This window comes from Desulfosporosinus sp. FKB (assembly GCF_002196705.1).
In the GTDB taxonomy this organism is placed as follows: Bacteria; Bacillota; Desulfitobacteriia; order Desulfitobacteriales; family Desulfitobacteriaceae; genus Desulfosporosinus.
The window spans coordinates 1-57,671 of the sequence record NZ_NADJ01000027.1; the positions used below are offsets into that span (position 1 = coordinate 1).

The 57,671-nt window shown below is 41.3% G+C and carries 49 protein-coding genes and 2 pseudogenes (1 of these 51 running past the window's edge); 12 read left to right on the top strand and 39 right to left on the bottom strand.

Annotated features, from left to right (window positions below):
* Positions 1-658 precede the first annotated feature (658 nt).
* The 6 genes from B5Y67_RS08265 to B5Y67_RS08290 form a co-directional block, all read right to left on the bottom strand.
* On the bottom strand, positions 659-907 hold the full coding sequence (locus tag B5Y67_RS08265) for a hypothetical protein (RefSeq protein WP_088225985.1): 249 nt from the start codon (positions 905-907) through the stop codon (positions 659-661).
* Positions 908-964: 57 nt separating this feature from the next.
* Positions 965-1,603 carry an NYN domain-containing protein gene (locus B5Y67_RS08270; RefSeq protein WP_088225986.1) on the bottom strand — a complete coding sequence of 213 codons (639 nt, stop codon included), beginning with the start codon at positions 1,601-1,603 and terminating at the stop codon, positions 965-967.
* 205 nt (positions 1,604-1,808) lie between these two features.
* Positions 1,809-2,999, bottom strand: a complete 1,191-nt coding sequence (locus B5Y67_RS08275; RefSeq protein ID WP_088225987.1) for a DUF3322 domain-containing protein — start codon at positions 2,997-2,999, stop codon at positions 1,809-1,811.
* On the bottom strand, positions 2,980-6,381 hold the full coding sequence (locus tag B5Y67_RS08280) for an ATP-binding protein (RefSeq protein WP_088225988.1): 3,402 nt from the start codon (positions 6,379-6,381) through the stop codon (positions 2,980-2,982). Before B5Y67_RS08280 ends, B5Y67_RS08275 begins: the two co-directional genes overlap by 20 nt.
* A complete protein-coding gene (locus tag B5Y67_RS08285; RefSeq protein ID WP_088225989.1) occupies positions 6,378-6,986 on the bottom strand; it encodes a DUF4194 domain-containing protein in 609 nt (202 codons plus the stop codon). The genes B5Y67_RS08280 and B5Y67_RS08285 overlap by 4 nt, the downstream gene beginning before the upstream one ends.
* A 53-nt stretch (positions 6,987-7,039) precedes the next feature.
* Positions 7,040-8,512, bottom strand: a complete 1,473-nt coding sequence (locus B5Y67_RS08290) for a DUF3375 domain-containing protein (protein WP_088226038.1) — start codon at positions 8,510-8,512, stop codon at positions 7,040-7,042.
* Positions 8,513-8,879: 367 nt separating this feature from the next.
* On the opposite strand from B5Y67_RS08290, the gene B5Y67_RS08295 reads away from it, so the two are divergent.
* A complete protein-coding gene (locus tag B5Y67_RS08295; RefSeq protein WP_088225990.1) occupies positions 8,880-9,221 on the top strand; it encodes a nucleotidyltransferase domain-containing protein in 342 nt (113 codons plus the stop codon).
* Positions 9,209-9,619 (top strand): HEPN domain-containing protein, encoded by a 411-nt coding sequence (locus tag B5Y67_RS08300; protein WP_170932634.1) that lies wholly within the window; start codon positions 9,209-9,211, stop codon positions 9,617-9,619. The genes B5Y67_RS08295 and B5Y67_RS08300 overlap by 13 nt, the downstream gene beginning before the upstream one ends.
* Before the next feature lie 361 nt (positions 9,620-9,980).
* On the opposite strand, the pseudogene B5Y67_RS08305 reads toward B5Y67_RS08300, so the two are convergent.
* From B5Y67_RS08305 to B5Y67_RS08340, 8 genes and pseudogenes are all read right to left on the bottom strand, one after another.
* A pseudogene (locus B5Y67_RS08305) lies at positions 9,981-10,304 on the bottom strand (DUF6179 domain-containing protein); the annotation flags it as partial.
* A gap of 90 nt (positions 10,305-10,394) precedes the next feature.
* A complete protein-coding gene (locus B5Y67_RS08310) occupies positions 10,395-10,802 on the bottom strand; it encodes an OsmC family protein (RefSeq protein ID WP_088225991.1) in 408 nt (135 codons plus the stop codon).
* Positions 10,803-11,063: 261 nt separating this feature from the next.
* Positions 11,064-12,479: a PLP-dependent aminotransferase family protein gene (locus tag B5Y67_RS08315; RefSeq protein WP_088225992.1), complete on the bottom strand. Its 1,416-nt coding sequence runs from the start codon at positions 12,477-12,479 to the stop codon at positions 11,064-11,066.
* Positions 12,480-13,165: 686 nt separating this feature from the next.
* Entirely contained in the window at positions 13,166-14,440 is a 1,275-nt protein-coding gene (locus B5Y67_RS08320; protein ID WP_088225993.1) for a dicarboxylate/amino acid:cation symporter, read from the bottom strand.
* A gap of 208 nt (positions 14,441-14,648) precedes the next feature.
* Positions 14,649-15,206, bottom strand: a complete 558-nt coding sequence (locus tag B5Y67_RS08325; RefSeq protein ID WP_088189260.1) for a Fe-S-containing hydro-lyase — start codon at positions 15,204-15,206, stop codon at positions 14,649-14,651.
* Positions 15,206-16,063 (bottom strand): fumarate hydratase, encoded by an 858-nt coding sequence (locus B5Y67_RS08330; protein ID WP_088225994.1) that lies wholly within the window; start codon positions 16,061-16,063, stop codon positions 15,206-15,208. Before B5Y67_RS08330 ends, B5Y67_RS08325 begins: the two co-directional genes overlap by 1 nt.
* 70 nt (positions 16,064-16,133) lie before the next feature.
* A complete protein-coding gene (aspA, locus tag B5Y67_RS08335) occupies positions 16,134-17,573 on the bottom strand; it encodes an aspartate ammonia-lyase (RefSeq protein WP_088225995.1) in 1,440 nt (479 codons plus the stop codon).
* Positions 17,574-17,594: 21 nt separating this feature from the next.
* Positions 17,595-18,278: an amino acid racemase gene (locus B5Y67_RS08340; RefSeq protein WP_088225996.1), complete on the bottom strand. Its 684-nt coding sequence runs from the start codon at positions 18,276-18,278 to the stop codon at positions 17,595-17,597.
* 384 nt (positions 18,279-18,662) lie between these two features.
* On the opposite strand from B5Y67_RS08340, the gene B5Y67_RS08345 reads away from it, so the two are divergent.
* Positions 18,663-19,955, top strand: a complete 1,293-nt coding sequence (locus B5Y67_RS08345) for a sensor histidine kinase (protein WP_088225997.1) — start codon at positions 18,663-18,665, stop codon at positions 19,953-19,955.
* Positions 19,956-19,960: 5 nt separating this feature from the next.
* Positions 19,961-20,881, top strand: a complete 921-nt coding sequence (locus B5Y67_RS08350) for a response regulator (protein ID WP_088225998.1) — start codon at positions 19,961-19,963, stop codon at positions 20,879-20,881.
* Positions 20,882-21,120: 239 nt separating this feature from the next.
* On the opposite strand, the gene B5Y67_RS08355 is transcribed toward B5Y67_RS08350, so the two are convergent.
* From B5Y67_RS08355 to B5Y67_RS08365, 3 genes are all read right to left on the bottom strand, one after another.
* Complete coding sequence (locus B5Y67_RS08355; RefSeq protein ID WP_088226040.1) at positions 21,121-21,543, bottom strand: lamin tail domain-containing protein; 423 nt, start codon at positions 21,541-21,543, stop codon at positions 21,121-21,123.
* A 74-nt stretch (positions 21,544-21,617) separates the two neighbouring features.
* Positions 21,618-22,616: an SDR family NAD(P)-dependent oxidoreductase gene (locus B5Y67_RS08360; protein ID WP_088225999.1), complete on the bottom strand. Its 999-nt coding sequence runs from the start codon at positions 22,614-22,616 to the stop codon at positions 21,618-21,620.
* An 80-nt stretch (positions 22,617-22,696) separates the two neighbouring features.
* Positions 22,697-23,656: an SDR family NAD(P)-dependent oxidoreductase gene (locus B5Y67_RS08365; RefSeq protein ID WP_088226000.1), complete on the bottom strand. Its 960-nt coding sequence runs from the start codon at positions 23,654-23,656 to the stop codon at positions 22,697-22,699.
* A 444-nt stretch (positions 23,657-24,100) separates the two neighbouring features.
* Between B5Y67_RS08365 and B5Y67_RS08370 the strand changes: the two genes are divergently transcribed.
* Both B5Y67_RS08370 and B5Y67_RS08375 read left to right on the top strand, forming a co-directional pair.
* Positions 24,101-25,099: an AraC family transcriptional regulator gene (locus B5Y67_RS08370; protein ID WP_088226001.1), complete on the top strand. Its 999-nt coding sequence runs from the start codon at positions 24,101-24,103 to the stop codon at positions 25,097-25,099.
* 344 nt (positions 25,100-25,443) lie between these two features.
* Complete coding sequence (locus B5Y67_RS08375) at positions 25,444-26,436, top strand: linear amide C-N hydrolase (protein WP_088226002.1); 993 nt, start codon at positions 25,444-25,446, stop codon at positions 26,434-26,436.
* Between the two features lie 357 nt (positions 26,437-26,793).
* Here B5Y67_RS08375 and B5Y67_RS25280 read toward each other — a convergent pair whose 3' ends face one another.
* From B5Y67_RS25280 to B5Y67_RS08405, 7 genes and pseudogenes are all read right to left on the bottom strand, one after another.
* Positions 26,794-26,931, bottom strand: coding sequence for a hypothetical protein (locus tag B5Y67_RS25280; protein ID WP_170932635.1), 138 nt, complete (start codon positions 26,929-26,931; stop codon positions 26,794-26,796).
* A gap of 18 nt (positions 26,932-26,949) precedes the next feature.
* Positions 26,950-27,216 (bottom strand): TfoX/Sxy family protein, encoded by a 267-nt coding sequence (locus B5Y67_RS08380; RefSeq protein WP_242975908.1) that lies wholly within the window; start codon positions 27,214-27,216, stop codon positions 26,950-26,952.
* Between the two features lie 157 nt (positions 27,217-27,373).
* Positions 27,374-27,757 (bottom strand): annotated as a pseudogene (locus B5Y67_RS08385) (secondary thiamine-phosphate synthase enzyme YjbQ); the annotation flags it as partial.
* 77 nt (positions 27,758-27,834) lie between these two features.
* On the bottom strand, positions 27,835-28,137 hold the full coding sequence (locus B5Y67_RS08390; protein ID WP_140419075.1) for a hypothetical protein: 303 nt from the start codon (positions 28,135-28,137) through the stop codon (positions 27,835-27,837).
* A gap of 226 nt (positions 28,138-28,363) precedes the next feature.
* Complete coding sequence (locus B5Y67_RS08395) at positions 28,364-28,867, bottom strand: DinB family protein (protein ID WP_088226005.1); 504 nt, start codon at positions 28,865-28,867, stop codon at positions 28,364-28,366.
* A gap of 134 nt (positions 28,868-29,001) precedes the next feature.
* On the bottom strand, positions 29,002-29,493 hold the full coding sequence (locus B5Y67_RS08400; RefSeq protein ID WP_088226006.1) for a hypothetical protein: 492 nt from the start codon (positions 29,491-29,493) through the stop codon (positions 29,002-29,004).
* A 198-nt stretch (positions 29,494-29,691) separates the two neighbouring features.
* Positions 29,692-30,237, bottom strand: a complete 546-nt coding sequence (locus tag B5Y67_RS08405) for an AAA family ATPase (RefSeq protein ID WP_088226007.1) — start codon at positions 30,235-30,237, stop codon at positions 29,692-29,694.
* Between the two features lie 578 nt (positions 30,238-30,815).
* On the opposite strand from B5Y67_RS08405, the gene B5Y67_RS08410 reads away from it, so the two are divergent.
* Positions 30,816-31,667, top strand: coding sequence for an AraC family transcriptional regulator (locus B5Y67_RS08410; protein ID WP_088226008.1), 852 nt, complete (start codon positions 30,816-30,818; stop codon positions 31,665-31,667).
* Position 31,668: 1 nt separating this feature from the next.
* Positions 31,669-32,580, top strand: coding sequence for a DMT family transporter (locus B5Y67_RS08415; protein WP_088226009.1), 912 nt, complete (start codon positions 31,669-31,671; stop codon positions 32,578-32,580).
* Positions 32,581-32,797: 217 nt separating this feature from the next.
* Here B5Y67_RS08415 and yaaA read toward each other — a convergent pair whose 3' ends face one another.
* The 7 genes from yaaA to B5Y67_RS08450 form a co-directional block, all read right to left on the bottom strand.
* Positions 32,798-33,580 (bottom strand): peroxide stress protein YaaA, encoded by a 783-nt coding sequence (yaaA, locus tag B5Y67_RS08420; RefSeq protein ID WP_088226010.1) that lies wholly within the window; start codon positions 33,578-33,580, stop codon positions 32,798-32,800.
* 327 nt (positions 33,581-33,907) lie between these two features.
* Complete coding sequence (locus B5Y67_RS08425; RefSeq protein WP_088226011.1) at positions 33,908-34,615, bottom strand: sulfite exporter TauE/SafE family protein; 708 nt, start codon at positions 34,613-34,615, stop codon at positions 33,908-33,910.
* A gap of 94 nt (positions 34,616-34,709) precedes the next feature.
* Entirely contained in the window at positions 34,710-36,926 is a 2,217-nt protein-coding gene (locus B5Y67_RS08430) for an MASE3 domain-containing protein (protein WP_088226012.1), read from the bottom strand.
* A gap of 382 nt (positions 36,927-37,308) precedes the next feature.
* A complete protein-coding gene (locus B5Y67_RS08435) occupies positions 37,309-38,361 on the bottom strand; it encodes a metallophosphoesterase (protein ID WP_170932636.1) in 1,053 nt (350 codons plus the stop codon).
* 128 nt (positions 38,362-38,489) lie between these two features.
* Positions 38,490-40,265, bottom strand: coding sequence for a G1 family glutamic endopeptidase (locus B5Y67_RS08440; protein WP_088226014.1), 1,776 nt, complete (start codon positions 40,263-40,265; stop codon positions 38,490-38,492).
* Between the two features lie 516 nt (positions 40,266-40,781).
* Positions 40,782-41,909, bottom strand: coding sequence for an ATP-binding protein (locus B5Y67_RS08445; protein ID WP_088226041.1), 1,128 nt, complete (start codon positions 41,907-41,909; stop codon positions 40,782-40,784).
* Between the two features lie 30 nt (positions 41,910-41,939).
* The gene (locus B5Y67_RS08450) at positions 41,940-43,289 is read right to left on the bottom strand and encodes a sigma-54 dependent transcriptional regulator (protein WP_088226015.1); all 1,350 of its coding nucleotides are present in this window, start codon (positions 43,287-43,289) and stop codon (positions 41,940-41,942) included.
* Between the two features lie 275 nt (positions 43,290-43,564).
* Here B5Y67_RS08450 and B5Y67_RS08455 point away from each other — a divergent pair, with 275 nt between their 5' ends.
* The 3 genes from B5Y67_RS08455 to B5Y67_RS08470 all read left to right on the top strand — a co-directional run bounded on the left by B5Y67_RS08455 (position 43,565) and on the right by B5Y67_RS08470 (position 48,665).
* Entirely contained in the window at positions 43,565-44,152 is a 588-nt protein-coding gene (locus B5Y67_RS08455) for a hypothetical protein (RefSeq protein WP_088226016.1), read from the top strand.
* A gap of 18 nt (positions 44,153-44,170) precedes the next feature.
* Positions 44,171-45,547 (top strand): 4Fe-4S binding protein, encoded by a 1,377-nt coding sequence (locus tag B5Y67_RS08460; RefSeq protein WP_088226017.1) that lies wholly within the window; start codon positions 44,171-44,173, stop codon positions 45,545-45,547.
* 826 nt (positions 45,548-46,373) lie between these two features.
* Positions 46,374-48,665: a hydratase gene (locus B5Y67_RS08470; RefSeq protein WP_088226018.1), complete on the top strand. Its 2,292-nt coding sequence runs from the start codon at positions 46,374-46,376 to the stop codon at positions 48,663-48,665.
* A 324-nt stretch (positions 48,666-48,989) separates the two neighbouring features.
* Here the strand turns inward: B5Y67_RS08470 and B5Y67_RS08475 are convergent, their stop codons facing one another.
* From B5Y67_RS08475 to B5Y67_RS08485, 3 genes are all read right to left on the bottom strand, one after another.
* Positions 48,990-49,775: a DUF169 domain-containing protein gene (locus B5Y67_RS08475; protein ID WP_242975909.1), complete on the bottom strand. Its 786-nt coding sequence runs from the start codon at positions 49,773-49,775 to the stop codon at positions 48,990-48,992.
* A 94-nt stretch (positions 49,776-49,869) separates the two neighbouring features.
* Positions 49,870-50,826 (bottom strand): sulfite exporter TauE/SafE family protein, encoded by a 957-nt coding sequence (locus B5Y67_RS08480; RefSeq protein WP_088226019.1) that lies wholly within the window; start codon positions 50,824-50,826, stop codon positions 49,870-49,872.
* Between the two features lie 30 nt (positions 50,827-50,856).
* Positions 50,857-51,264: a hypothetical protein gene (locus tag B5Y67_RS08485; protein ID WP_088226020.1), complete on the bottom strand. Its 408-nt coding sequence runs from the start codon at positions 51,262-51,264 to the stop codon at positions 50,857-50,859.
* A 477-nt stretch (positions 51,265-51,741) separates the two neighbouring features.
* On the opposite strand from B5Y67_RS08485, the gene B5Y67_RS25285 reads away from it, so the two are divergent.
* Positions 51,742-51,885: a hypothetical protein gene (locus B5Y67_RS25285; protein ID WP_170932637.1), complete on the top strand. Its 144-nt coding sequence runs from the start codon at positions 51,742-51,744 to the stop codon at positions 51,883-51,885.
* A gap of 90 nt (positions 51,886-51,975) precedes the next feature.
* Here the strand turns inward: B5Y67_RS25285 and B5Y67_RS08490 are convergent, their stop codons facing one another.
* The 5 genes from B5Y67_RS08490 to B5Y67_RS08510 all read right to left on the bottom strand — a co-directional run.
* Positions 51,976-53,328 (bottom strand): APC family permease, encoded by a 1,353-nt coding sequence (locus B5Y67_RS08490; RefSeq protein ID WP_088226021.1) that lies wholly within the window; start codon positions 53,326-53,328, stop codon positions 51,976-51,978.
* 165 nt (positions 53,329-53,493) lie between these two features.
* On the bottom strand, positions 53,494-54,483 hold the full coding sequence (locus B5Y67_RS08495; RefSeq protein ID WP_088226022.1) for a 4Fe-4S dicluster domain-containing protein: 990 nt from the start codon (positions 54,481-54,483) through the stop codon (positions 53,494-53,496).
* 134 nt (positions 54,484-54,617) lie between these two features.
* On the bottom strand, positions 54,618-55,841 hold the full coding sequence (gene nrfD, locus B5Y67_RS08500) for an NrfD/PsrC family molybdoenzyme membrane anchor subunit (protein WP_088226023.1): 1,224 nt from the start codon (positions 55,839-55,841) through the stop codon (positions 54,618-54,620).
* A gap of 33 nt (positions 55,842-55,874) precedes the next feature.
* Positions 55,875-56,651 (bottom strand): 4Fe-4S dicluster domain-containing protein, encoded by a 777-nt coding sequence (locus B5Y67_RS08505; RefSeq protein WP_088226024.1) that lies wholly within the window; start codon positions 56,649-56,651, stop codon positions 55,875-55,877.
* Positions 56,652-56,664: 13 nt separating this feature from the next.
* A protein-coding gene (locus B5Y67_RS08510; protein WP_088226025.1) for a [FeFe] hydrogenase, group A crosses the window boundary here: on the bottom strand, positions 56,665-57,671 show its 3' portion. It continues 565 nt past the right edge of the window; 1,007 of the gene's 1,572 nt are visible here — the last part of the coding sequence; its start codon lies off the right edge, out of view; its stop codon occupies positions 56,665-56,667.

A 57,671-nucleotide genomic window follows, 5' to 3' on the forward strand; every position in this document is an offset into this window, starting at 1 on the left:
AAATTCACCTGGGTGACCTCCGTTATTTTTTGATTGGATTCTGTTGGCCAACAGTGCATCCTCTCAAAGCTTAACGTGAGGTCGTCTTTTTTTCAAAGCTCATTTTTTGTTACTCACAGGAATGCTCTTCTCCTCTAAATTCCTTTTTATCGGCGTGTTATATAAATAATAAAAACTTCTTTTTGGCTCGCATTATTAGCCCTATCAAAAGTTTAATAAACCATCGAAGTTCCATATTCCTACCAACTGTATCCTCTATTTTTCTTAATCAGAAAAATGTACTTAGCGATCTTGATTTATTTCAAACCTCGAATTACATTTTAAGCAGTCATATGTATGAGTATGCTCCGAAACTGTCCCATCCTTTCTTACGTAGCCTTTTGATTTCATTTTGTCTCTTGGAATATTTAGAAGGTCACCCTTGCATATCGGACAATATTTTATATCGGGTTGAGGCCCTGTCTTGTTTGCCATTAGATTTCCCCTCTTCAATATATAAGTTTTTAAATATGAGTGAGTTTGGATAAGCAAATATACAGTTCGTAGTGAAAAGTTCGGATTTGAAAACATACTAAACTATATGACAACGACAAATGGCACCCGGATTGCTTTGCTCGAATAATTCGCTACTCATAATGAGAACTTGAATAAATTACGATTATGTCTCACTATATTTAGCTAATGCTTCTCTAATTCTTTTTTTGTCTCCTTCCTCGCCATTTTGAATCTTTACCAGCAAATGGGTGATCTCTTTTCTCAGTTTCTGTATATTAGTTGCTAAATAACCATCTTGAGTCCACCCTGTTTTTTCATAAATCCTTCCATCTTCCAAATTATTTAAAATATAACGAATTTCATTTAATTCTCTACTATACTCGCTTACAATATCAATCGTTTTGTTTTCCATCTAAATCCCTTCCCTATGTTAATAATAATCGCAAGCCAACAATGATTTATTAATACTTTATAGCGGCTTAACAATCCTATTGTCCACATGAAAGTAACTCTTTTGGCCTTGCTCATCCATATCATAATAGTTACCACCTGCAACAAAAGTTAATTGATAATAATAGGGATCGAGATGGATAATACTTAAGTTGCTTGGGTAATTAGCTTGTATTTGTGTATAGATTTTGCTATTAAATCCATGTTCCCATGCATAAATTTCAACATTCCATCCACGCTTTAGAGCTCTTTCTACCTGCTTTGCGAAGCTTGTACCGTAATCTGATACTTTTCCGTCGCCAGTAAGAATTATTAATGTCTGGGGTGCTTCAAAATCTAGTAATGCATCTGATATTTTTAAGTGCAAAAGTTCATCAACTGCTTGTTCTTTTTGAACTCCATCCCCAGTATCAACCCGATATAGCAAATCCGTATTGTAGCCCATTTGTCTAGCATAATCCCATAGTTGTCGGCATTCCGGCGGTACCGAACCTGCCATACATTTACTGGCTGCGTTTCTGCCTTTCATAATTAAGTCGTTTAGATTTCTAAAATAAATCCTTAGAGCTAAATCTGGTACTTTAGGCTCCAAAGTTTGTTTCGTTCCCATGGCATTGCCCCAGATATTAGAGTTATCCCAAAAGATATGTATATCCATTTTCGACTCTCCTTTAAAAGCCATTTTTAATATTATATACCGATGGTTCAGCCTACTTTTCATCCTCGATAAACGCTTCATTTTCTTGATTATATACACATACAAAATCGTAGAACCTAAGTTCCTTGTATTTTGCTACCTTCCAGACTTCCTCCTGTTTTCAGAATAATAACTCACAAAACTTTGTTTAGCCCCATTAGGCGTATTAACCATTATACTCCAAACGCTCAACCGCCCCTTTCACATCCTGAAAAGAAACCCTCTCCTGTTCCAAACGAACTCCCTGGCCCCAAGTATTGTTTTGCAGGGAAGACAACAGCTGGTTTTCATCTGCCGTCAACCGATTCAACTGTGTGAAGGAAGGCTTCTCCTCTATGACCCATAGATGCTGATGGCTCATCAATATCCTTTCATTCATAAGCAGCGACTGGGCTTGAGGCAAAAAGCTGCGGACTTGGTCCAAAATGGCAAAGCCGTGGGTATCGATATCTCCCCAATAGTAAATTTCTTTCTCTTTCAACCAAAGCACGGACTTCAACACCTCAACACCGTATCCCAGCCCGAAGATCACCAACGCTTCTTTGATATCTGGAAAGCATAAGCCATTGATTTCATTCTCGGTTATAAAAACCTTGGAAGCTGGAGACTTGAATTCCGCCAGCTGTTCCACCGGAATCGTCAGATCGGAAATCCCCTTAAGATACTGCTGCCGGTCAAGGAAGCGCAGCCTGACTTGCACCGGCTTAGCCTGCAATCCATAACGCAGCTCAAATGAAGGAGCGCTGTGATCAATCGCTTCATCAGGCAAAATAATATTCAATAATTCCGTCAGAAGCCCTTTTCTTTGCTCAACAAACTTGGTGTCAATCCCGGGAATATCCAGTTGCCGCAGATATAAACCGCAGCGCGGGTGACTGAAAAACCAGCTCAGCACGGCCAGGATACCGCTCCAGTCAGCTCCGGCTGCCAGTACTTTGTGAGGATGTTTAAGAATCCATTCTTGCAAAACGGGCCATTCCTCCTGAATCAGCCGGGCAAGTTCCAGAAATTTGTCACCTTCCCGCTCTTTCCTTAACAAGCGCAGGGCATCCTTCATGGTGGGAATAAGGGCATGAGTTGGCAGGAGATTACGGCCCGATTGCCTGTGAACTATTTCCTTTTCCACCAGTTCATAGCCAAAGCCGGTCTCCTGCTTGCTCTGCTTCTTAAGCGATTGGATCCAGCGGGAGATTTCAGCAAAATTTTCATTCACCTCACTTCTTTGCGGCCTTTTCAGGAGAATGCGCAAGGGAAATAGATCATCAGGCATCAGCAGCGATCGCAAAATCTGGCCCGAATCCCACTTCCGCCGTAACTGTTCTCGGATCCATAATGAATCAGACCACTTGATGGACATATTGGGCCACCTCCCTGGCCTTCCGCTCTTGCTCATACTCCTGGATAGAAATGTCCCTCAGCATAGATTGATGTTTTACATCATCATGATGGACAAAGCCCACATGAGCAATAAATTTGGCGATAGTGGGGATTTTGAGCAAGGGAGTGACAATCAGCAGCTGCAACTCCAACTTTTTAAAAAGTTCCAAGCCAAAGCGGGCGGATTCATCCGAGCTTTTCAGAAACGCTTCATCAATGACTACGAAACGGAAAGACTGGGGCCGGGATTCCTGCCCTTCCAAACCAAAATGATAGACCAGGCTGGCCGCCAGAATGGTATAGGCCAGCTTTTCCTTTTGCCCTCCGGATTTTCCGCCGGAATCGGTATAATGCTCATATTCTTCATCGCTCTCCCGCCATCTTTCCGAAGCGGCAAATAAAAACCAGTTGCGGACATCAATGACTTTTTTGGTCCAGCGCTCATCCCTTTCGGTCTCCCCAGGCCGGCCTCGGAAGCGCTCAATGATAGCTTTCACCTGCAAGAACTTTGTTTCAGCATATTGTTCATCCTCAGAACCGCTCAGAGCCCCTTCAGTACAGGCTTTCAACTGAACTCGGAATTCTTTAATATCCGTATCATAGGTTTCAGCATACTCCAGACGGATATACCTTCCTTCGTTATAGTCGATGGCGTTCAGGGAACCGTTAATTTGTTCAATCCGGGTCTGGATGGTATCCTGTGCCTGTTTTAATTTGGCCTGGAATAAAGCGATTTGATTAATAGCATTTTCATGCAGCAATTGCTTAAAACGCTGTTCAAATGCCGGCAATCCGTCGCTTTGCAGCTGCTCCAGCATCCGGGCATATTCGGGCAAGCTCTCCAGATCGGAATCAATCTCTCTTGTTTCTTCAGTATATCTATTATTATAAGCCTGCATCGCCTTAACGAGTCTATTTTTGAGCCGTCCCATCTCGTCGATCAGTGTATTGCGTTCCCTTTCGATCCAATCCAGATAATCCCGTTCCAGTGTTTTCCCATTGTCCAAGGTCAAACCGATATTCCCCAATGCCTCCGACTCATGCTGCTCCAGGAAAGGGTAAGCCTCTTCCTGCATTACCAGTGTAGCTTCAGCCGCAGTATTTGCAGTGCTCACTTTATCCTTCAGCAGAGCGTCCCGGTTATTTTCCATTGTTGTCTCATCTTTGCGGGCTTTCTCCACAACTTTTTCATGGGTATCCTGCTTCTGCATCAATTCAGTCAACTGATTCTGGAGCCCTTGCAGGATATCGTTTTCCTGCTCCAGTTTCCTTTTCAATTTTTCTTTTTCTTTAATATCCTTTTCTGCTGTATTAGTGTCAATGTCGGCAAAATCATCAATACTAGCCATGCCGGCAACTGCCTGAACGCGCTCCTGACTCTCCCGCTGCTTCCGATAGATATCATCCAGTTCCGTATGATAAAATTGTGCCTCATTCCTTAAGTCCCGTTCGCTTTCCTCCAGAGCAGCAATTTTTTTCTGATTGGAAAAACCCAGCACATAGCGGCGGCGGTCATTGAGCCCATGCCGATCATCTTTTTCATGACGTTTACCCCCGGTTTTCATCTGCCCGGATTGGGTGATGGCCTGGGTTTCCCGGCGAAATTGCTCCATCGTCTCGCAGCAAACATGAGTAAAGCGCTGGCGCAGCTCCTTGCTGAGCCAGACACCGAAGGGCGTGCCGGGCTTGATGTTTAGCTTTTCGGCTGCGGAGAAAGGATTCAGCCGCCCGGAAGCAGACGTCTGTCCTTCATCCTGAACCCGGTAATAGACCAGCCGCATCCCCAGATGGGTCCGATCTACCCACTGCATGACGGCCTGATAATGACGCTCCGGCACCAGCAGCGACAGACTGAAGCTATGCAGCAGCCTCTCAATAGCTCCTTCCCAACTCTCTTCCCCCGCTCTGACTTCCAGCAGTTCACCGACAAAAGGCAATTCGTCTTCCCCGATCTGCAGAACCTGACAGAGTTGTTGGCGTTTCTCAACGAATTCCCGGGGAATACTGGAAGTGCGGGAACGGAGAGATGCCAATTCTTGGGCCACTTGATCGGCCGCCTTATTTGCCTTGTCCTCCTCCGTAACGGCAGTCTTAAGATCCTCCCGCAAACCTCTCTGCGCTTCTTCCTCATTCCGTTTAAATTCCGCTAATTTTCTTTGGTTAGCCAGGAAAACAGCTAACGAATCCGGCACAGGCAGCTTAAGGATTTGGGCATGACAGGTATAGGCCTCCAGATTCTTCTTGAGGCGCTTAAGAGTTTGCCTGGCGGTCTCAATATCCCGGGTTAATCTTTCCAGAGCATCTCCGCCATTAGCAAAAATAGCTCTTTCAATTTCTTTGATATTTTCAGCCAAGTCACGTTGGATTGCTTCTGCCTGTTCCCGTGCTGCAGCAGCCAAAATCAGTTTCTGCTCCTGTTTGGCTATTTCAGCACTCAGTAAAGCCAGCCTCCGCTCGGCGAACCAGGGAGCTAAAGCCTGGCGTGCTTGATTCAGCAGCCTTTGTTTGTCTTCAAGCCGGAGGCAGTGATTTCCCTGATCAACAAGGGGAGCCAGCAACTGAATCTGCAGCTTGGCTTTAAGGACAGCTTCATGTGCCCCATTCAGATCCTGAAAATGTTTGATCAGGTCATCCACGTTTTTAGCCGTATTAGGAACTTCCAACATATTGGTTCTGACAAAATCCGTTAAAGCCTCAACCTTTTTCATAGAGATGGTCTGCTGAAACAAATCCAGAGCCTGCTCCTGAGCAATACCAAACTTACGGCGAAAGACCTCGGCATAGCGGCCATAGTCTTCAAAGACCTGAACCCTGCTGCCGGCTTTTAAGCGTTTTTTCAGAACCCTGACCTCATTGTTAAATCTGGCAAAGTCCTGGGTGATCCACATCTCTTTATCAGCTACAACATAAAAACGGACCGGAGACTTCTGGGGATCCGGGAACCAGAAAAATTGAGCCAGGGTAACATGCTGAGACAAACCCTGATCCAAAAATGTTGCCAGGATAACGGAATAGTGATTGGGGTCCCGTAAGGAATCAGGCTGACCATTTCCTTCACTGCTCCGTTTCTGACCAAAATAACCCCGTACATAAGAGGTGACTGAACGCTCCTTGGCACTAGAATCAGCCGCTTTGTTATAAGCTACCTTCCGCGGATGAACCAAAAGGGTCGTTAATGCATCAACCAAGGTGGATTTCCCCGACCCCACATCTCCGGTTAAGAGGCTGGTTTCTCCTTTGGGAGAAAAGGTCCAGACTTTGCCATCGAAAGTACCCCAATTATAGACTTCAAGCTTATGTAAGCGAAATCCCGGTGTAGGGCCAAAAAGTCTGCCGGGTTCTTCCAAGTTAAACGAACTCATGCCTTCACCTCCCCGTCCTTTGGTTCACCGGCATTGGCGTAACGCCGGTATTCTTCAAGCCTCTCGTTGAAATGGCTGAGCCACTCCCCGGTGACAAAATTGCGGAGAATACGCTGAACCTCAAAACGTTCTTCATTGCCTCGTAAACGATGCAAAAAGCCCATTTTTTCCACTCGGTCGATATGCTTATCGATGTCAGCCATTAATTTTGCCTCATTGGTGGTGTCCTTCAAAAACAAGCTCAGGCGCTCGGCTATCTGCTGCCTGGTGATAATAAGCCGCTGATCCCCGGTGGTCGAATCAAACTCCACCAATTGTTTTCGCAGAAGCACAAGCAAAAGACTAACCGGATAGCTTAGTCCATGGCGAGGTACCAAACGGGGAATGGCCTCTTCGCCTTCTCCGTAAGAACGCTGCTTCAAATATCCATAACCGTCCAGTTCATCTACGATCAGGGTAAGGCCAATCTTACCCACATAATCTTCAATTTTGTTTTTCTGGGCCTGGATGACTTCCCAATACTCCTGATCCGTTTCTTTAAATACCACATTTTTAAAAAGTGCGACGACAGTTCGTGACAATGCCAAATCATCCATTGCATTCATGACTTAGTCCCCCCTACGGTCCATAGTCTCCTGAATTCCAAGCCGGCAAATTCTTAAACCCGCTGAAATATTACTTTAGCCAGCTTGGCTACTCGTCTGGTTCCTGTTTCATCCTGCCAGAATACTTCCTCCAATTCGTCGGGATGAAAGGCCGCTTGCGAGCTTTCGCTGGCAATGACCAGATAGGTAATAAGTTCGCTCAAGCCCAGCTCCAGAGGAAAATGCTCAATAATTTGCGAGAGAGAGATTCTTTCCTGAGATTGCAGCAGATAGCCAATTCTGTCTTTAAGTTTTTCCTTATCCACATAAACCTGGGAGAACAGCGCTTCCGCCGGAACATCGTCGCTTCCCGCGTCCATGATGTCGTCCTTCAGTTCCGGCCGCTGGGGAGGTGAAAATAAAGGCCTGTCTAAGGGAAGGTTGATTTCCGGTTTTACACCGTCAATTTCCATGGACCAGTCTGAGGGCGGAGTATTGCGGATTGCCACAGCCTTTCCTTCAATTTCCCGCACAAGCTGATTGATCCGGCGTTCTTCCTCCAGGAAGTTCTCATCCACATACCGCCTTAACTGCTGAGACAAAGCCGCTACCGTTTCCTGGACATGGGCCCCGGCATTTACCCAATCATGGTGAATATAGCGAATGTTCCGGCCCGGTCCCATTTCCTGCACCGCTTTCATCTGCAGGACTTTATCCAGAGTACTCTTAAAATCATCTTGATAAGCTGAGGACATTAAAAATTTCCAGAACGCAGCAAAACTTTTTCCTTGCTCCGATTGGGCAATCCCATCCTGTTTTGCAAAGATTGATTCCAACAATTCTCCTTTTCCCCGTTCCCAAGTGGCAATCCGTTCCCGCATTCCCCGGTCCAGTTCCCGAAAATTCTGTTCTACAGCCCGAAAGTCGGCCAGGATCTCTCGGGCAGTCGTCATCGCCTGCCAAAAACGCTCCTTGATTTGCGTTTCATCCAGCAGCTCCACCTGTCCTTTTTGTACCTGGATGATTTCCTGTTCAATTTCGGCTTTACGTCGTTCAAGCTCGGCCAAGCGTAACTTTGGATCGGTTTCAGAACGCTCCACAATCTGGTGCAGGAGTTCAAATACTGTGATCAGACGTGATTCTGTACCGATAAAAACCTGTTGCCTTAAACTCAGAAGCCACTCAATGGCTTTCTGGGCCAGGGAGGTTACATCAAAATAAGGCTCGTCCTGTCCCGGGGGATAGAATTTCCGCAGCCAGCCATGTTCATCATTGGCCCAGTCATCCAGATATTCCCTTCCCGAACGGGGAAAGAGGGAGTCTTCGCGCCCTTGATTGAGCAGCTCAATAAAGCCCTCCAAGCGGCTGATCAATTCTTGCTCGGCAATCTGCCGCTTATTTTCCGCAATAAATTCTCTATAGAGAAAAGATGCCACAAAAGGAGCCTGAGATGAGGTTAACAAACGCCACGCCGGATTTTTCTTGCGCAGTAACTCCAGAAACTCGAATGACATATGTTCCGAAAACTCAGTTTTTTGCTGTGCCATCGAACGACTTTCCTCCGTTTGATTTCCTTCTCTGTTAAAATATAGATTTCGACAGCTTACATCTATTTCCTTTAAAATGTCAGCATTTTGTTGGCCCATTAACCCGATACGACCTTATTATTCATGAAAAAAGCATGCAGACGGCCATCATACACCCGAAGCTGCTCTGAATGACTTGATGTAACTTTTGCAAAGATGCGCCTCATCAGTCAGTTTTTATGCATCTCTCCATTTTCGATAGTGTTCTCCGATTTTTGTCAATTCTACTTGGCGGAAGAGGGTGAGGAGTAGGTCGGGCAACAAATTGAGCAAAGTGATATTGCATGCTATAATTCAGATAGATTTAACTCTGAGAGGGAGTGATTCTATGGCATCCCTAACTAAAACGGAACAAACGGCCTTAGACAGGACAATTCAACATATACGCGATGTTTGCAAGGATAACTTAATTTCTGTGATTCTCTACGGTTCTAAAGCCCGAGGGGATTCTCTGCCTGAATCCGATATTGATATTATGATTCTTGTCCGCAATCGCGATAAAGTAGACAGAGATAAACTTTATGATTTTCTTTTACTTGACGATGTGGGTTATGACATAAATATTTCGCTCAATATTTATGAAGGGGAATACTTTAATCAGTTGTCAACAATGCATGTACCTTTTGTTAAAAATGTCCTTAAAGAAGGAGAAACATTGTGGACCGTATAGAAACCAAAGATTTGGCCTTTTATCGATTGCAATCTGCTAAAGAACGGTTAGCAGTTGCCAAGGATCTATTTAGGCTGGAACATTACCGGGATTGTTTATCCAAGGCATACTACTCCCTCTTTCAGGCAGCTAGGGCGACTTTAGCTACATTAGGACTTGATTCGCGGAAACATTCTGGGGTAATAGGTGCATTTAATATTAACTTTGTGAAAACTGGAATATTTCCAAAAGAATACCGAAAGATTATCGCAAGCTCTCAGGATCTGAGATTAGCCAGTGATTATGATGATTTCTATCTTGCTAGTAAACAAGACGCTGAAAAAACTCTTAAAGATGTCCAAATGGTAATAAAAGGTGTCGAAGACTATTTAAATTCTTACTATGCCGACCTCCAATGAAACAAAGGCTTCCCTGAGAAAAAATCTCGGGGAAGCCTTTGTTTGTGATATGCTTATTCTTCCTCTCAAAAGTTAGTTAAAAACATTACGAATATGCGTATGCGGTGGATGCCACCGCCTGCATTATAGTATAGATTTTTAATCTGATAGTATATTGTTTTTGCTACAGCATTTCTCCGCTCACAATGGGAGTATTTCGAAATCAATTTTCTGATTATCTTCGTGAGCTTGATTATAATTATCCAGTGCCGATTATAATGCAGTTACATCCAAAGCTTTTTTCAAGTGAATATACAAGTCTACCTTTGCACGACTACACGCAACATAGTACATTCTTGTAAATTCATCTGCGTTCTCCTCATTAAGGAGTTGCGGATTGGAGATAGTCTGCCGTGATATGAATTTCCTGTGCGGCAAATTCGGGGTAATATAGCTTGAAGAAACCCTTTATGCCATCCACAATGGTGGAACGGTAAAAGACATTTTCCATTTGCAGCAAATGACCGGTAATGGCAGAGTGCAGGATTTTAGTTGACTTTATCCGTTCGTTGATACGCTCACGACCCTTTTGATAGAGAGCGTAGATGCTGTCTTTTTGTATTGCTGCCACTGCTTCATCGGGGTCAGGATAGGTCTTTAACCACACCCCGATGGTAAACATAATGGAGGTTAGAAGACTCTGGGCTCTTTCTACGGTTTTAAATTAGATTCCAGAGGAATGCCCCAAAGAGCACTTTGTTCAGATCACAAAGGTAACCCTAAAAGGAGAAATTATCTAAGCAATTAATTGTTTTACCCCATTTATATAACATAACACCTCAATGTCAGCGCTTAATTTCATGATATTAAACACAGTACAATACTGCTCCACAAGCTTTATAGCTCTGACCACTTTAGATTCCAAGCCTTCATCCACTTCGATATGATAGCTTAAAGCAATTTTCGAAAATAGCTTGGGAGGTTCGGATTCACGCTCTGCCTCTGCCTCCATGCTGATGCTATTAACCTTAATCCTCATCTTTTCTGTAATTTCCAGGAAAACCCCCTGACTGCAGCCGATTAACCCTGCCAATAGCAGATCTGTCGGTCTCGGTCCTTTCTCATCAATTAGCAAATTAATATCCTGATTAAAAAAAACGCTGTTTTTTTGACCGCCCTGCCATAGGCTTTTTACCTTCTGCATCAAGTATTCCTCCTAAATATTTGAAATTTTCGCTGCCGTCAGAGCGATAACCCGCCTCCCTTTAGGCAGCAAATTTATTACTTAAACACTCATATTTCATATACAGTATAGAATAATAACCATCGCTATAATTGTAATTCAAATTACAATTAACAACCAGAAATTTCAACTTCTAATGCTTTACCGCCCTGCACAACACTATTTCCACGGCTATGGAATCTTTGGATCAGCACTAGCCTTCACTCAGTTGATAGACATAAATTACAGAACCGGGCAGCGACTTTTTCGCCTTGGATAATTATACAGTAATTCTTTGATAATCCCTAGTGCTATTTCCAGTTCTTCCAAGGTATTTGGTGCACTGACAGCCAAGCGAAGCGTTGGTTTCTCCGTTTTCGATCCTACATAGAACCGATTAGCCGATAAAATTTGCACACCTTTTTCTAGGGCCAAGTATTCCAATTCAACATCATCATAGCTGCCGGGCAGCTGAAGAAACCGATAACACGAAGTTGGGGCCGGCAACACATCATACCCTGTCATAATATCATCGAAACGTTGATTGCGTTCTTTCAGCAAGCGGATTTTTTCTGCTTCTATGCGTTCATAGGCTCCGGTTGATTGCAGAAGGGAGACAATTTCCGAAGTGTATGGCGAGGCCATCCAGATAATATTGTTCAGTCCATGGGATAGCTTCTCAACCAGAGATGACGGAGCAGCAATATACGATATACGAAAAGCCGGACTAATTGCTTTTGATGTACCCATTATAAAGAGGCTCTGTTCCGGAATATAGGCGCTTACCGGCTTAATTTTCTTTTCCAGACTAAAGCTAAAGGTAGCGTCTTCCATTAGCAGTAAATTATTGTCTGCAATAACTTTGGCCAGTGCTTTTCTTCTTTCAGAACTCAAAGTTACTGTGGTCGGATTGTGATAATCTGCCATAATATAGATGCCCTTAGGTTGCTCCCGTTTACAGGCGGACTTTAATTCTTCAATATCCATACCCTGTTCATCCCCCAAAACAGGAACCAGAATAACATTCATATATGAAGCTAAACTTATTAAGCCTGTATAGGTGTATTCATCAACAACAATTCTATCTCCTTTTTCAAAAAGTGTCATTAGAATAATTGACAAGGCATTTTGGGTTCCTGAGGTAATGAGAATGTTTTCAGCCTTAACATTAATTTTATACTTTATCAGCCAATTAGCTGCAACATAGCGATGTTTAATATGTCCTTCCGGCGGACAATACCTCATGGTTAAGCCATAATCCATCGAATCCCGGACTTGTTTAACGAAGGTTTCAATCAAAGGATTGCATTCATAAAGAGGGATTGCCATACCTAAACTAATCAAATCAGTATCTTTATGATCTGTTAATAATGAGATGGGCAGTCCCGGACTGGCAGCTATAAATGTCCCTTTCCCAACAATACCTTTAACCAAACCTTTTTCTTCACAAATTTTATACGCTCTTGTAACCGTACCATGATTAAGACCAAGTTGGTTAGCAAGGACACGCTGCGGCGGCATTTTATAACCGCGCATCAATATCCCTTGATTAATATCATCTTGTATTGCTTGCACAAGGGCTTGATATAAGGGCATATCATCCCTTGTCTTTAGTTTCGGTATCCAGCTTATTTCGTTGCCATATTGATCCAGCTTCATCCTATTACCTTCTTTTATCTCGATATTTCCAATTATATCTCCTACAATACATCAAACTTGTATCTAATACAATATAACAATTGTATTACTAGTTAGGAGGTAAAACGAGATGCTGCAAATGATAATTTATTCAATAACCATTATGTATACACCAGGTCTATTTGCGCTTTTTCTAATCACTGTGTAAACACACTTCCATGTTAGAACAGCTTCCCATTGCTTTTTCATTGTCTATAACTACCTTACCGGGTATTCCTGCAGCGTCCACACGCAGCGATAAGTTTGCCGCAATTGTGACGGTTTATTTTATAATGGAATATTTCAATAGCAGCGTAAAAGGGCGCCAGTCAGTCTTACAAACTGATTGGCGCTCTTACAGCTGCAATTTTATAACTTGAACATCATTTAAATTAAAAGCTGCTCTTCTGTTCAACAAATCCTTTAAACCCTCTTAGCTGAGTGCCAATAAAACGAACAGACATCTCAGTTATTGGTTATAGACCATTATCCCGGCTTTGAGCATTCTTTTAATTATCATAAGAATGCGTTGATCTCTGATACGTCGATGAGCAACAAGCTCCAGACACTTCTTTATTTAGCGAGCCTACAATGTGACAGAGAGACTGACGCATCTCGGTCAGTCTCTCTGTCGAATTACGGACATTTACGTTATCAATCCACAGACACTATCTGGCTGCATTAGCACTATCAGATATACCCTGACTACGCTTGCCGTTTTTCAAAAATTGTTGCAGCTTACTTTCATCAAACTCTTTCTCCCACTTCGCAACGGCGATGGCAGCCACCGGGTGGCCAATAACATTAACAGCGGTGCGAGCCATGTCGAGAACGCGGTCAACAGCGGCTAATAATGCAATCCCCTGCATTGGCAACCCGACTGCGGTTGCAGTTGTAAGCAGCACAACGAATCCAGCCATCGGAACACCAGCCATTCCTTTCGACGTAACAACCAGCATCAAAATCATCACGGCTTCCTGACTGATGGAAAGATGGAGTCCACCTAACTGCGCGACGAACATAGCCGCAACCGATAAATACAGGCTGGTCCCGTCGTCGTTCCATGAAAGTCCAAGCGGAATAACGAAGGACGAAATCGATTTTGGTACGCCAATCTCTTCCACAAATTCAATCAACTGCGGCATAACCGCTTCAGAGCTTGCGGTAGAGAATGCAATGATAAAGAGATCGAGGATTCCCCGGAACAACTTGAAGAACGGTACATGCAGGATAAATTTACTGACAAGCGGGAACAGAACACAGAGAACAATTGCAAGCCCCAAGTACATTACACCAATTGCCTTTGCCAGTGGCAGGAACACTTTGATACCATAGTTTCCAGCTGCATAAGCAGAAAGAGCAAAAACACCAATCGGCGCCACTTGCATGACCCAACGAATGATTGTGAAAGTCGCTTGAGAAATACCTTCAAAAAAGCGGATGGCTACTTTGCCGGCTTCTCCTGTTACGGATGCAATAGCTAGCCCAAGTATGGTGGCAAAGAACACAATGGACAGCATAGAGCCGTTATACATCGCCTTAACCAGATTGGACGGAGGAATGTTGACAATCATAGAGATGATATCAATTTTCTGACCTTTCGCAGCACTGTAATCTCCCACGTTTGCTTGTTGGATGTGAACACCCAGCCCGGGATGGAGAACGTTCGCAAGGATAAGTCCTAGGACAAGAATGATGGTGGTAATAAACTCAAACCAAATAATGCTTTTTAGTCCAATACGACCCATTTTCTTCATATCCGCTATTCCGGATGCTCCGACAACTAAGGCTGAAAAAACCAGTGGAATGATAACCATTTCGATCAGGTTTATGAACATTTTCCCAACTGGCTGAATCGCCACACCGAACGAAGGAAACATAAGTCCCACAATGGCACCTAAAACAAGCCCACTGAAGATATAAATTGCAAGTTTTTTGTTCAATTTAATCCGACCTCCTCAAGGGAATATTTAAGTCGTCTACTCTATCCGTCTATCATTAACAGGAGTTATGCAGTTTCAGAAATACCACAATTCCACGGCCTCAGTTCTAAAAAGATTTTGGCCAAAGTGATGAAAAGAGCCTGTCCCATTCGACCAAATTGGCGTGAATCGATGTGCAAATACATAACTATTACCAAAAATACCCTTTTCAGATAGTACGATACTTCGCCTTTCCTATCTCATAGAGGTTGTTCCCCTCTTGATCGATAATGACCATTACCGGAAAATCCTTGACTTCAAGACGCCGCACAGCTTCCGGACCAAGTTCCGGATAAGCGATAACTTCCGCGGCAACAATTCGTTTCGCTAAAAGGGCGCCCAAGCCACCAATTGCGCCGAAATATACCGCACCATATCTTTTCATGGCATCAACGACTTCTGCGGAACGCAGGCCTTTACCGATCATTCCTGTCAAGCCCCGTTCAATCAACGTTGGGGAATACGCATCCATCCGATAACTTGTTGTGGGTCCCGCCGAACCGATCACTTGACCCGGTTTCGGCGGAGTAGGCCCAACGAAAAAGATGATCTGGTCTTTTACGTTAAATGGAAGTTCTTCCCCACGAGCCAATGCTTCCACCATTTTTTTATGAGCGGCATCCCGGCCGGTATAGATGACACCGCTTAGTAGAACATTATCGCCGGATTTTAGCTGAGCTGCTTTTTCATGGGTCAGTGGGGTTTCAATACGAACGACCTCCGTCATTAATATTCCCTCCCCTTCAGTATTATCTCCTTATGGCGGGCTGCATGACAGTTGATATTGACGGCGACCGGCAACATAGCAATATGGGTCGGGTAAACTTCCAAGTTAACCGCTAATGCCGTGTTTATTCCCCCATAGCCTTGTGGCCCAATCCCCAGTTTGTTGATTCGCTCCAATAATTTCTCTTCGATTTTCGCTAAGCGCTCTTCCTTATTATGAACGCCTACTTCGCGGAGAAGTGCTTTTTTCGCTAAATAACTTGCTTTTTCCATTATGCCACCCACGCCGACGCCCACTATAATCGGTGGACAAGGATTCCCCCCTGCCCTTTCCACAGTATCCACGACGAATTGCATAACCCCTTCTAAACCATCGGAAGGCTTGCACATTTTTAAAGCCCCCATGTTTTCACTACCCGCACCTTTTGGAGCAACCGTAATATGAAGCTCATCCCCAGAAACAAAATCATAATGAATAATAGCGGGAGTATTATCCTCGGTGTTTATCCGTTCAAATGGATCTTTGACCACCGATTTACGGAGATACCCCTTTTTATAGCCACGACGCACCCCTTCATTCAGTGCCTCTGTAAGCATTCCGCCCTCAATATGCAAATCCTGGCCCACTTCAACAAAAATGATGGTCATTCCTGTATCTTGACACATTGGCACCCGCTCTTCATGAGCAATCGAAGCATTTTCGATTAGACGCTCAAGGACTTCCCGTCCTGAGGAAGATGTTTCCGTTTTTAAGGCCCGTTGAATACTGAGCATTACATCATTTCCAAGGTCATAGTTAGCTTCAATACACATTTTTTCTACGGCTTCTATAATTTCATTCACCTTAATTATCTTCATTTTTTCTTACCCTTTAACGGGTTTTGTCTCTCTCCTTCCTGAAGATCGCTCAAACGGTTCGGTAACTGATTTAGGCCGTTTTTGAGCCATCTTTGTTTAATAGTTCTGCGCCAGCGATACCCGGATGCGTCATTTCGTAGGGATTAAGAATAATGTCCAATTCTTCTTTGGACAGAACTCCCTGTTCCAAACAAAGTTCTCGTACTGGCTTACCCGTTTCGATAGCTTCGCGAGCAATTCGGGCCGCTGCTTCATAGCCGAGATGAGGGTTAAGTGCTGTTATCACACCGACACTTCTGTTGACATAATCTCTACAACGATCAGCATTGACTGTGATTCCTGCTAATCCATATTTTTTAAAGACATTTAAGGCTTGGTTCATAATGGTCAAAGACTGTAACAAATTAAAGACCAACACGGGCTCCATGACATTTAATTCAAATTGACCAGCCTCTGAAGCAAGACAGATTGTTTGATCATTTCCGATTACCTGAAAAGCAACCTGATTAACAACCTCAAACATAACCGGATTGACTTTCCCAGGCATGATTGATGAACCGGGCTGACGAGCAGGAAGATTGATCTCACTCAGTCCAGCACGCGGACCGGAAGCCATAAGACGAATATCGTTGCAAATCTTTGAGAGATTAATCATGCAAACCTTCAAGGCAGCAGAAACCTCAGTGTATTCATCCGTGTTTTGGGTTGCATCAACGAGATTCTCAGCATTAACCAAGGGGAATCCACTTAGATTCGCTAAAAGTTGAACTACTATTTTGATGTAGTTCTCATCGGCATTTAGTCCCGTACCAACGGCAGTCGCTCCCATATTAACTTCATAAAGATGGTTACGTGTAGCTTTGATGCGGTCAATATCCCTTTTAAAGACTCGACTATACGCTTCGAACTCTTGACCCATACGAATAGGAACAGCATCTTGTAAGTGCGTGCGTCCCATTTTGATAACACTTTCAAATTCTTTCGCTTTATTCACAAACGTGCCATAAACTTCTTCCATCGTCTCTATGAGTCTCTCCAGTCCAGTGAGGATAGCAATGTGCACTGCTGTTGGAAAGGAATCATTCGTCGATTGGGCCATATTAACATGCGTGTTCGGGCTAATAACTGAATAGTTTCCTTTGTTCTCGCCAAGAATTTCGATGGCGCGATTGGCGATGACTTCATTCGTGTTCATATTGATCGAGGTACCTGCACCACCTTGGACCGGATCAACAATAAATTGCTCATGCCATTGGCCTTGGATGATCTCGTCCGCGGCACTACAAATAACTTCACCCAGACGTGGGTTGAGGTGTTTAACTTCCATATTGGCTTTAGCTGCTGCCTTTTTGACAATGGCCATCGCCTTGATCAAGTCTTCGTGAATACGATAGCCTGTGATCGGGAAGTTTTCTGTCGCACGTAAGGTTTGGATTCCGTAATAGGCATCACTAGGTACTTCCTTGCTGCCGAGAAAATCCTTTTCTAATCTTTTTTCATTGATTGACATTGCTATTCCTCCATTGTTCCCTTAACGTTGTAATGCCGCCTGAACGACAGCCTCAGCTAGTATTTCTGTAGGGTCGATAATTGTTAAATCTTGAGTTGAATGTAAAACCAAAGGAATTTCTGTGCAACCAGCGATTATGGCTTCAGCTCCTCTCGACACGAGCTCATGGGCAATAGCGGATAGACACTGACCTCCTGTAACTAAATCACCGGCTTTGATAGCATAAATACCTTTCATCACCAATTTTTGATGTAAAGAATCCGGATCTAAAACAGTAATTCCTTCATTCAAACAGGCTATTTGATATAATTTTGTCTTTAAAGTCCCATCCGTTGCTAACAAGCCCACTTTATTGAAATTAAGTGTTCGGACAAATCGAGCAGTCTCAACCTGAATGTTTAATACTGGAGGTTTAATTGAATTAGCTATATCCCTCCAAAAGTAATGTGCTGTGCTACACGCCATTACAATTAGATCAACCCCAGCTTTTTCCAATAGTCTCGCCGATTGTATCATAAATGGTCTTGGATCCGTTTTTTGTTCTACGATAGCTGCTGTCCGGTCTGGAATTTGCGGAAAATCATCAACAATTATGTGCAAGTGTTCCTGATCAATATGTGCAGGAGTATGTTCAATGATTTTGTGCAACATATCGACTGTTGCGAGTGGTCCCATCCCCCCCATAATACCTACTGTTTTGGACATATTCTGTCTCCTTTCCGATCACCTAGACGCCCTTTCTACCATTAATTCGCATTAATACACCTTCTTCGTATTTATCAGAATAATCATAAGCTTTGATCTATGGCAAAATACAAAAAACTACAAAAAGTTACACTGAATAAGTCAAATTTTTTTAGAAAAGGCCCTTGCCACTTGAAAACCCGAAATTGTAAACGGTGACCAAGAAGCCATTTTGCTTCAAGAGACAACTTTGACTCCCTCTCAAAGACGGGTGGCAAAATCATATGCATTAATATGAATTTTGAGGAACTTTAGCTTATTTTGTAGAAATATATCTTGACAACGGGAGGAATTATACTAATAATTAATACAAAATGTAAATTTTTTGAATTGAAAGGATTCAAGATGCCTAAGCTTAATTTGCAGAAGCGATTTCCGACCTTGGCTTTTATGATGCTAATTGTTCCTATTGCTGGTCAGTATCGAATATATCCCTTTGACGATAGCTTCCGAGTTAGTTTAGGAACACCGACGTTCTTCTTTTTTTTGTTATTTAAAAAAAAAATAAACCCGCTTGTTGCGGGATTATTAGTCGGCATATCTGTATCTTGCTTCCGTTTATTACTTGGAATTACAACTTCCAAGATAGGAACTTTGAACTATGCACTAATTTCTAATATTGATGCGTTATTCTACTATTTAACATATGGCGCGTTTTTTTTTCTTTTCCGAATTAAGCGTTTTTCTGATAAGCCGCTCCTAATGGGAATATTAGCTGCTTGTGCTGAGATTTTGGCAAGCCTTGCGCAAATTTTAGTTAGGCATATTTTAATAGGAATGAGCATTCCTAATGGGCTCTTGGTTACACTTGCACCCATCGCGATTATTCGGAGCTTTTTAGTGCTCGGATTTTATAGTATCTTTGCAATACGGGAAGCCCAATTATTAGAAGAGCAACAACAGCAGCGCATCGATCTCATGCTTGTTGAAATTTCAAACTTATTTGTAGAAACAATTCAACTTAAGAAATCGATTAAAAACTCAGAAGAGGCTACCCGAGCCTGTTATACTCTATATCGTCATCTCACCGATACGCAAATCCCTCAAAATCAGGCATTCGCTCAGACTGCCCTAAAACTAGCAGGCGAAATTCACGAAATTAAAAAGGATAACCAACGTATTTATGCTGGGTTATCCAAAATCATTTCCGATAAAAATTTTACCGATTATATAAATGTTAATGATCTAGGCACTATAATTCAAGAAATTAATGAAAAATATGCCAAGTTAATAGGGAAAAACTTAGATTTTAAAATTTGCATTCAAGGCGAGCACCCGAGTTATTATACCTATACTGTTTTTTCTATTCTTAATAATTTGGTAAGTAATGCGGTGGAAGCTATAGTGGATGCTGGAAGAGTGTTAATATTCATTAGCCGCTGCCAAGAAGATGTTGAATTTAAAGTTTGTGACAACGGCCCCGGTATCCCCGCAAAAATCCAGAGCGCTATTTTTGAGTATGGGTTTACAACAAAGTTTGATATTTCCGGACGACCTTCCACAGGTATTGGCTTATCGTATATTAAAGATGTTACTGGAAACCTTGGGGGAACAATTCAATTATTAAATGAGCCTTCATTACATTCAACCTGTTTCCTTGTGCGCGTACCCATCAAAGCCTTAATGGAAAGAGGATAAACAAAATGCGCTATTTTATTGTGGATGACGATATCGCTTTTCGCGCCATGCTAACAGAAATTATCGAAGAAGACTTAGCAAATGAGATCGTAGGGGAAGCTCGTGACGGTTCGGAAATCAATGCAAAACTTCTTGAGGCGAAAAAGGTTGACATCTTAATTCTAGATCTTCTAATGCCTCACCTGGATGGAATTCAAACCGCAAGAAGTCTCCAAGAAGTATTTAAGGGCAAAATTATTATGATTTCCCAATGCGATTTCAAAGAGATGATTGGGGAAGCCTATACCTGCGGAATTGAGTATTATATTACTAAACCTCTGAATCGGAACGAAGTTATGAGTGTTTTAAAGAAAGTGAGCGAACGTATACTAGTCGATCAATCTATCCAAAATATTAAGAAAACTCTTAGTAATCTTAATGATAATTTCGCAAACCCGCTTTATAGCCCTTATCAGGTCAAGTCAATTAACGATTCTGGACGTTTCCTTTTATCAGAATTGGGAATTGGCGGGGAAAGCGGTGGACAGGACCTTTTATCCATACTTAAATATTTATATGAACATGAAAAAATTGCGGGAAACGAATACACTTTCCCATCTCTCAAGGAAATTTTCTCGAATGCAGTAAAACAAAAGCTCGGTCTAAAAAATGATCCTGTGACTCTTCAAAAAGAAATAAAGGCCACTGAACAAAGAGTTCGTAGAGCGATCTACCACACCTTAGTTCATATTGCCTCCTTGGGACTTTCAGATTACTCTAATCCTAAATTTGAAGAATATGCTTCAAAGTATTTTGATTTCGATCAAATCCGAAAAAAGATGCTTGAGCTAAAAAATGGACAAGATAGTGGTCAATCCCATGCCCGAATCAATTCGAAAAAATTCATCCAAGTGTTTTATTGGGACGCAAAAAAACTAAATACTTAAGATAATTCTTAACGGAAAGGTAACTATTCAGGTCGCCTAAGTGATCAGCAATTTAAGCTAAACTCAAGGCGACTTTTGTTTTAAATGGAAATACCTTTTAAAAGGATTCAATAACTAGTGAACTCGTTCAGCTAAAGCTGAACATCGAGACTTCGGTGGGGGACTACTTCAATGAAGTTCTATATTTATGGTTATATTTACCCATACTTACCTAACGGACTCCACGTTGCTTAAAAGATTTATTTTTCAGATACCACCGTTCCCTGTGCATCACAAAGTGCTCCCGGATCCCCGTCATTATTCCAGATATTTTCCTTAATCCAGACCAAAATATTTGTTCCGACTTGAGCATTTTTGCCACTTTCAACCTTTATTGTTCCATTCGCAGGTATTATTGTGTCTGATAGGAAATTATAGGTTTGGTTCCCCTTCTCACTCACCAATTTCCATCCTGATAACTCTACAGGTTTAGAGCTGTCGTTTGTTATTGTCACTACTTCGGCCTGCAAATCAATATTTGATATAGTTACAGAACCTGAAGACTCTGCAGGAGCTTGTGTCGTTGTAGAACTCTGAGCAGGCTTGACCGTGAGACTTGAATAACTTCTGACACTTGTTGGAGGCAGATTTGATGGGATGACATTCTCTGTCCGGTCCATCATCCGTATTCCCAACAACGACTAGAATCGCCTGATCATTCGGTGCTATAACTAAGATACTATCCGCTTGACCAACATCAAGAAAATGAACTTGCAGAGTTCCGTTTATCCGCGCTCAATTTAACACCTGTCATTTCTTCACTCATGGTCCATAAGCGTTTTGCCATTTCTTGATCAATGGCCCAAGGAAGTACACCGGTCAACTGTTGCCCCATCCCTTGTAATGAGAAGTCAGAAATTGCTTCTGCGATATCACAGTCAAGGCAATAAACGCCTCCTTTATCATCCAAAAGCGGACTAGTTGCACACCAAACACTCGTTGCAGCCCCTTGCTCAGTTGTTTTGTACTCTCCGCCAATTGCACGCTCCTGGGATGATAAAAATCTCGACAACTCTGTATCGATTCGTCCCGGATGTACAGAAAAAGCACGTATACCGTCTGCATATCCATGTTTATCAAGTTCTACAGCAAATAAAGCATTGGCAGATTTGGCTTGACCATAAGCTTTCCACTTGTCGTATTCGTGCTTTTCAAAGTTAGGGTCATCGAAGTCAACGCCACCAAAACGAACTCCTGTTGAGGAAAGCGAAACAACACGAGCATGTCCAGCATTTTTCAAAGCAGACCATAGACGTAACGTCAATTGGAAGTGTCCCAAGTGATTCGTCGCAAATTGCGATTCGTAGCCACGAGAATCTCGAACCAATGGTGGAGCCATGACACCTGCGTTAGCAATCAAAATATTTAACGCTCTGCCTGTATCAAGAAATTTTTGTGCGAACGCATCAATTGAATCCGGGTTCATCAAGTCAAGGGTTTCAACTTCTACATTCGCAATGTCCTCAGTTGCGGCTTTTGCCTGCTCTACCGAACGAGCACCTACGATGACAGTAGCTCCTGCTGCCGACAGTGCACGAGTAGATTCAAGTCCAATACCTGAATGTCCGCCAGTAACAATAGCAACTTTCCCGCTAAGATCAATATCTTTAACAACCTCCAACGCAGTTGTATGTGAATCAAAGCCGGATAAAATCGGAATCTGTGGGGTTATTTTGTATTCATTGTTTATTGGCATAATTTAATACCTCCATATTAATGTTTCTAGTAATTAGGTGATAAATCGTTTAGAGAAAGTAACACATTACTGTTGTGCTCTTATCTTGGAAATTGTATTCCTATTAATTGTTCGCTAAGTTGCCAAAGGCGTTCTGCAAGGATTGGATCAATTGCCCAGGTGCATACGCCATCAGGAATCTTGTCTGCATCATTCGTTTCCACAATGTTGGCAATATCAACATTCTCACAATATACGCCGCCCAATCCATCCAACTGTCTGCTTGTCGCACACCATACGGACGTTGCTGCACCTTGTTCAGCAGTTTTGAATTTAAAGAATGTTTTGGCTGCGGATAATTCATCCTCGGACATATAACGAATCAAATTGCTCATTACAGCACCGGGATGTACAGCAAAGGCGCGAATGCCATCTGCGTACCCCCATCGGTCAAGAGCAACGGCAAACAAGGAAGTGGCTGATTTTGACTGTCCATATGCTAGCTGTTTGTTATATTCGTGTCGTTCAAAGTTTGGATCATCGAAATCGACACCTCCAAAGCGAATTCCAGTGGAAGAAAGAGATACAACACGTGCTCCGTTTGCCTGTTTTAATGCTGGCCAAAGACGTGCGGTCAATTGGAAATGTCCCAAATGATTGGTCGCAAATTGTGACTCATACCCTCGAGAATCCCTTGTCAACGGTGGGCTCATAATACCCGCGTTATTGATCAAAATGTCGAGCGGGCGGCCAGAACTTAAAAATTTTTGTGCAAACACGTCGATGGAACCAGAATCACATAAATCCATCTCCATCAATTCAACACGGGCTAAATCCGAAACTGCGGCTTGCGCTTTTTCTTTTGAGCGCGCGGGAACAACGACCGTTGCACCGGCCAATGTCAACGCGCGGGTTGTTTCCAGACCAATTCCGGAATATCCGCCAGTTACAATCGCGGTCTTTCCGTTCAGGTCGATTCCTTTTAACACATCTTTTGCAGTTGATTGCGGGCCGAAACCTGAACCAATCGGGGCTTGATGCGTAATTACATAGTCGCCCATCATTTCACACTCCTTTTATTCTCTATATTTTTGTTATGAATCTCTTAACACCAAGTGGTGCCTGCCTGAGCAGTTCAAGTATGTTGTGACTTTGAGGGCAATGCTGACATACATTCTGTAAGAAACGCAGCGTTCTGCTCCGGCATTGGCCGGCGGAAATAAGCATCCTCTGGAATAGGGTATGCAGTAGCGACAGCCTGTACATCTCATTTCCTTTGATATATCCTGATAGCCCTCAACGAGTCTTGAAACTGACTCAAGCTTAATTTTATTATGATTTATAAAGAGTCTGCCGAAAAGTCCATTCCTGCAGATATATTGCCTAATACTGCAATTTTCAAAAAAATCAGAGTTCTAAAAGTATTGCCTTGTACTTGGAAGTGAGCTAATATTTATATATAAAACTATAGTTTATAAAACGCAAGAACTGAGGGCCATCTTGATATGAATAGGGAAAAAACAAATATATTTGTTGCTCCATCTGAAGTAAATGTTCGAATCAAACAAGACTTATTGAAGCAAATTATCCCTATTACAGAGCAAATAACCCGTGCAGATGGTAATACGAAAACACTTATCCCATTTCTAACGATTAATCGTCACACATGCGAATCCTCGCTAACTCCGAGTGTTCTTACACCATCGTTTTGTATGATTCTGCAAGGGATGAAAGAGCTGCATTTGGGGAACGAAATGGTTTACTATTATGCTGGAGATTTTGTGGCCTCTGTGATTGATATGCCTACATCAGGGCAAGTTGTGAATGCAACTCCAGATAATCCATTTATCGGTTTGCGCATTGATTTTACGACAAAGGAAATAGCTTCAATAGCTATGGAAGCCGGAATCGATAAGACGCAGAACAAAAAAAAGGTGGGAGTTGGAGCTTTTGTTGGGAAAGCAGATGTTGAGCTTTTGGAGCTATTCATTCGACTGATAAAGCTGGTACACAATCCTAATGGCATTAGTTTTCTTTCTGAAAACATGAAGCGTGAACTGATCTTTCGTCTTCTGACAGGGGAATACGGGCACTTGTTTTATCAACATGCATTGTTTGATCAGCAGGCGGACGGCGTTGGTAAAGCGATTGCATGGATTCGAGAAAACTACGAAAAATCCTTTACTGTTGAGGAACTTGCAAAATCGAACAACATGAGCATATCAGGACTACAACATAAATTTAAGTCCATTACCACTATGGGGCCGCTGCAGTATCAAAAGCAGCTCCGCCTGCAGGAGGCACGACGTCTCATGCTCAGCGGTTTAATGGATGCAACATCGGCAGCCATGGAGGTAGGCTATGAGAGCGTTTCGCAGTTTAGCAGAGAGTACAGACGACTTTTTGGCCTTCCACCAAAAAGAGATGTCAAACAGGTCATGGAAAATGAACTGGGTCAACGGTACAGAACACAAAAATCCGAGCATGCACATCGGTCTCTTTAGAGGCCTAAATGCATTCTCTACGCAACTTTCCCAAATTGTTTTTCCTAGCAAACTTTGAAAATTAGGGTTTGCTAACCACCCACTAAGAATCCCTTTGTTAGAATATATGTCGGAGGTTTGAGTCATCGCTTCCACCAATACATAACTAGATTTTGAAGTCCAGTGATTCTACTGGGCTTTTTTTATCTTGGTCTAAGTTGGCAGAGAGGTTGACAAGAAGCAGTAACTTTAAAAATCATTGACCATAGAATATATCAAACATGGGCAAGAATGACGAGCTTAGGACTGGATGAACTACCCGAAAAGCAACTACTTTACCTGTAATAAAAATTGGGAGGGAAAACATGTGCACCTATATATCAATTCCAAAACAGTCAAATGGTACTGTGATTACAGCACGAACGGAGGATTGGCTCATAAAACTTCCTTCAATCGTTAATTTTGTACCTTGTGGTCAGTCGTTCCCAGAAATAAAGGGGTATGTACCACAAATACACTGGGAGAATAAGTACGGATTTATTGGCTCCGGATGTAAGTACGAGAGAATGCCGATAAACTATTTTGACGGCTTGAACGAGGCAGGACTTTCTGCTGCGAGCTTATGGTTGGGGTGTAGTAAGTTTCCGGAGCCGAAACTAGATACGCCCATGCTTTATAACTCTAATTTGTTACCCTATGTGTTAGGAAATTTTAAAAATATCCACGAAGTGGAGGCTGCCCTTACTAAAGTTACCATCATCTCTGTGAATCCCGGTAATCTACAACACTATATTTTTAGTGATACCTCTGGAAAGCATTTAATCGTAGAATTCATAAATGAAAAAATGCGGACCTATACGACTGAAATGGGAGTGTTGACGAATGACCCGCAACTTGATTGGCAGCGCACAAATTTAAGTTTATATGAAAACTTAAGCTTGGAAAATAACCCTAACCTATTCTGTGGAGCGGAACTTTCTGGCAGCGGTCAGCTAGGAATCCCTGGTGACCCGACCCCTCAATCGCGTTTCATCCGGGCAGCGTTTCTGCGACAAACCGCTTTCCAACCCCAAAATACTCAAGAAGCCATCGGCATAGCCCGACAAATTTTGCAAACTCTCGCCATACCCAGCGGTACAGTCCTTAATAACGGTTCCATAACTATATACGATTGGACGCAGTGGAGTGCTTTTCGGGATCACACCAATCGAAGTTACTATTTCAATACAGACTTTAATAGTAAGATATACTGCATCCATCTTAATAAATTAGACTTTGATGTTTCAAAACAAAGGCGAATCAATATTGACCAGCCTGACTGGTACGAGGATATATCTAAAACATTCGAATCTAGCTGATTTGCGGAACTTGCTCTTAGCTTGGATATTATTGCAACTGGATTCATCATGGCAAGACTTATGAGGGACTAACCTGGATTATCCGGTTTGTCCCTCAATCATACGTTGCGATTGACTTGGAAATTAACCTTCAGTTGGTACTTCAAAAGCCTGGGGGAGAAGAATAAAGCTATGATTAACTCAGCCTTGAAAAACAAGGCCCTTCCAGCAAGATTAAACTCTTCGTAAATCTTAAAATTTATAAAGCAGCCTTTGGCTACTCTTTTACTTGTTATCTGTCTTTTTCATTTGTTATTTATCGAATAGAACTAGATCGTTGTACAAGCTTTTATCAGAATATATTTAGCAAAACAATCTTTATTCCCCATCATTATTTATTGCTTCCTTATGTTTGACTTTTCGGGTATAGTCTTTAATCGACTTATGGGGACGAGTACCAGTGTTAAAAAAGACCTGGGTTCGTGGTTTTCGAGTTACTTTGGGTTTCTTTTTCATAGCTCCCTCACCTATTGTTTATTCAGAGTTCAGTGCTCTTTTTGCAGGTTTCCGCTTTTTAGGCTTTGTGAGATTATCCTTAGATGCAAATAAAGCTTTCACAGCCCATTGCGCTAATAGTTCTCTGTTTTCCAGAATATCAACAGGAACCTCATAATATGGCATTACCATTGGCTTGTCATCAAACGGTTTGAATGGTTTCATTCCTGCCATTATATAATCTGACTTATTAGTGTCATCCACTTTAAAATAAAGGATGTCATCGGCAAGTAACCCGAAAATCAAACCGTCGTAGTAAATACACGCTCCGCAAACATCTTTTTGACCGTTACATATCCTAATTTTCCAAGTTGATCAACTACATATTCTTTGAAACTTTCGTTAACTGCCATGATGATCCTCCAGTATTATCGGGCCCTTCCCATGTCATAGTGTAGAAACTAACATAACAACTCCGTTCCCTCGGCCCATCGAATTCACAAAAGTAAATCCCCTGCCAGCGGCCCAAAAGTAATTTTCCGTTATTAATAATTACGGTTTGGGATGATCCAACTGTGCTGGCTTTCAGGTGGGCAGCGGAGTTACCCTCAATGTGACGATCTTTTGGAGTATCCCAGGGGTAAATCTCATCAAGTCTCCGGAGAAAATCCTTTTGTACATCCGGATCGGCATTTTCGTTAATTGTTATTCCAGCAGTAGTGTGGGGACAATAAATTACGGCAAGACCATCCAGGATATTTTGGGTAGTAACAAAGTTTTGTACTTGGACAGTTATATCGATCATTACGTCGTGTTTCTTGGTTTTAATATGCAGCTCATTGATCATTTATGGTTCCCCCGCTACTTACAGATTCATTTCACCCAATACATCTCTAAGCTTCCCCAGTCCCTCTTTGGTAAGAGTCACGCCCTTGCCCATGCTTTAGAGCCATTGGCCAAAATTGAAAATTCAAGTCTCGCTGCTTTAAGATTGCCTTTTGAAAAATTCCCCTTTAGAAAAACCAGAAACATTGGCTGATGGGTTCCGTCAGTCAAATCCGTATTAATACGAATTACTTCCGGATGGCTTTCGCCATAGCGTTTTGAGATTTGTTGAACCAAATTCATCGGTGGGCCTGTGAAGGGCCCTTTATTCTGAGCGTAGGTGGAACAGCCTAAGGTTATAAGTAAAAAGGCAATCATAAGTAAAATTAATAATCTTTTCACTCGCAACACCCGCTTCCACTCAGCTCTACATAATTCCACGCCTAACACTACTCTCCCATCCAACGCATCCCTCAGCTTTCCGGTTCAGTTATCCGATAGGTAGACATCCCATCCTGCGGTGCGGTATTGAAGGAGTTCGGTAGTTTGACTAGGGGCAGGGATTTATGGGGATTTGGGGTTGGGGGTAGCTGGGTGCAATTGACCGGGTGACTAATTAATTAAGCTATCATCCAATGTTTCCCCAGGTTTCCCACAAACCTAGTTCTTTACGAATATGTACAATTTGTCCTATATGATTTGCGTTGTGAATTACCAAGTATGCTAGAGAAGTCCACCACAATTCCTCGTTATCCGGGTTAGTCCGATCATCCAATTTCGCATCATCACAATTAATGATGGCCTCTTCCCATTGAGCAAGTAGATCATCTAACTTAATTTTTAAATCATCCCAGTTCATGGTAATTCCATCAGAATCTATATTCCCAAACGTTTCGGCGTTTGAGATGTTTAGGGGAAGCACAATTTCCTGCTTAAACCGCTGCAAATATCGTTCATTCCAAAATACTAGGTGATTAACAATACCGTAAATCGAATTCCCAGTTTGTCCAACTTGTTTTGCTGCTTGCTCTGCCGTTAGTCCTTGTAAAGCAATGTTCAATGGGGCAAACCATCCATCCTGATTTCGACAAGCTCTCATTTGTGCAAGTAGAACTTCTTTACGTACTGACATGTCTTTACCTCCACCTGATTAATTCATCATCCTACACTTAGAATTTCAGCACAAATCTCATAACTCCCCCCTACGAAAAGAGCCTTTTTTTGAGAAAGAGTGGAGTTGAGCCATGAACAAATACATAACGCTTTTTATGAAATCCAACTTTCAATTATCGGACTTTGAACCCAATTTCCAAGTATGTTATAAAACTTTAGTTTAATTCTTCCACCACTTAGGTACCCAAAATTCCCATTTGGTGGGCTAGCCCATGTATTGTCAAGTGAAACAGTCGCAATTAATATCCCAATGTCAACTTTCGTAAACCGAAGATATAAGTACTCGCCATCTTTTTTAGATTTCTCTTGGATGGCACTTGGAGATAAAACGGTTATATTAATTCCAGGTAGCTGTGAAATCCAATTTGTGTCTATGTTCTCGTTTGACACAACTATATTGTTATTACCTTTGTCAAGCAGTAAATTATAATCCGGTAACTGCTTGTAAACTAACACTGATTCAAGTGTCTTTTTGATTATTGCTTTAGTTGAATGATGTGTCACATTTGGAATAGCAGTTAAAACAACAAAGATCATGATAACTGTCAACAACAGTCCACTAGTTATCTTGACACTACGCTTCATTTGATATCTCCCTGTTTAATTGTTTCTCAGCCCAGTATCCCTTCTTACCAACAACTTTCGATTGACTCCCGCCACTCGACCAGAAGCTAGCTTTTACCAGGCGGCTATTTCTTATTGAGCTTAAGCGGGACGCGATGTAGGTAATTAGATTTTGGATTAGGATCCCATTTGAGAACCCCAACACTGAAGAGATAAAGATCAAACCCTTTCTAGTTGTCTAATAACGATGTCCAACCGTTCTTCTACTGTCTTGTCCCCTTCTATTTTTAAAACTGGACAGGACAATTTAGAAAGCCAAATATCATGTAAAGCCTTACTTCTCATGTTAGTTCCAGCTTCATCGTATTGTGAAGCCCACTCCACAAACTCTTTATGAATTTGATACATTTTCCCATCTTTTTCAATTTCTTTACCATATCTTTGTCTTTCTCTTTCCATTAACCTTTCTATCCGGATCTCTTTCGGTAGTGACAAATAGACTACTAAATCAAAATATGGAATAAAAATATCGCCCCAGCCACATAATGAGCCGGACAAAATCCATCTGGTTGTTTTTTCTAAATCTATTTTTAAAAGTTCTTGACGCTCTTCGACATTTCTTATTTGCGTAAATGGTACTTCTGTAGGAACCCAAAAATAATTATCTGTATCAAAATGAATATAACCTAATTTTTGGGACAAAGCCGCTGCAAGAGTTGTTGTCCCCGAAGCAGATGCTCCTAAAATATGTATTCTTTTAATCATAACTTATATCCCTTTGACTTAATACTTTGTGACCGAAAATAGCGGTGTACCTAATGCCCCCAGGGACATCTTTGGGAACAATTGGTGGAATACTGTCATGTGACGCATCCCTCAGCCTCCAGCTTTCCGGTTCGGTGAGCGCCTTTGGTTAGGTAAGGTCAACCCCGCAGCATTGGCTGTTAGGGTTTATTTATCCACCGTTCCCGTCGGCACTCCCTCAGACGGATCGCTAGCAAACCTTTATTACGCGGCTATTTCTTCTTGAGATTAGCGGGGGGCTGGGGTTGGCGTAAGTAAATAGCTTTCAGCCAAATTGCCGCGTAAAGTGTCTACCGACTGACGGAATTGGCGTCAGGGCCGATTCTAAGCTTCACTAACCGCTCTCCCCCATCGTATTCCTAATTATACCACTGTATCTGTACAAATTGTTGCTAAAAAGATATCAACGTCTCCCGTTTTTGCCTATATAAGTAAAAACCCAGAGCACATTTCGGATTAGGAGAGCAATATCATACAAGATCTTCCTCATTAAAAATGTTATGATTAGATGAAAATAAATAAGAGGAGTTATATAACAAATGGTCAATGAGATCAGAAACATTTGCTATGATACAAATCTAAATATTGAGGCTTACCAATTTAAAGGCATTATGCAGAAATTCCCAAACCACTTTCACGATTATTATGTCCTCGGATTTATCGAATCGGGCAAACGCTATCTAACCTGTAATAATCAGAATTATATTCTTAACGCCGGAAACATTACCATATTCAATCCTCAGGATACTCATACCTGTATACAAGTCGATGGAAAGGCCTTGGATTATAGGTGTATTAATATAGAGCCTAATATAATGCGCCGAACTGTAGAGGAAATCACGGGCAATGGCAGTCTGCCTCACTTTAAGCAGACAGTTCTCTATCACAATGAGATTGCTGCCTCCCTGCGGGAACTCAATCTTATGATCTTCGGGGAAGAAAATGATTTTATTAAGGAAGAGCTGTTTTTATTTCTCTTAGAGCAATTAATCGAAGACTACTCCGATACAATTCCTAAATCGTTCTCGCAAGAATCTACTTCAGAGATAAAAACTGCTTGTGCTTATCTGGAGTCAAACTATTCCAAACCCATCACTCTGGATAAACTAAGCGAATTAACAGGGCTCAGTAAATACCATTTACTCCGTTCTTTTACTCGGCAGAAAGGCATTTCTCCCTACAGTTATCTCGTTACGATCCGTATTAATAACGCAAAAAAGCTTTTAGAACAGGGCATGTCACCCCTAGATGTGGCTTTCCAAACAGGTTTCAGTGACCAGAGTCATTTTTCGAATTTCTTTAAAAAACTTATCGGCTTAACACCAAAGCAGTACCTGAAAATTTTTCAAAACAATCCAAAACCTTTGCTATCCATGGGAGAGGAGATTTGATATGGATAACCGTAAAATTGTTGCCGGACATTTATCAGCACTTGGTACGATTCTTATCTGGGGAGTAACTTTTATATCCACTAAACTATTACTGAAGGACTTTACCCCTATTGAAATATTACTTTTCCGTTTTGTTATCGGCTACATAACTTTATTTCTCGTGTATCCCCATCGCTTGAAAACTAAAGACTTTAAGGAAGAACTTCTTTTTGCAATAGCAGGATTATGTGGTGTCACCTTATATTTTCTTCTGGAAAATATCGCACTTACGTTTACGTTGGCAGCCAATGTGGGCATTATCGTTTCTATTGCACCATTATTCACAGCACTTTTGGCTTACTTTTTCGAGGGTGAAAATCTACGTGCAGAGTTTTTTATAGGCTTTATCGTCGCGATCATCGGGATAGTACTGGTTATGCTCAACGGCAGCTATATTTTAAGGGTAAATCCTATAGGGGATATATTAGCGTCCCTTGCGGCGATTGTTTGGGCAGTTTACTCCGTTTTAATGCGCAGAATCAGCAGATTTAACTATAATACCATTGGCTGTACCCGCAAGGTTTTCTTCTATGGACTACTTTTTATGATTCCGGCTCTTTTCTTTGTACCCTGTCATTTTGATTATTATGCGTTTACAAAAGTACAAAATATGTTCAATCTCTTATTCTTGGGTTTAGGGGCTTCCGCAGTGTGTTTTGTCAGTTGGAATTGGTCTGTTAGTATTTTAGGAGCTGTAAAAACGAGCGTATATATTTATATTGTCCCCGTCATTACCATCGCGGCATCTGCTCTTATCCTTCATGAAATAATTACATGGGTTGCATTTGTGGGAGCGCTCCTTACTTTGGCAGGACTTTATATTTCTGAGAGAAGGACAATTATGCTTGTTAAACAAAGCGATGTAGATGTATAAATGTAGGTTCTTGAAGAAAATGCAAGAGCAGTGCGATATACGCTGGCACCTGCAAGAAGCCGATTGCAAAGTGCAACCGGCTTCTACTATGAAGGTATTATTTGATCCAATCGTAAGACTCCCAATGACAGAAGTAGGAGTGGTTCCAATACCTTGCTTCGGTGGGAGTAGAGTCCCCCCGCCACCTCTCCGATGTTTAGCTTTAACGAGTTTATTTTCAGAGTCCTATAGTTCGACTCCCAACTAATCCATGCTCCAATTTTGCGACAAATATAATCGTATTGTTATCCGACAGCTCATCATTATAAACAAAGCCAAGTCTATTAAACTCTTTGATTTTATCTAAATCCTCAACGGCGTTTTCAGCCATGAAACGCACCATTTCACCGCGGGCCATTTTTACATAAACTCCTTTTTCGATAAGTTTACCGCCGATCAGCTCACCGAATTTGCAGGTAACATAATTAATGTTAGCAGTCAGGTATTTCTCAATGGTTTTGCTGTACTCAGCCGAAGCAAGATTTAAAATCATGGTATCATTCCGGGTTAAGTCCCGATAGATATCGTTTTTCCAGTAGTCGTATAGATTGTTACAGAAGTCAGTTTTCAACTTGGCCTGCATTTCCAATCGATAAGAAACAACACCGTCGAAAGGTTTCAATATCCCATAAAATCCGGACAAAATCCGCAGATGACTTTCAATGTAGTCAAAATAGTCGTACTCAAAAACCTGCGGTGCCATGTACTTGTACTGAATACCATCGTAGGCTAAAATAGCTGGATTTGTGCAGCCGCGCAAATCCATTTTTTGATAGCGGTCATAATTCAGTCTTGCTATCTCATCGTTACAGCAAAGCAGCTTTTTAAGTTCCTCGAATGTAAGGCTTTGCAGATATTCTTTAAGCGTTTGGGTTTTTTCAAGGAATACAGGGGCATTGCGGGGCGAAAGAAAATCGGAGTCCATATTCATTTTCTTGGCCGGTGAGATAATAATTTTCAAGTATTTTCATCCTTTTTAGGCAGTAAACTATTAAGGCTATTCTTCCAGACTCAAGGTTGCGTAGACTGGGATAATTTTTCCTAGCCAAATCAAGCGAAGATACTGCCACGCCTATGTTCATAATTTAAAATAATAATAACAAATAAGTACTCGTGCGGGAAGAATTTATTTGACTGGATACAGATAGAATTATGGTGCCTTTATTCACATCAGACCACTATGCAAAAAATAACATTCAACGCAGCAACTACTTCGAAACTTTAGGATTTCGGGCTAAGGAGCAAGGTGTATTGGCTAGTTTGAATGTAACAGGTCAAAAACAGCCGCTTAAATGTGGTAAATTGATTGTAACATAACTGCTGCACCGAGAAACAGGATCAGTAAAGACGAGACCATTGATAAATTATCAATGACCCGCCCCCTTTCGAGCCGTTTAAATGTACTGCTGGCCTTTACTACTAATAAGCCTATTGTCACCATGGTAAGAGCACTTCCGATGGAGAAAGCGGCGACTAGACCTAATCCTAAAGGAATTCGATCCGCCGAAACAGCTGCCAGCAGAATAGCCAGAGCGCTGGGACACGGGACCAGTCCAATAAAAAACCCCATCAAGAAGAGGTTTCGTAAGGAAGCCCTCTTTTTTAATGATATAGGCTCATCATGGTTACAATCTTTCTGATAGTGGTGGCCGATATGATGATGGCAACAACCATTGTTGGTGTCGTTGTTCGGAAAGAATCGCTTAACGATCATATCTAAACCGATGTAGATTACAACAACTCCTGAAAGTAATTGGATCCAATACGTCAGATTTTGCGGCATAATAACTTTTAAAGCGGAGGAGGTGGATATGACTAATAAAACAATGGATAGGGTATGAGCCATCGCAGAAATCAAACCTATCATTACAGCATCCTTAACCTTTGCCCCGGTTGTAACGAGATAAGCAGTTATTATTCCCTTTCCATGTCCCGGTTCTAATGAATGGAGTGCCCCTAAACCTAAAACGATTGGAAATGTATAACTCAAATCCATACTATCTCCCCTTGTCCAATTATTCCTGTTCAATAGTATGCCGGCTAGCTCTAAAACTTACCAATAACATTAAATCAAAAGGATAATAATCGTTCTAAACGGCCATTTGCTTCCCCGCCATTAGCTCAAGTGGTACCGGAAATGTAATAATGAATTTTGTTCCTTGTAAGCCGGAATCAATATCTATTTTCGCTTGATGATTTTGGGCTATTTTGAAACATGTTGCTAATCCAAGGCCGGTCCCATAATCCTTTGTAGTAAAGAACGGAGTTCCTAGCTTAGCTAAGTCTTCATCCGAAATTCCGCATCCCTCATCTTCTATCGTAAGGACAACATGACCCGTTTCTGAAAACGTTGTAATCCTCAGACGACCGCGCTCTTTCATCGCCTCAAGCCCATTGCGAGTTAGATTTAGCACCAATTGTGTTATTTCCTTCTTATTAATTAAGATATCCGGGATGGTTCCGGGAACAAATTCGATCTGCTTATTTTGATTAAACGTATCGGCTTCTAGTAAAGGGTACAAATTGTTTAAGATACCGTTTAGATTTTGGAGTTCAAGTTCCGCTTTTTTCGTTCTGGCAAGTGATAGAAACTCTGAGATTATTGAATTAGCTCGATCGAGTTCAGAAATCATCAGTTCAAAAATTGATTTTTGAGAACTATACTCTGGTTTTACCCCTAATAGCTGCAGATAACCTCGTACTGTTGTCATAGGGTTTCTTATTTCATGACCAATTCCGGCAGCCATTTGAGCCACAAGATTTAAACGATCTAAATGAAATATTTCAGCTTGTAATCGTTTTAATTCTGTAATATCCGATGTGGAAAATATGATGTATTCTTCACCATTGAATTTTACAGATTCCCCTGAAACGAGAATTGAACCTTTAAGGCCATCTTTTCTAGCCATTTTTGTTTCGTAATTTGTAATATAACCCCTATTCTTGAGGAGATCCAGAAGGTCGTTGTATTCTTTTGGGGGAAAGCCCAAGTCTATTAGTGTTTTCCCTATTACTTCTTCAAGCAAGAATCCTCTCTTGCTTAAAAATTGATCATTAACATCTATTAAGCTATTGTCTGATTTTCTAACAATCGAAATCATACTTGGGCTCGACTTAAAAACTTTGAGTAAACGCTCCTCAGATGTTTTCAGCGATTCCTGCAAACGCTTTTGTTCGGTTATATCGGTAAAAGAACATAAAAGGCATTCTTTGTGATTAAAGTTAATCGTTCCAATAGATATTTGAACCGTAATATTTACCTTTGAGTTAAGGGTTACTTCTGAATTCTTTGATTCTAATAATCCGTAATTAGTTTCCTGAATAAATTTAATCACTTTATGCCATTCTTGTTTGGAAAATCCTATCTCTAAAGGTGTCTTTCCAATAATGTCTCCCAGAGAAATTTTTAAATTGTTCCTAAAAGATTCATTAACTTCTAAAAACACATAGGTTGATTTCTCTAAAATTGCAAGTCCTACGGGGGCAAACTGGAATACTTTGTCAAAGTTGTGTTTTGATATAATTTCACGAATGAAGGGTTTTTTTACATTATTGACGAGGATGCTTCTTAACAAAAAGCTATAACCAATAACCTTAAAGACATGTCCAATAAAGGTATCGATATCATATACGTTTTTGTAAAACGTAAAGACAATTTCACTTAACAACATTAAAAACAAGGCATAAATCAAATAGTTTCTTTCTTCCCTATCATTTAAAGACTTAGTTGACAACAAAAAAATGGCTGCTATATCCAGGGAACAGATAATGTATTCTACTATAACTTTTAATCCCGTTACACCGCCAGCTTTATTCAACATCGGCGGTAATAGATAGCCCAATTTTACGACAATAAAACATACTGTTATCAAATATGTTAAGCCAAAAGTTAAAATTACTTTTTTTCTAGGGATACGATTTAAACTGTATAATACTAATCCTATAGCCTCCGTGATTCTGGCTATTAACCAAAAGTATGTTGCCCTTTCCCCTGTTATCGATAAACCAAAAAACGGCATCCCTTTATATGACAAGGTATGCATCATATCAAAAAATCCTACCAATAAAAAGAGTATACCAAGAAATAGTCGTCTATCAGATTTTGTGTAGGGATACAAAATAATACATTGAAGTGATATGGTAAGCGAAACAACAATACTAAATGTTTCAATAATAGTATGTATAGCAAGGTAATAGCTCGGCTGAATTACTATATAAACCGAACTACTCAGCAATCTGCTTATTATTAAAAGAAATACAGCTGATAAAACTACCAGACTATTTTTGAAAGTGCTGCTAAAATGCAAACGATTTCCCTGCCTTCCTTATGTACTGCTGCTGTCTTCATATTTTAACTGATTATTTTGACAAAGACTCCTTCATTATAAAATATATTCACTGAAAAAGAACGAAAAACTTGTCATAATTAAGCTTAGACATTTAAAGTTGAACGAAATACCAGCGAATCGACTACTATTAGATGATCTGATCTTCATATCATTAATCTTGATAACTTCTTGAAATCAAGCTGACAAAATATCACAAACTTTATTGTATTCTAATTGCAGAGGATTCATAAAGATAGAGATAAAAAAAGAAAAGACATGAAGAAGACTAAAAGCCGCCCTTGCTGTGGGGCGGCTTTTAACATGTCAGCAAAAGAATCGAAGAGTAACATGTGAGTTCTAATTATTCTTTTGACAAATTTATTTTGTGTATTGCCTTGGTAATCCAGGTATTATTTGCAAAATCCCTTCCTTGAATGACGACCTGATCTTTATAAACTGTTACCTGAAGGCCTTGACTCTCCTTGGATTCTTTCACACCGTTATGATCTACTGGCATTTCTACTGAGGAATCATTCACAACGTTAAACGGTCCCTGCATAATTTCCCGCCCCTGTCCCAAGAGCCAATGGGTGTGACCGCTAAATACGATGACTTCCGGATAGTTACTTAATAACGTTCTGAGTTGATCCTCCTGTAGTACGTAATTATGTATCGAGCGATACTCTTTACTCGAAGTCGTAGTGGGAAAGGGTTGATGTAAGAAAACAAAGATTGGCTTATGGGGGACATAGTTTTCCTTAAGCTTTTTCTGAAACCAAGCTATTTGTGTCGTTGATAGATAAGTCTTATCCCGGTATCTTTTGCCACTTAATGCCGACTTCTCTGAACCAAGAAAAATAAAATGATACCCGGAAATATACTTGTCATAATATACGGTTGATTGTCCTGTATAACTTAAAAATCTGTTGATTGCAGTTTGGTCTGATTCATTATTCGGAAAGGTTTTAGGACTCCAACGTTTGGTTTTCGGATTTACATAAGCTTGATAAAATTCGTGATTCCCAATTGTATAGAATATTTTCAGGTTATTGGCCTGTGAACCTATAAGTTTTCGGAGGGCAGCATAATCGGACGAACTTCCATTTCCTAAATCACCATTAATAATTAAAGTATGAATATTGAGGTGTTCTTTTACATCACTCAGCATTTTTAAGAACTTCAACTTCGCCATTTTATTCTTGGCTTGGACATGAATATCACTAACAACTCCAAACGTCAAAATTGGTTTATCCTTTGCGGTTAAACCAGAAGCCTCGACTTGGGGAACAAATAACTTGGGCTTTAAAGAAATCCTTTGGTAACGTATACTTGAGGCTTTTAAGAAAAATATAAGGGAACTAAATATTAGCAGTACTAATAAAACAACTTCTAGATTTTTTCGTTTTATGAACACCATTTATCCTCCGGGCTTAAATCTATAATTGTTAGTCTGGCATATTAACTATGTTTTATAACCGTCAATGAAATGAAAATAAAAAAGCAGCCATCTCCTTGGTTTATAATACAAGGGATGGCTTATTTTCAGACCTTTTGTCCTAGATTTACTTGAGATCTTGGATTACCTTGATTACCCTTCCACCGAATTAACGTTGTATTATTTATAGTGCTAATTACCGATGTTGAGAATGACTGCCCATCCGCCCCCAATATAGAAGGAGCAATCATTAAATATCCACTTTGTGATACCATAGCAACTGGCTCAACATGACCTGCGGAGTACAATGATTGACCATTGACTGTTGCAGACTGATACGATACAGTACCCATATTTGCCAAAGGGTACAATTGATCATTCTCATTTGAAGGATCTTCGCTAATCCATTCGGCTGATGTTTCTATTCCCTGTATATATGATGGAGCAAGTGTTACTGAAGGAATTGTTCCAGTTTGGGATTTACCGTTTACTGTAAACGTTAAATCCCAAACTGAGCTTGAATCAGCCGATTGAGAAATATTGGCCTTTATAGTAGAACCAATGGGGACAGTCATTACAATTTGAGCAGGTGCAGGCAACTGCTCCCAAAACACTTCTGCTACAGCTTGCCCATTGATTATTTCTTCCATCGTTCCCATCTGTAAAAGGTCTGATGAATTTACTCCACCCAAACCAATCCACTGTGCAGAAGATGCATCTTGTTGACTCTCGGAGATATTAGGCACTGTCCAACTGCCTGATATACTGGTATAGCTGCTGCCGACATAAGGCGTATCAATGTATCCCGCCCAATTACCGGATTTTTGCGTATTGGCTGGAAGATTTGTCGAAGTCACTGGCGTACCCCCTACTGATGGGTCTGAAGAGCTAGTTGATATTACATTTAGAGCATTTGCAGAAACTACTGCTGGGCCGCCCAAAGCAGTTACAACACTTGTCGAGGTCAGTTTGCTATGGACATAAATTCCGGCTTTAACCTTAGTTCCATCTGTTAAAACGATTGGCGCCTTCATACCAGCTGCCAAGGGTACGCCCGCTAATCCGTCAACAAGAGTTCGGCCGTTAGCAACAAAGATATTGGCATAATTGATATCAGCATCAAAACCTTGAAGCACTGAAAGATTAGTGTCATAGGCATCATATCCGGCATAACGAACAGAGCTGGCGGAGAATTGGGCCATTTCGGCGTTACTAATAATCGCAGTTCCACCGATTATATAATAGTTTTTCACACTGGTAATTCCCGTTAAATAGGTTCTAATACTGGTTGGCAGTGAATCTGCATTATCCGTATAAAGAATTGGCATCTTTTTTGCTCCTGCAATGGATGCTACTGATATGGCGTCAGCCCCTGAACCACCAGTTAAGACGAATCCATTAATCGAAATTGATTTGGCCATTTCTTTGGCAATATTGACAGATGTTTCCGAAGCATCGTACCCGCCTAAAGGTACAACCGAAATATTCAATGCTTTAAGCGCATCTAAAACAGGTTGTTGGATTACTGCAATTCCACTCGTCACGTAAACCTTTGTAACATGTAGTTTTGTCAACTCATTGGCTGCAACAGAGGTTAGAGTATTACCCTGTGTTAAAATAATAGGGATATTTAAAGCTGAAGCTAAAGATCCGGCGGAAAGGGCGTCTACTAAGGTTGGCCCGGTCATACCTGCCGCTAATACAGCAGTACTCGAACCTGAAATTCCCCAACCTTGATCGGCGATTTGGGCCGCAGTATCATATTGGGTAGACCCAGAAATTCTAGTTGGAAAAGCCGAGTCTGCTAATACTGTTTGCGGAAACATATTAAAGGCAATTATAATCAAAGCAAAAAAAGTAACTAACTTTGTTAACTTTTTCATTTTTAAATCCTCTCTTTTGATTTCCGTTTATTATTCAGATAACAATCGAAATGAGAAATTAATTATAAAACAATAGTTTGAAATTTTCATTAAGAATTTATGGTAAAACAGTAAAAAGAAATTGAAATTTTTTGGCCTTTAAATTCCAAAAACAAAAAAGCACCTGAATTAAACGCAAAATTCAAGGTGCAAAACTTCAACATCACTTGGTGCTTTGTTTTGAGCCGCTCCCTATCAAACAAAATCAAAGTACTAATAAGATAGATGGTTAATAATCAAGTTTTAGTGATTTACCACCAAAAGCCTCCCCAAAACGGTCGGAATCCAAATCCGAAGCCCCAACCCCATGGTCCAAAACCGAATATTTTATCACTTCTAATTATAACATTTCCATAATATGGGATTAAAACTTGTCTGGTGCAGGTCGTGAAAAAGCTTCCTTACAGGTAATGATCTTGTTCTTAACCAGTAAGGAAGCTTTTTATCATCATTGAGGAAGGCTCTTGTGAATTTCTTTTATGAAGGTGGCAGCAAAATTTCGACTCTCGTTCCTCTCTCACTTCGATTGGAAACGAATATCTTCCCGCTGTGTTGATCAAGAATGCGATGTACTACCGATAAGCCTAATCCAGTTCCCTTCTCCTTAGTCGTAAAAAAGGGGTCATAGATGTAAGGCAAAATATCGGGCGGAATCCCTCGCCCTTTGTCACTAACGGCAAATCCAACAAAGTCTTCTTGTTGTATCCCCTCCAAAAGAATCCTCCCGCCTTCTCCTTGGGCATCTATGGCATTGAGTAAGATATTTAAAATCACTTGTTTAATCTGATCAGAGTCTACTTCAACCACACAGTCATCAACTTGTCCTCGGGTTTGAGATAATTCAATCTGATGCTGCCGCAGAGCAGGTTGAATCAACGACACGCCTTCCTCCAAGAGTTTCCCTAACTTAATTTTTTCCCGGACTAATTCTTTAGGACGAGCAAAACTTAAAAACTCACTAACTAACCGATTTAAACGTTCACACTCTTCTAGAAGCACACGACAATATTCTAGTACTTCCCTATCATCTCGCTTGTCTTGGGCCAGGAGCTGAATACTTACTTTCATGATCCCCAGAGGATTGCGTATTTCATGCGCCAGTCCAGCGCTCAGATGCCCAAGCGCAGTTAACCGTTCAGTTTGCCGGATCTCCCTCTGCAAGCGTTCGCGTTCTATACTTTCTCGTTTTAATTTTTCGACTAACTCTTTTTGAATTTGAAGGGCGAGTTGATGCTTACGTGACGCTTTCCGCTCCTGTTCAATTAGAAAACCGGTTAACCAACCGATACCATTAATTAGGCCAATTTCCACCCATTGAGTCAACATAGCAGATGAAGCCATTGCCATTGTGTTAAAATAAGTCATAAACGGCAGAATCAGAAGAGTTATCGATAACCCGGATATAATTCCGCCGACTAAACCGAAACGCATAGCTGCGTAAATTACAGGGAGATAATAGGCAAATTGTAACATGATGTGGTAATTCATGGTGTAATGGTAAGTCGTATAGTGAATAACCGTTAAAATGATAATTACGACGCTTATGATCAGTAAATCGAAATAGACTCGATGACGATTTTTGAGATCGAGTTTATAGCTTTGCAACAAAAGCGCTCCTCTCAAGGTTCGGCATTCTTAACGCAGATTTAACCCGTATTTTTCCAAACGGTACAAGAAAGCATAGCGGGAAAGTCCCAGTTTCTTGGCAGCCTGGCTTTGATTTCCATTTGTTTGTTCCAGGGCTTGACGTATAAAGGACTTTTCAATCTCTTCCAGAGATATACCCTCAGATGGGAGTATAAAGGGATCAGAACTCTTCTCTAATGGACTGGACGTATTAAAGGCAGGCACCCCATCCAGGCCAATTACAGCTTCCTGTGAAATAATAACCATTCGTTCAATGACATTTTCAAGTTCGCGCACATTTCCCGGCCAATTATAAGCGATTAATTGATCAAGAACTCCCGGTCCAAGAATCTTTTTTTTGCCATAAACTCTGAGTTTGTCTAAAAAATGTTCCACTAGGACGGAGATATCCTCACGGCGTTCTCTCAGGGGAGGAACAACGATTGGAAAGACATTCAAGCGATAATATAAATCTTCGCGAAACCGTCCTTCTTGCGCCTCTCTTAACAAATTACGATTCGTGGCAGCGATAATCCTTACGTCAACCTGAATGGTTTTTTCACCGCCTACTCGTTCAAATGTCCGTTCCTGAAGTACCCGCAATAGCTTTGCTTGAACATTAAACGACAGCTCCCCGATCTCATCCAAAAATAGCGTTCCGCCGTCTGCTAATTCAAAGCGCCCGGTTCTGCGTGTATGGGCTCCAGTAAAAGCACCTTTCTCGTGACCAAATAATTCACTTTCCAATAAAGTTTCTGTCAATGCCGCACAATTGACTCGGATAAACGGACCATCAGCCCTGGAGCTTAAGGTATGAATAGCATGGGCGACCAATTCTTTCCCCGTACCGGACTCACCTTGAATAAGAACCGTTGCTGGTGTTGGAGCAACCCTTTCCACCAGGATTTTTAACGTTCGCAGCTTGTCGCTGTTTCCGACCAATTGCCAGCGATTAGGCTGAACCTCCCCCTTTAGGTAGTCCACCTGCTCGCGCAAACTTTCTACCTCTAAGGCCTTTGCAAGGGTAATGAGAAGTTCATCGATCTCAAAAGGTTTCATTAGATAGTCATGGGCCCCTGCCTTCATCGCCTCAACCGCTGTTTCCGTACTCCCATGCGCCGTCATCATGACAATGAGTAAATCAGGATAATGTTCTTTTAACGTTCGCAGCACACTTAACCCATCAACTTTTGGCATCTTTAAATCAACAAGAACAAGGTCCGGCCGCTCTGACAGTGCCCGATCTATGGCTAACTGCCCATCTTCTGCTGTTTCAACATCATACCCTGCTTTTACTAAGGCTCGTTCTAAAACCCAGCGCATATTTACTTCATCATCGGCAACTAATATCCGCCGCACAATGTCATCCCCTTAGGCCTGTACTTAGAATGGTGTGGGAAAAGGCGCAGTAAACTGTGTCTTTTCCCACACCTGTTTTGTACTTCATTATTTTTATAAACCTGATAGTTTCTTAGAGAAATGGCTGTTAGATGGCCAGGATGTTCGAAAACACTGATATAAATCGACAAACTTCAATAATCATAGTGCTATTACAGCATAATTTGATAGAAAGTGCAACTTGGCATGGCTTTTGCAATTATAGTTCCTGTCAAAATTTTAAAGGAGCGTGCTTTATGATTCATTCAAGAAAACCTCTTATGAAAATCCTTCTTACCTTATCCTTTTTACTCTTGACTCTTATGTTTGCAGCCAATGCTTACGCTGCAGCTCAACTGGAGCAAGACGCCGGACCTTACCATGTTATTCTGCAAATGAATCCAGAAACTCCTACGGTTAACCAATCCGGAACGATGACCATTATCGTTAAGAATAAGGCAACCGGACAGCCCGTAACCGAAGCAAAAGTTACAATGAGCAACCCCACCATGATGGGCTCTAACTCCAATGATGGCGGAAATATGGCAGGCATGAACATGTCATCGAGCATGGATAACCAAAGCGGAATGGCCATGCAGGAACAATCTTCCATGGGGTCGATGTCCATGGAGCCTGGTTCCTATATGATGGAGAACATGACCTTTAACCAGCCTGGACAATGGAGCCAAGCTATTACTATATCTTCATCATTAGGTCAAAGTACCGTCAATTTTCCAATAACTGTAGGTAAATCCGGACCCAATTATGTGCTCATCGGCAGTGTTGCCGGCGTCGTCATCATTGCCGGCGTTATTGCTGCCGTTTTAAAACGGAAGAAATATTAAGAAAGTCGAGGCGTGGAAATGTCTTCAACAAATTCCCTCCACAAGCAACCCGCTAAACAACCGACGAATCTCCTTAACATTCGCTGGCTTAAACGATTTCTCACGAGCTACTTTTATCCTCGGATTTTCCAATGGATTACGGTGATCGTTTTTGCTGTGATTATGTTTGAGACCCTCGCAGGACCTTCGGCTGTTGACAATAATTTTGGTTCTGCTGCAACCTGGGTTCTTTGGTGGCCGTTAATCCCTTTTTTCTTTTTCCTCCTGGGACGCTTCTGGTGCGGAATTTGCCCGTTCGCCTGGGTGAGTGATTTAACACAAAAGCTTTTCGGGGCCAATCTCAAAGTTCCCAATTTTATTAAGAAAAATGGCCTTTGGATCATTGATATTACCTTTATTTTAATCACTTGGTCCGATCATATTTGGGGGATTGTGGAATCTCCGCGAGGATCCGGAACTCTCTTATTGCTCATCTTAGGCGGAGTAATGGTAAGTGCCTTACTTTTTGAACGCCGCACTTGGTGCCGTTATCTCTGTTTTCTCGGCAGTTTATCCGGCAACTATTCTCGAGCAGGTATGTTAGAACTGCGCGCTGATAAGAATGTTTGTAAAACTTGTAAAACACGTGATTGTTACAAAGGTGGGGCTAACGCACCAGGATGTCCGATGTTTGAATTTCCGATGGCTATGGAAAACAACGCCAATTGTAATCTCTGCGGCAGCTGTATCAAGAATTGCCCTCACGATTCAATTCGCTTAACCCCCCGTAAACCAACCAGTGAGTTCTGGTCGATGACCCGGGCTCGTTTCGAAGAATCCTTCTTAGCCATTGTTATCGTGGGAATTGTTTTCGTACAAAATGTTACCATGTTGGACTTTTACCCTGCTTTCCTCAAGTGGGTAGAAAAGACCTTAGGTATTGCTAATCAAGATGTTGCCTTCACACTGCTCTTTATCTTAGCCATGGCCACTCCTGTGTTACTTCTTTTCTCAGCAACAGCTCTTTCCAAACGCTTCACAGGTGAAACACTGCGTACTGCCTTTGCCCGCTTCGGTTACGCCGTCATTCCCCTAGACCTTGCCTCTCATATGGCCCATAACCTATTCCACCTGCTGGCGGAAGGGAAAGCAACCTACTATACCTTCATGGGACTCTTTGGGGTGCATCTCGAAGGTTCAACCTCATTCGTTCCTGACCCGATCATTCAAGTAATGCAGTATTTCTTAGTCATCTCCGGAACACTTGGCTCCATGTATACGGCCTATCGTATCGCCAAAAGGAATTACGGCTTGGGCAAAGCCCTTTCCGTCTCTATCCCTTATCTTGTTGTCATCCTGCTCTTCGGTGTCTTAAACTATTTAACCTTTACCGTACGGATGGCAATGCGGATGTAACTTCAGTTAATAGCTCATTTCAAGTTTGATTATTTTGATTATTATATAGAAGGAAGATTTTAAGATGCCAGGACGTTTATTTAAAACATCCTGGCATTCCTGTTTTAACGACGAAGAAACGGGCTTCTCGATCCCGAAATTATAAAATTAAGTCAGGATTTGGATATATCTATAAATCAGTTTTATAGGCGTTCCCTGGATATAGTTCAGAAATAACTCGGTCAATACAACAAAAGACTAAACAATTTTGTAAATAAATTCAATTAAGAAATGGCAAATATTGCTGCGTCTTTTGCAAACTACAAGGCTAAATATATCTCGAGTGCACAAATTAGAAAGAACGCTACCCAGTTTATTAATGAAACGCGTTCTATAATCTCCAACTTACGCATTCGTCTTAATCATGAAGACAAGCAGCTATATCCCCTAGTAAAAAACCTTTAAAAGCCATAAACTCAGTAACGTATATTCACCCTAACCGTTAATTTAGCGAGCGAAATAATACTGTATTATTCTCTTGTCACTACTTAGGTTTAGGGCAATTAATGATATAATCAATAAGAAAAAGAACTAACAAAATCGGCTTCAAAAGTAAAGTTACTCTTTCTAGAATGAACTATCCAAGCCCAAAGTCTCTTTTATACTAATTTTGGGGTGATTAAAAGAACGTTTATCTTCTTAACTATTGATTTAATGTGTTTTCGATATCTATTTTTCACTTAATTCAGAAATATTTACCCATGGAATTTAAAATTGATGTTTAATGCCTCATATTATCTAACTCGAGACTACCGAGAGTCTATAATTTTTATTCTTAGGAGGATTTATGATTCGTATTATTAACCATGGAACATATCTTTTAAAAGGAAAAGATTTGTTTGAAAAAGAAAATGCCGCTATAGCTGATCGAAACTTGGAACCTCAAAGTGCTCGTAAAAATACTATCGCGTATAAAATACTTTCACAACACAACACTTCTGGTGACAATGAAAAGATAAAAATTCGCTTCGACGCTCTAGCTTCACATGATATCACCTATGTAGGAATCATTCAGACCGCTCGTGCCAGCGGACTGACTAAGTTTCCGATACCTTATGCTTTAACCAATTGCCATAACAGCCTGTGTGCAGTTGGAGGAACGATTAATGAGGATGATCATGTTTTCGGACTATCGGCTGCCCAAAAATACGGAGGCGTCTATGTTCCCGCTCATCAGGCTGTCATTCATCAATACGTAAGAGAAACAATGACCCGCTGCGGAAATATGATTCTTGGATCAGACAGTCATACTAGATATGGTGCCCTGGGGACGATGGGAATTGGTGAAGGCGGACCGGAATTAGTTAAGCAGATTTTAGAAAAAACCTATGATATAACTTATCCTGAAATTATTGCCGTATATATGGAGGGAAAACCCAGACCGGGCGTAGGACCGCAGGATATTGCACTTGCTATTATCGGTGCCGTATTTAAGAGTGGTTTCGTCAAAAATAAGGTCCTGGAATTTGTTGGTCCTGGGATTAAGAATTTGTCGATGGATTTCAGAAACGGCATTGACGTTATGACTACTGAAACTACCTGCTTAAGTTCAATTTGGACCACAGATGATAAAGTAAAGGAATACTTTGCCATCCATGGACGTGCCGAATCTTATGCTAAGCTCGAACCGGGAGAAATAGCATACTACGACGGAGCAGTTATTGTTGATCTGGACAAAATCGTCCCAATGATAGCTTTACCGTTTCATCCAAGCAATGTGTTTCCCATCGCTGATTTAAACCAAAACCTCTCTGATATCTTACGAGTTGTAGAAGAAGAAGGCCAAAAGCAAATCGATAATCCGTCAATCCATTTTAACTTAACGAAGAATATTGACAATGGCAGATTAAAAGTTGATCAGGCCATTGTTGCCGGCTGTGCAGGCGGTTCTTATGAAAACCTTGTTGACGTTGCCTCAATCGTGGAAAATCATTCTTTAGGTAATGACAGCTTGTCCTTAAGTGTTTATCCGGCAAGCCAGCCAATCTATCTTGAATTGGTCAAAAACGGAACTATGGCCAAATTGATGACTGCCGGAGCTATTATAAAAACTGCCTTTTGCGGACCATGTTTTGGCGCGGGAGATGTACCGGCTAACGGTAATCTAAGTATAAGACATGCAACTCGAAACTTCCCCAATCGTGAAGGATCAAAACCCGGTGATGGACAGCTTTCCTCAGTTGCTCTGATGGATGCCAGGTCTATTGCTGCAACTGCAGTTAACGGAGGATATTTAACACCTGCGACTGACCTTGATTTTGCCCCTGCCGATTTACCCTATAGCTTTGACCGTAAAATTTACGCTAATAGGGTCTATAACGGCTTCAGTCAACCTCAGCCCGAAAAAGGTCTGAAATTCGGGCCTAATATCGCTGAGTGGCCAAAGATGATTGCCCTGCCGGAGAATCTGCTGTTAAAGGTAGCTTGTGTGATTAATGATCCGGTCACAACGACTGATGAACTAATTCCATCCGGCGAGACATCTTCCTATCGTTCAAATCCGCTCAAACTTGCCGAATTCACGTTATCGAGAAAAGACCCTCAATATGTTCAAAGAGCTAAAGACGTTCAAAGAATAGAGTTGGAACGTCAAAATTATGTTTCTAGTGATACCTCACTCCTTTCCCCTTCATTAAAAGAACTTTGTGCTTTCCTAGCAAGTCTTCCTTTAGAAAAAGCGGAAGAAGTTCTTAAAGAAACAGGAATTGGCACAACCATTTTTGCGGTAAAACCTGGAGATGGTTCGGCCAGGGAACAAGCTGCTTCTTGCCAGAAGGTTTTAGGCGGTTGGGCTAATATTGCTGCAGAATATGCAACAAAACGTTATCGCAGTAACTTAATCAACTGGGGCATACTGCCCTTTACACTGCGTAATCCTGATCAAATGGTTTTTGGGGTTGACGATCTGATCTTTATCCCCAATGTTAAGGAAAAGTTAATGAACGGAGATGAAATCTTCCCTGTTCAACTTATTAGCCCTCAAGGGAATCGCGCAATAGAATTAATGTTAACCAATTTAACTAAGGAGGAAAGAGAAATCATTCTTAGTGGATGCTTAATCAACTATTATTCTAAGTAAACGATAGTGATATGTAATCACTGTTCAGATGAGGCATAATAATCGTAAAGGGTGTAATAATCGGCTGCTTCTGCCGATTTACACCCTTGAATTTTTTCTGATAAGACTAATAAATAAGTGCTAAAATGATAAATCTAATTATGCAAACTAATATGTCCTAATACGTCCAAAATCCCTCATATTATAATCTGACCACTATATGAATTAATAAGGCCGTAAAGAAATTTTCTTCACGGCCTACATTGCTAGTGACAAACTATAAATTAGCTATCTGAGTCTCTTCCAAAATTGTAATAATTCCCTTGATATCTTCTGGCTTTCGGCCTATTCTACGTCTTTGAAGCGTATCATCGGGCATTTTTTGCAAGCATCGAGTCCAGGCCACTCGGTACCGTTATAAGGGAAGGATGCACCGCCCATTACTTCTGTACGGTGAGCTAATTGACGTGCCACACCAAGGATTTGATCGCCCGGGATAAAGACGTTGACTTCCCCTTTTTCCGTTTTGCCAGAAGTATAACTTCCGGAACACATCGTGTTCATATTTGGTTTGTGATTAAGATAGGACCACACAGAACCTCCGCAAACGGCGGAATTAACGGTATAATTGAATTGAAGCGGATGTACATGATAAGCGCCAACAAAATCATTCAGAATATGATAAGCTTGCAGCGGATTGCAGACAAACATAACTACATCAGGTTCAACCGGGGTTTTGGCCAGCGGGGCGGTCATAAATTCCTTTACTTCCCCCATCGGCAGACGTGGTTTACTGAGCATTACTTCTTTGGCATATTCATCGTCAACGACATATTTGAAATGACCTTTAGCTTCTTCGTCAGATGGGGCTGTATAGCCAAAACTGGTCAGACAATTTTCACATAAAATATTGTTGTTATTACCTTTTAACACGTAATTGGCCATACGGGAAGCCGCTGTAAACTGACAGAATGTCATTTTGGCAGCTGCCTTTTTTTCAGCTGGATATTTATTGGCTTCTTCTTCAGATTTAAAAAACTTAATCGCAACAGGATGATAATCAAGTTTTAACAGACGTTCAAACAATTCCTGTGCTTCGGCATAGGTCATATCTGTATTGGCATTCGACAATTTAACCTTCTCCTTTCAAACTAGAAGCAGAAACTTCTCAACATATAATATAGTCTTCTATAATATAGCACCTTCTTGGTTTAGCGGGGCAAGATTAGATAATTCTGAACCCAAAAGCGTGCAGGATCATTGGTCCAAATACATAACCAATACCGATGTATGTGAGAACTACAGCCAAAAAGCCTTTAAGGTAAATACCTTTGATATACTTAGAAAGAATAGGACCGAGGTAAGATCCAACCAGGATGCCGATTAATTCAAAGCCAACCATCGGTAAATCCAGTTTGCTTCCCATACGGAGATAATTACTAATACTAGTCAGAGAAGAAATTACGATGGACATGGTCGAAGTACCTGCAACGATGAACATTGGGAAACCAAGAGCGCTGCTCAGGAACGGTACGAGAAGGAATCCGCCGCCGACGCCGAGTGCTGCTGAGATAATGGCGACAAAAATTCCGGCCAGAAAAGGAGCAAGGGTATTATAACGGAAAGTTTCTCCGGCAAACGTAAAGGTGTTGCTGATGCCCATTTCGCTGAAGTTAACGCCGATTTCTTTAATCTCACTCATTTTACCGGCTGCTTTCAGTTCTTTAACTTTTGCTTCAAATGCTTTAGTTGCCTTTTTTACTTTTTGTTGTTTTTCCCGGAATTTAGGAGTCATTTCATACCACATACGTCCGGCAATAACGAAGGTGATCAAGCCAAAGACCGGCTGATAGGATGCCATATCCTGCAAATAAGTGTGGGAAAGCCAGGAACCGAGCAGTGCTCCGATGATACCGCCTACCCCTAAACTTACAGCTGCAGGAATCACGAGGCGTCTTTCCCGCAAATATAACGGCGTAGAGATGATCGGGCTGACCAAGGTGAGAATCTGGTTCATTGGTTTAATTACATTAGCCTTTTTCATACCAAAGATAGTAATGTGTCCCACACCGGCCAAGATCCCGCCGGCAGCTCCAATGGTCGAAAATACGAATCCAACAAATGCCATCCAGATAATAACTACGATAGGGTTTACGGTAACACCCGCAATATGAAAGAACATTTCTTTGCACCTCCAAAAATTCTATCCTGCTTATCGAGTTACAGGATGAGCCTGAACACTGCCGGAAAACTTTCGCAGCAACCGGCGACCAACGTAGTAAGCAATCATTACTAAAGGATACCAGATAATTACAGAGACATGATTGCCGATCACGGGTAAATCAAATGGCAGCGTAAAGTACGGCAGCCATAAACTTATGAATCCCATGATAAAGAAGTGGGGGATTAGAAAACCAATGCCGTCAAGAAAAGACCAAGACAAGTATTCACAGAACATCTCGTTTAGCTCCCTTTGCAGCAGCGTGTACATGTCCTTATTATCATGTTCATATGCTAAAGAAGCTAATTCCCGGTATTCGACCATTCTGGCCATTAGTTTATCTTGTTTCTTACGGTGAGGGTGTAATACTTTATCAATAATTTCAAACCCAGCCAACATAACTAACACCTCACTTATTGGGACAATTTTGTTCTTCCCCTAAACTTCACGACCAGTTTTAGCATCCCTATACATTTGCCTGGCCATCAACCTCCTTTTCGTAATATCTTAAGCTTGTGTATATTATAACAAGATATAATACCCGCAAATGTCTGACGAGTGACTAAAAAGATGTTATCTTCATGACATTATTATTGTCGTGAAGATGACATCTTTTTAGTCTCCCCTGCAAGAATGTTTTCAATATCCTTCTGAATTAAGGGTTGGCAAAATATTTGTAAGACAATTTCCCTTATTTCCATCTCTTACATATCTTATGGTATAACTGGTAAAGGAGGAAATAATAATGGCATTAGGAACAGGTTTTGCTGGTGCTTGTGGAACAGGATACGGTGCAGGAATTGCTATCGTTGTTGTAATTATTCTTCTGCTTATTGCAATGGGTATCGTATTTTAATTCTGAAAGGAGATAAAATAATGTACGGATATGGTGTTGGTGGTTACGGTGTTGGCGGAGCATGCTGCGCTCCGGTTGCAGGCTTTGGTGTTGGTCGCTGTGTAGGCGTAGGAATTATCGCGATAGCAATTTTAATTCTCATCGCTTTAGGCGTTATCTTCTAGAATTACAGCAGGCTATCATCCGCTAAAGGTGATAGCCTGCTTCATTTTACTCTGATGATTAAATCAAACATACTAAGATTGAGTGTTAAATTATTGGTCTTTCTTATTGACAATTATTCCAATAACCATAATCACTGCGAAAATAATAAGATAATAAGGAATTTCCTTGCTATGAGCGTAACATGCAGCAACCACCATGAAGATGCAAGCTAATACAGCGAGTGCCGGCATAAAGAAACGTTTAAAAAAGCTGAGGGATTTTTCCTTCGCCATCATCATGACGAAAATCGGAATATACATAGCATAAATCGTAACAATGGGAAGTTCAGAGCTATCAAAGCTAAAGGGGCCAAACCATGAAACCGGCACCAAATTTGCACCATAGAAATAAAGGAGCCATACAGCACTTAACAAAAGGCCGAAAATAGAAGAGTTTGTCGGCATATTTGTATTCTGGTCAATGCTTTTAAGCACTTCCGGCTTTGGCCCCATATTCCTGGCGGCCAAAGAGTATAAACCGCGTGTGCAACCTAGCATCAGACCGTTTAGTGTTCCGAGGCAGGAAATAACAACGAAAACAAACAGAACGACACCGCCGGCGTTTGAGAAAACAGTGGAGAATGCTAATTTTGCGCCCTGTTCGCCGCCTTTCATCATAACACTGTTACTTACTGCGCCTGCAAGACCCGTATAATATAAGATATAGAGTAAGACCACAAAGATCGTACCAAAGGTAAGAGCTATAGGTAAGTTCTTTTTAGCATTTTTAAGCTCGGCATTAATACTAGTTGCAATAATCCATCCTTCGTAAGCGAAAGCAGTAGCAACGACTGCGGTAAATAAGGGATTGCTGGTTGTAACCTTTGCGATAGGACCGCTAGTAAAATTACTTATTAAAATTCCGTTTTTAAGACCAACGATCGTTCCAAAGAGAGCCATTAGAACCAAAGGAATAATTTTAATTACTGTGGTTGAGACCTGAAATTTACCGGCTAGTTTTGGCGAGAGAGCGTTTAAAGCATAGCTTGCAACGAGAAAAAAGCCTGAAATAGACATAGCTTCTCCGCCTGTGATATTCCAACCTAATAGAACACAGGTATATCTCGCAGAAACCCAAGCAAGAACTGAGGTGAGCGTAGGATAATAGATTGTTGCCATAAACCATCCGACAAAATATCCATACTTACTCCCTAGTGCAACTTCAGCGTAATCAACAAGGCCATTTACTTTTTCGTATCGCGTAGCCATAATTGCGAATACATAAGCGCAGACAACCATAATAATTCCGCCGATAACCCAGGCCAAAATTCCCAGGGGAAGATTACCGCCCGTTGCAACGAGAATCTTTTCCGCTTTGAAGAATACGCCGCTGCCTATAACGATACCGATGACCATTGCAATTGCGGTCAATAGACCATACTTCTTTTCTAAGACATTTTCCAATTAGTTATCATCCTTCCTTTCTTTTTTAACAGCAACCCTTTATTTTTCGACATAGACGTTGATTTCCCTTTAAATATATCGCAAAAAACTTAAAATTTACTATATAACATTAATGAATCATTTATCTGATCTATTACAAATACTCCAAACAAAAAAGGGCTTTAACTAAATGTCAAGTGTTGGACGTTGTGACAAGCAATCGATACACATTGGCGGCTCCAAGTTATCAAATACTCGCTTGCCGCACTGAGAGCAAAACCGTCGCTTTCCTTGGTATAAAAGAACTTTGCCGGTCAGCAAACGATAGGTCAACGATTTAACTTCTATACTTAAAGCTTTAGAGCGACATATACTGATACATCGCTGACAGAGGACGCATTTTAAGGGTTCATAAATCAAGGATAATTGCTCTTCATCTTCCCTTTTCGTTAAAGCCTCTTGCGGACAAATCGTTGGACACTCACCGCAATCTGTACAATTTTCACTCACATTTAAGACAGGCAGCGGGAGCGCTTTAACCTCAGATTGACGGGATTTCCAGGTTTCGCTCAAGAGCTGCCGTGTCTTAGGTATATGATACATTTCTTCGGAATCAGCCTTCGCAAAGATTGCTTCGAATTTCTGACGTTGAGATAAGACCGTTTCCCCGAGTTCAGAGTCCCTGTTGCCATCATCAGGCGCGACTTTAATCCCTATTGGAGGATGACCTTTCCAGGCATTATGCACTTCTTTGAACGTTTCTACGCTTATTCTACAGGCGTTTTTATCAGGACAATCTGCACACACACCGGTAAAGATCTTCACTTCCTTCTCCCGGGCATACAGCATCAGAGCCAGCCATAAATCCCGATCGATAATTCCCAGACAAGGAATTTCCTGACCTGCTGGAATTGCTTGCGGACAGTTCAAAATAACTTTCCCGGAAGCTCGAATATATTCATGAAGCTGATCAGAACTGCGGAGAACAAACCCATCACTTGGACAAACGGCCATACAAATCCCACACTCTGTGCAGCGTTTGGCGTCGAGTTCAAAATATAAAGAAATGGCTTGATGGGGACAAGAGTCAATACATAAACGGCAAATATTATCCGATGCTTTTTTACCATTGAGACAATTATTGTGATTAAATACGATTTGACAATTATAAAACATTAAAGCACCTCTTCTGTGCAACCCATGTTTACATTAAATTAGGGGTTGTTCAGCAACCCCTAATTTAACTCATCTTAAAATAAGTCAAACACCCGTACCATCTTTAGTTTGTATTTGACTAAGACTCATAACGCTTATTTTGCAGTGACAGCGTAATCGCCATTTTCAGTCGTTGTACCTTCAACGGCTTCTGTTCCTCGATGTTCAATAATATTGAAGTTTTCAACGATGAACAGATATGCTAAACAAGCTATGGAAACCAATCCCAGGCTGACAATAAACTCTGTCCAAGCAGGGAAATAATGACCGCCGTATTGGTTCAGATATTTTCCCATGCCTGTGAACACAACATCAAACCTGTTCAAGATTACTCCTGCTACATCCAGTACTCCAAACCACAGTAAACCTTTCCGCGTACCGGATAAGGAACTGAAAGCTATGATTATGGGGATGATTACACCAAAGAGCAGCTCGCTGAGGAACAAAATACTCGGCAAATCAAAAGCAAAAGCATTGGCAAAGGTTCCTTTAACGGCCATATCCACGATCTTTAAGATTAAATACAAGATCATTGCTCCGCCGGAAATTCTGACCAGCCCTCTTAGAACAGGGATTTCAACTTTATGATTAAATGCCTTCCCCGCCAGACTGCTTTCAACAATGATCATGCCTGCTCCGACAAAAAACGAGGACAACAGGAAGAACGGCGGCAGAAAGACCGACCACCAGAGCGGATTCTCTTTACCAACCATTATGTAAAACAGTTCGCCCAGGGATGATTGGTGTAATGTCGGCAGGGTAATACCAACAATCAGCAATACAGGCATTGCTTTCTTGAGGTATTTGTGTAAGCCTCTAAAAACTTTCTCTGTTGCTACTTCACAGAATTCTAAGATCTGAATCACCGTATAACAAGAAACGCACCAGAAAACTTCAAACAAGACACTGGTATGTCCCCATGATACATAAGGTCTCCAGAAGTTGAACCACTGTCCTACTTCAATTAACAATCCAAGTACGACGACAATATAACCTAATAATGAGGTCAACATGGTACTTCTCGCTATTGAATAAAACTTATCCCGGCGTAAAACGTAGATTATAAGGCATGTTCCATATCCGCCGCCTGCCAGAGCTACCCCTAACAGTACGTCAAAAGCAATCCACAGCCCCCAGGGCCATTGGTCATTCAGATTGGTTGCAGCTCCTAGGCCGAAGATAAAACGCACCAGGATTACTGCTATGGCCGCGACCGCTATGGCCATAAACACTAATCGCATGGGGGTTAATCTAAATCGCCATCTGAGACTGTGATGTTTTTTTCCTGCTTCTTTTTCGAATGTGGTAATAATATCCATGATTTCCCCTCCATTCATTTGTAATTTCTGAAATTACTCCAAAGGTTCCTTATTTTTGTTGTTATAAATATATAAGCCTGCTAACACAGCTGCCCAAGTACCCCCTATAAATGGTGTAAGTTTCATATATCCCTCCGTGTAAGAAGGCAGCGACTTGGTGGTTACATCCGTCCTGAATCTCAAATCTTCAAACGGTACATCTGAAATATATAACCAGGATGTTCCCCCTGCTTCTTTTTCGCCAAAAACTCGGTTAACATAACCATTATCTTTGATTCTCTTTTTAGCTTCGGCCAACAATTGGTCCCTGTCCCCAAATGTAATAGCTCCTGTCGGGCAAACTGAAGTACATGCTGTTTCCTGGTTATTGGTAACTCTTGACGGGCACATCTGGCATTTGCTTACTCCGGGAATGGCTTTTTTCCATTCGTATCTCAATATGTCAAATGGGCAGGCCATCATGCAATAACGGCAGCCTACGCACAGCTTCTGATCATAAACAACCGGTCCCTCGGGAAGCTTCTTTAATGCTTTAGAGAAACATGCTGAGACACAGGCAGGATCTTCACAATGAAAACATTGAGTTTTAACGTATCTTCCCACAGACGAGCCGTTTTTCTTGACATCATAACGATTTATTGAGGTCCATTCATCCGGCCACAAGCCTTTGTTGGGTTCCTTAGCTCTATCTTCAGCAGTTTTGTTCTTTTCCTGCGAATCCCAAGGGAGTTCATTCCATAATTTGCAGGCTACCGAACAGCTTTCACAACCGATACATTTTGGTATATCTACGAGTATTCCTTTTGACATTTTCTTTCACCTCCTACATATTGTCTGATTTTTTAGCAATAAACTCTGAAGCCCGGGAAATATAAGTAGTATGCAGTAGTTCTTCTGCTTTTTCACTCATCGGAGCGGTTAAGAAATCTGCATAGACTTCCTTGATTTGAGGATTATCGTAACTGTTGCGAAGTGTTGCCTTAGCATCAATTTGATATAACGAGGCAGCACGTCGATTGCGGACTTCATCTGAAGGGGGAGCAGCTGCCCGGGGTTGTCCGCCGCCATACTCACAGCCTCCGGGACAAGCCATCACTTCAATGAAATCCCACGGAGCATTACCGCCTTTAATTTGATCCATAACCGTTCTGGCATTAGCCAAACCGGAAATAACAGCAACTCTCATATTGCCAATCCCAGGAATATTAACTGTCGCATCTTTTACACCCTGCATTCCTCTCACAGGTGTTAGATCCCAAAGTGCTGAAGGCGGCTGTTGCCCGGTCACAAGATAATAAGCAGAACGAGCTGCAGCTTCCATGACACCGCCGGTGGTACCAAAGATTACTCCTGCCCCTGTGCCGGTACCCATCAACTGATCATACTGATCATCAGGCAGAGAAGCAAAATCAATCCCGGATCTCTTGATCATTCTGGCAAGTTCTCTGGTTGTCAGAACGACATCCACATCTGGTGTAACTTTATTATCCTTTAATTCTTTTTGCGCCGAAACCATTTCAGGACGCTGACATTCAAATTTCTTGGCTGTACAAGGCATGATGGCTACTGAAAAGATCTTTTTGGGATCTACATTCTTCTTTTCAGCATAATAGGTTTTCATAAGAGTTCCTTCCATCTGCTGAGGAGACTTCGCTGATGATAAATTAGGGATAAGTTCAGGATAAAAATATTCGACAAACTTAACCCAACCTGGACAACATGAAGTGAGTTGAGGGAGAGGCTTTTTCAAATCGCCTTTAACCCGTTTAAGAAGTTCTGTTCCTTCTTCCATAATTGTCAGGTCAGCAGTGAAGTTCGTATCAAATATTA

Excerpts from the sequence above, each read along its gene's own strand:
- B5Y67_RS08350 (WP_088225998.1), top strand. The coding sequence starts at position 19,961 with ATGCGCTATTTTATTGTGGATGACGATATCGCTTTTCGCGCCATGCTA.
- B5Y67_RS08325 (WP_088189260.1), bottom strand. The coding sequence starts at position 15,206 with ATGACGGAGGTCGTTCGTATTGAAACCCCACTGACCCATGAAAAAGCA.
- B5Y67_RS08405 (WP_088226007.1), bottom strand. The coding sequence starts at position 30,237 with ATGATTAAAAGAATACATATTTTAGGAGCATCTGCTTCGGGGACAACA.
- B5Y67_RS08395 (WP_088226005.1), bottom strand. The coding sequence starts at position 28,867 with ATGTCAGTACGTAAAGAAGTTCTACTTGCACAAATGAGAGCTTGTCGA.
- nrfD (WP_088226023.1), bottom strand. The coding sequence starts at position 55,841 with ATGGATATTATTACCACATTCGAAAAAGAAGCAGGAAAAAAACATCAC.
- aspA (WP_088225995.1), bottom strand. The coding sequence starts at position 17,573 with ATGTCAATCAATGAAAAAAGATTAGAAAAGGATTTTCTCGGCAGCAAG.
- B5Y67_RS08495 (WP_088226022.1), bottom strand. The coding sequence starts at position 54,483 with ATGTTTTATAATTGTCAAATCGTATTTAATCACAATAATTGTCTCAAT.
- B5Y67_RS25285 (WP_170932637.1), top strand. The coding sequence starts at position 51,742 with ATGTACGGATATGGTGTTGGTGGTTACGGTGTTGGCGGAGCATGCTGC.
- B5Y67_RS08470 (WP_088226018.1), top strand. The coding sequence starts at position 46,374 with ATGATTCGTATTATTAACCATGGAACATATCTTTTAAAAGGAAAAGAT.
- B5Y67_RS08440 (WP_088226014.1), bottom strand. The coding sequence starts at position 40,265 with ATGAAAAAGTTAACAAAGTTAGTTACTTTTTTTGCTTTGATTATAATT.
- B5Y67_RS08295 (WP_088225990.1), top strand. The coding sequence starts at position 8,880 with ATGGCATCCCTAACTAAAACGGAACAAACGGCCTTAGACAGGACAATT.
- B5Y67_RS08400 (WP_088226006.1), bottom strand. The coding sequence starts at position 29,493 with ATGAAGCGTAGTGTCAAGATAACTAGTGGACTGTTGTTGACAGTTATC.
- B5Y67_RS08340 (WP_088225996.1), bottom strand. The coding sequence starts at position 18,278 with ATGTCCAAAACAGTAGGTATTATGGGGGGGATGGGACCACTCGCAACA.
- B5Y67_RS08290 (WP_088226038.1), bottom strand. The coding sequence starts at position 8,512 with ATGGCACAGCAAAAAACTGAGTTTTCGGAACATATGTCATTCGAGTTT.
- B5Y67_RS08285 (WP_088225989.1), bottom strand. The coding sequence starts at position 6,986 with ATGAATGCAATGGATGATTTGGCATTGTCACGAACTGTCGTCGCACTT.
- B5Y67_RS08505 (WP_088226024.1), bottom strand. The coding sequence starts at position 56,651 with ATGTCAAAAGGAATACTCGTAGATATACCAAAATGTATCGGTTGTGAA.
- B5Y67_RS08485 (WP_088226020.1), bottom strand. The coding sequence starts at position 51,264 with ATGTTGGCTGGGTTTGAAATTATTGATAAAGTATTACACCCTCACCGT.
- B5Y67_RS08370 (WP_088226001.1), top strand. The coding sequence starts at position 24,101 with ATGAATAGGGAAAAAACAAATATATTTGTTGCTCCATCTGAAGTAAAT.
- B5Y67_RS08355 (WP_088226040.1), bottom strand. The coding sequence starts at position 21,543 with ATGATGGACCGGACAGAGAATGTCATCCCATCAAATCTGCCTCCAACA.
- B5Y67_RS08415 (WP_088226009.1), top strand. The coding sequence starts at position 31,669 with ATGGATAACCGTAAAATTGTTGCCGGACATTTATCAGCACTTGGTACG.
- B5Y67_RS08460 (WP_088226017.1), top strand. The coding sequence starts at position 44,171 with ATGTCTTCAACAAATTCCCTCCACAAGCAACCCGCTAAACAACCGACG.
- B5Y67_RS08425 (WP_088226011.1), bottom strand. The coding sequence starts at position 34,615 with ATGGATTTGAGTTATACATTTCCAATCGTTTTAGGTTTAGGGGCACTC.
- B5Y67_RS08360 (WP_088225999.1), bottom strand. The coding sequence starts at position 22,616 with ATGCCAATAAACAATGAATACAAAATAACCCCACAGATTCCGATTTTA.
- B5Y67_RS08345 (WP_088225997.1), top strand. The coding sequence starts at position 18,663 with ATGCCTAAGCTTAATTTGCAGAAGCGATTTCCGACCTTGGCTTTTATG.
- B5Y67_RS08265 (WP_088225985.1), bottom strand. The coding sequence starts at position 907 with ATGGAAAACAAAACGATTGATATTGTAAGCGAGTATAGTAGAGAATTA.
- B5Y67_RS08365 (WP_088226000.1), bottom strand. The coding sequence starts at position 23,656 with ATGGGCGACTATGTAATTACGCATCAAGCCCCGATTGGTTCAGGTTTC.
- B5Y67_RS25280 (WP_170932635.1), bottom strand. The coding sequence starts at position 26,931 with ATGAAAAAGAAACCCAAAGTAACTCGAAAACCACGAACCCAGGTCTTT.
- B5Y67_RS08310 (WP_088225991.1), bottom strand. The coding sequence starts at position 10,802 with ATGCAGAAGGTAAAAAGCCTATGGCAGGGCGGTCAAAAAAACAGCGTT.
- B5Y67_RS08330 (WP_088225994.1), bottom strand. The coding sequence starts at position 16,063 with ATGAAGATAATTAAGGTGAATGAAATTATAGAAGCCGTAGAAAAAATG.
- B5Y67_RS08375 (WP_088226002.1), top strand. The coding sequence starts at position 25,444 with ATGTGCACCTATATATCAATTCCAAAACAGTCAAATGGTACTGTGATT.
- B5Y67_RS08480 (WP_088226019.1), bottom strand. The coding sequence starts at position 50,826 with ATGTTCTTTCATATTGCGGGTGTTACCGTAAACCCTATCGTAGTTATT.
- B5Y67_RS08275 (WP_088225987.1), bottom strand. The coding sequence starts at position 2,999 with ATGTCCATCAAGTGGTCTGATTCATTATGGATCCGAGAACAGTTACGG.
- B5Y67_RS08315 (WP_088225992.1), bottom strand. The coding sequence starts at position 12,479 with ATGAAGCTGGATCAATATGGCAACGAAATAAGCTGGATACCGAAACTA.
- B5Y67_RS08270 (WP_088225986.1), bottom strand. The coding sequence starts at position 1,603 with ATGGATATACATATCTTTTGGGATAACTCTAATATCTGGGGCAATGCC.
- B5Y67_RS08455 (WP_088226016.1), top strand. The coding sequence starts at position 43,565 with ATGATTCATTCAAGAAAACCTCTTATGAAAATCCTTCTTACCTTATCC.
- B5Y67_RS08410 (WP_088226008.1), top strand. The coding sequence starts at position 30,816 with ATGGTCAATGAGATCAGAAACATTTGCTATGATACAAATCTAAATATT.
- B5Y67_RS08280 (WP_088225988.1), bottom strand. The coding sequence starts at position 6,381 with ATGAGTTCGTTTAACTTGGAAGAACCCGGCAGACTTTTTGGCCCTACA.